Genomic DNA, 57,671 nt, shown 5'->3' with positions numbered 1-57,671 from the left:
CCACCATCACCGGGACAGCGGCGCTGTCCTGCGGTCGCGCAATCTCTCCACTGGTTGCTGATCCTTGCGCCGGCGCGTCGCTATCGGCGCATCCCCCGAAGAGCACAACAAACAGTAATGGTATGAGTGCAAGGAATTTGCAGACTCTGCTCATGCGGCCCTGTATCCTGCTGGCGGCGAAATTATGCCACATTTGTTTTCGAAGTGGAAGCATTCCTCGATGACGAAACGATTGAATCTCTCACGGTTTTTTCGAAAAGAGATGCTGCTGATCCGGTTCTTCCCCAAGTCTCAAAATTGTCAAACCGCCTCTGCGGAATCGCTTAAAGGCGGCTCACATGCTCCAAGGTGTTCGCGTGTCTGCTATTGTTGTGGGCCGAAGACGAACGCATTGGAATCAACGCGAGGAGACTTAACGGTTGCATGGTGAGCCGTGAGGGAATCGAACCCCCAACCTACTGATTAAGAGTCAGTTGCTCTGCCAATTGAGCTAACGGCCCGCAAATCGCACCACATTGGATTCACTGATGTACCAAAACAGTCTAACACAATCCCCCCCGCCTTTTTAAGGACATCGCTGCCCGTGGGAAGTCGGGCCGTTGCGCACCGAAATGCGATTTGATTTATCATCTTAAATGGCCGCTTGCAGGCCGGTTGATGTTGAGCGGCGTTATGGATAACGTGCCAGGCGGAGGGTACGAAGGTCGCCCGCTCATCTTTTATACAACCGTGGTTTCAACCGAAGATCCAAGCGAGGAGCAGGACTCGATGGCAGTTGTTAGTCTCAAGGAAGTCGCGATTATTATCCGCCCAGGAAAAGACAACGTCGCGGTGGTGAAGACAGATTTCATCGAAGAGGGCGCGCATCTCCAGCATGATGAAAGCGTGATCACCCTTTCCGGGCGCGCTCTCCGGGGTCAGAGCTTTGCCGTCAGTGATATTCCGGAAGGGAAGCCCTTTATTTCTCTCGGCGATCCGATCGGGCTCGCTGCATGCGAAGTCCGCGCGGGCGATCCCATCGATGAAACCAACATCGACCACCACCTCCCGCGCCTGAAAGTGCGTTATCGCGACAATCCTGCTCCCAATCCCATTGACGCCAATCTCGCGGCGCGGACGTTTGACGGATTCGTCAGGCCGGACGGCGGCGTGGGCGTTCGAAATTTTGTGGGCATTGTGACCTCCGGAATGTGTTCCGCTGCGGAAGCCCGTGAAATTGCGTTCCGTGCCATGCGGGAGATTTATAGTCGGGAAAAGTTCCCCAACGTTGATGGCGTGGTTCCTATTGTTCATGACTCCGGCTGTGGCATGCCGGATGGCAAAGCCGTCGCGCTGCTCAACCGGCTCCTGACCAATTCTCTGCGCCATCCGAACCTGGGATCGGCCATCTACATCGATCTTGGATGCGGAAAGACCTGCGTCGAGTGCTCTGTGCCGGTCTTCGAGAAAGAAATCGAGAATTACAACCAGCGGGTTGTGAACCTCACGATTCAGCAGGCAGGGGGCGGTCGAAAGACCGTTGAGAAGGGCCTGGCGATCGTCGAAAAGATACTTCCCATCGCAAATCGATATGTCCGCCAACCGCTGCCCATTTCAAAGCTGATCGTTGGAACGGAGTGCGGAGGCTCCGACCGGTGGTCCGGCGTAACCGCCAATCCGGCCGTCGGAGTCGCCGCTGACATGTTTGTGAAAGCCGGCGCCGCAGTCTTCCTTCCGGAAATTCCCGAACTTCAGGGCGGCGCCATGGTGGACCTCGCGCACCGCGCCCGCACCCGCCAGGTCGGACGCAAGCTGATGCAAGCCCTGAAGCGCTATCAGAAATATGTGGAGATGTTCGGAGAGGACTTCCGCGAAAATCCTTCGCCGGGAAACAAAAAGGGCGGGCTCTACAACATCTTTTTGAAATCGAGCGGCGTGAAAGCCAAGGGCGGAACGTCGATCGTTGAAGATCTGGTTGACTATGGTGAGTGGCTGGGCGACCGCAAAGGACTATATGTCCTCTATACGCCGGGCTATGACCACCTTGCGACGCCAGCACTCTTCATGAGCGGCGCGCAAATCACGCTGTTTACAACAGGCCGCGGCACGGGCATCGGCTCCGCGCTGGGACCGGTGACCAAGATCGGGTCGAACAGCATTCTATCCAACCACAACGGCGATATTGATATCAACGCGGGAACCATCCTCGACGGAGATGAAACCGTTGAAGAAGTTGGAAAGCGCATTTTCGAGCATACCCTCGATATAGCTTCCGGCCGAACCATGGTTCGCGCGGAGGAATCAGGCTTCCACACCGAGTTCAAGGTTTGGGAGTCGCTCTGGCCTTCCCTCTAAGCAATTCTGCCATTCCGCAATAACCGTCAAACTTCAGACATCCAGATCGCGGTCAGGGCGGGGCCCTAGTGCTGCTCTTCAACGAGATGATGGTTGACGGCAAACAGCGCAAGTTCCAGGCGGTTGGACACGCCCAGCTTGTCAAAAATATTTCCGAGATGGTGCTTGACCGTCTGCTCGGCGATGGAGAACTTTTCGGCGATGTCCTTGTTGGTGTATCCGTTAACGATGGCTGCAATGATATCAAGCTCGCGGGGCGTCAGATTGTACGAGCGTTTCCTGGTCCCTTGCTCGGGTATGGCGGTGAGATCGCGGATGATTCGCACCAGGTCGGAAACGCTTTCGCGGCCCACCCAGTACTGGCCGTCCATCACGCAACGAATGCTCTTCAAGAGGAGCTCAGTGGCGGATTCCTTGAGGACTACGCCCCGCACTCCGTGGTGCAGAGCATCGACAATCTGGTCACGCTCTATGGCTGCCGTAAGCAGGATGACCTTGATGGATTCAACGGTGCCGCCGAGCTGCCGGAGCGCTTCGAGTCCAGGAACACGGGGCATGGCCAGGTCCAGCAACAGGATGTCGGGTTTGAGCTGGTGAGCCATCTCAATGGCTTCTCCGCCATCTGAAGCCTCACCGATCACCTTGAAATCATCTTCCGCTTCCAGCAGCCTCCGCAAGCCGTCCCGGAAGATGGGGTGGTCGTCAGCAATCAGGATCCGAACGGATTGTGCAACATCACCCATAGGTGTTTTTCGGCAGGCTGACTTCCACGCGAGTCCCCTTGCCGGGGACTGATTCTACAACAAGTTCGGCCCCAATGGTGCGAACTCTTTCCTTTATGACCACTGGACCCTTACGAATGGCGTCAAGCTCCGCCAGCGAAAGGCGGCCTGAAAAGTCGAACCCATGCCCGTCATCATCTATGGCCAGCCTCAAACGCCCGTCGTGCTGCCCCAGTTGTACCAGCACCTTGTGGGCCCCGCTGTGCTTCCTGGCGTTCACCAGACCTTCCTGAACAATGCGCGCCAGTTGATTGCAGACTCGAGGCGGCAATGAGATATCTTGCAGTGTCGAAACAAAGCGGCTTGAAATCCCCGTGTCGCGCTGGAACTTGTCAACCATGGAGAACAGGAAATCCAGGAGCTGCGTAGGCCGGATTTCAACGGGTTTCATCTGCTGCATCAGTTCGCGCAGGTTGAGTACTTCCTGTCGAAGAATTCGCTGGATGTGGGAAAGCCGGTCAACGATGTCGGCCGTGGAAGCGCCGGGCTTGCGGCGCAGGACGTCAACTTCAAGTTCCAATCCGATCAGCGACTGAATGACGCCGTCGTGCAGCTCCCGTGCCACCCGCGCCCGCTCCAGGGCGCCGGCTCGTGTGCGCAAACGGGTGGTGAGAAACGCCGTGTAAATGGCGGGGCTTACTTGCAGCGCCAGGGCTCGAAGGAAGCGCACGGCAGCTTCCGGGGTGGACGGAAGCCTCGGACCAAACAGAAGCATCACGCTCGACCATTCATCCGCATACACTGTCCTCGCGCCCAGAAACCTGCGCACCTTCTGAACGTCAATAAGGGCGCTGGGCGGCGTCCAGCTTTCGCCAAAAAGCCGTCTCCCGTCCTCGTCTAAAGCATAGACCTCGTATGCTGAAGGATCGGGGCTCTTCGGCTTGCGCCTGGCATACCATACGTGGCCGGGGGTTTCAAACAGGCTCTTCTCGCCCTGCTGTGGGCCGAGTTCGGTGGTTGACAGCGCCAGTTTCCCGCCAGGGTTCTCCCTCTCGACGTTCCAGATAAAGGCCCGCCCTGAGCTGTGGTCGAGTACCGCCAGGATGCCCCGGTCGGTCCGGTAAAGCCTCAAAATTTCGTCAAACACGGCCTCGAGCGTTCCTCGAACTCCGACTTCCGTGCGGGCCTTTATCATTACATTCGCGATGGCCGTGGTTTCTTCCCGCAACTGCTTTTCTTCCTCACCAAGATATCCCAGCAGGTAACCCAGGATGAGCAGATAGACGCCGCGCATGACGAACGAGTTCAGATCGTAGGCCCCGCGGAACATGCCCGGGAAGGTCAATCCTTTTGCAAGCGTGAAGAACGATTGCGACATGTAGAGCCCGGTCGAGATCAGGGCTGTCAGCAGGGTTGCCTGCAGCCCCCAGCGATAGGCTGCCTCAAGCAGAACGAAGGTATAGAAGAGGTAGAACGGGCTGTTAGGTCCGGCGGTAAAAATGGCAATGAGCGCTGGCCACAAGACATCGAGCGAGTGAACGGCCAGACGAAAAGTGGGCGACGAATTTCGCTGGGTCCGGACCAGAGCCAGCACCCCCACTGACTCAAAAGCAAAAAGGGCCAGTAATCCCCAAACAACTGTGGGATACTGGCGTGGCTCCGTGGGGTCAAGCCATATGACGAACAGCGATGCCACGGCCAGAAGAGCACGAGTAGCTGCAAGGATCCTCTCGATGCGTTGCGGTTCGCTGGCTGCGACCCACTGCCGTTTCAGAGATGGGAAGGAACCCATTACGCCTCTCAGGCCGGTTATGGCACCGTTCATTATGGCAAGCCAGCCCAAGGGTGACAAGAGGGTTTCGGCGTAGCGTAACGGGCAGAACCCGCTTTCGCTAACCTGTTACTGGCCCTTGAGTTCCAGCCGGTCCCGGAGAGAAACGGCGCGCCGCCTGCCCGTCGGTGGAGAAAGACGGCGTCTGCCTTTTGGACTGCTTTGCGGCACACGGGAACAGTCGCGGAAAGACGACAAACAATCTAATCAGCGGAAAGGGGACAGGATGAATCGCAGAGAATTTATGCGCGATGTTGCGGCTGGGATTTCGGCGACAAGTGTTCCAAGCCTGATGACGGCAGAAGAAAAGGCGGCGGTTTCGCCTCGAGCCTGGCTGAAGACCACGCCCTTTGTAGCTGTGGGAAGTTGGGACGATATGCCGATCTTTTTCCGTCGTGTTGGCGGCCAAGGGACCTGGCAGGAAGCCGACTATCGCAGCGAGCACACGGAGGCAACGGTAAGGAAACTCAAAGATCTCGGCGTGACGATGGCCATCATCGACTTTTTTAAGGGCTTTGGCCTTGAAGCGGAGGCCGAGCACATCAGCCTGGCCAGAAAAATGGCCGTCCTGCTCCACCAGCATGGCATCCGCGTGGGGCTGTACGTGGGCAGCACCATCGCGTACGAAACCTTTTTGCTGGAAGATCCCTCAGCCCAGGAATGGTTTGTTCCTGACTATCTTGGCCGCCCGGTCATCTACGGCGACCAAACTTTCCGCAAGCGCGTCTACTTTATGCATCCCGGATATGTGAACTACATCAAGCGTGTGGTCCGCATGGGGGTAGAAGACCTCAAAGCCGACCTGATTCATTTTGACAATACAAGTCTGCAAGGCCGCCCTGAAATATTCCAGCATCCCCTCGCCGTCAAGGATTTTCGCGAATACCTGCAAACCGTCTACTCCCCGCAGGAACTCGAAGAGCGCCTGGGTTTCTCGAACGTGAAATATGTTCTGCCGCCGGTTATCGAAAGGCCGCTGGTTGTGATCGACGATCCGCTGTTCCAGCTCTGGACGGACTTTCGCTGCCGTCAGTTGAACCGCTACTATGCCTCGATGCAGGCTTATGTTCACGAACTGAATCCAGCGGCGATCATCGACAGCAATCCCAGTTCGGGAATGGCTGGTACGAACACGGTCTGGGAGCAGGGAATTTCATATCCCGGACTTCTCCCTCACATGGAGATTAGTTGGACTGAAGAGGGAAACTATGCCGGAGTTACGCAGGACGGAATCCTGGTTTCCAAAATTCGCACCTACAAAACAGGCGGCATTCTCGGTACCCAGATTCTTACCTACACCGCGGGAGGAGGTTATTACGGCGGGGAAGGCGGCGATCGCGCGTCTATGGCGGAATCAATGGTGTTCAACCGCCAGAGCCTGGGCATGGTTAGCGGCATTCTCAAAGCTGAGGGACTGCCGGAAGATCAAATGCGGTACATCCAATTCTTTAAGCAAAACTTTAAGTATTATGCGGACGTGGAAAACGTGCCGGACGTCGCCGTCCTCTACTCTTACGCTTCCATGGGATTTAACAACGATCGCCCGGCTGTGAGCTTCATGCTGTTTACTCAGGCGTTGATTCAGGCGAGAGTGCCGTTTGACATTATTTTCGACGAACACCTGACGGACCTCTCAAAGTACCGGGCGCTGGTTCTGGCGGACCAGGAATGCCTGAGCGACGAACAGATGAACCTGGTCCGAAAATTTGTAACCGAGGGCCGGGGACTCGTGGCGACGGAGCAGTCGTCACTTTACACGACGCGACGATTGCGGCGACAGGACTTTGGGCTGAAAGACCTGTTTAAAGTTTCGGCGCCAGCGTGGCAAGGGCCGAGAGCGCCGGAAAAGGACCTTCAGATTGGCCCGACGCAAAACACAATGGGCCGGGGACGCGTTGCGTATATTCCATCTGTGCAGCCTGCGATTGAAAAGCCTCGGGCCGCCCCCATGTCGAGCAGATACTGGAAGCTGCCTTTGAACTGGAAAGAGATGATTGAAGCGGTCAGGTGGGCCGCTGGAGGCAGGCTTTCGCTGGAAGTAAATGCTCCCGGCGCCGCGGCTGTTGTGGCTGAATTGATGGAGCAACCTGCGCAGGGCCGGCGCCTGGTTCACCTGGTGAACTATGTAGGACCGCAGGGCAAAACGGTCAGTGATATTGAAGTATCCGTTGAACTGCCGGCAGGGAAGCGGACGCGCGCCATCACCCTGCTGAGCCCCGATGGAAATGAGAGCCAGACGGTGGCAGGCCGCGTCGATCGGGGAAGGGTAGATTTCGCGGTACCTGCCCTTGACACTTACACTCTTGCGGTTCTCGATCTGGAGTAGGCGCTAACCTAAATGAGCGTGCCGCGGCCAGAGTACAATAATCCATTGACATGGTAACCCGGCCGCAACAATCATCCTCTTCCGCAAAACTTCCTCCCGGACCGTCCGGCCGATTTCTTGCAGGCAGCGCCTTCGAGCTCTCGCGCGATTGGATGGGCTATCTGGTCAAATGCGCCCGTGAGTACGGTGATATTGTTTTCTTTAGGTTCTTTGGCGTTTCAATCTGTCTCCTTGTGCATCCTGACTTTATCGAATATGTTCTGGCGACCAACCCGTCCAATTTTGAAAAATCACGCGATTACCGGGTCCTGGTTTATGTAATGGGTGAGGGACTGTTGACCGCGGAAGGCGAGGCATGGCGGCGGCAACGAAAACTTGTGCAGCCAGCCTTTCACCATGAAAACATCGAGGAATATGGAAAAGTGATGGTGGATTGCGCGGTCCGGATGCTGGACGGCTGGGAAGATAATGCCTTGCACGACGTTCACCAGGACATGACACACCTCACCCTCGAAATCGTCACACGAGCGCTTTTTGGAGCAACCATCCTGGAGAGAGCGGATGCTGTTGCCCGGGGCCTGAAATCGATGATGGAGGAATTCACCTGGCACGCCAGCATCTCCTTCATCACGCCTGAGTGGCTTCCGCTTCCTGTCAGGCGGCGCCTGCGCCGCGGAATAAGACAGTTGGATGACGTTTTCTACTCCATCATCCGGGAGCGGCGCGCGAATCCGGCTGGCGCCGGCGACTTGCTCGGGGCCCTGCTCAAGTTGCGCCATGCGGACGGCCGCCCGATGAGCGACCGGGAGCTGCGGGACGAGATGATGACGCTGCTTCTTGCCGGCCATGAAACCACGGCGGTCAGCCTCTCCTGGGCCTGGTACCTCCTGGCACTCAACCAGCAGACGGAAACGAAGCTTTTGGGTGAATTGAAGGATGTTCTCGGCGACCGTGAAGCAACCGTCGCCGATATTCCGCGACTGCGTTATACAGAATCGGTCATCAAGGAATCCATGCGCCTTTATCCTCCGGCCTGGGGCATCGGGCGCAGGGCGCTGTCGGCATTTGAGGTCGGCGGTTACCGCCTGCCTGCTGGAACCAATATCTTTCTAATGCAGTGGATAACGCAGCGGCACGAGCGGTTTTTTCCTGGTCCCGAACGTTTCAAGCCCGAACGATGGGAGGGCGATTCCGCGCGCGACGATAATCTTCCGCGTTTTGCATACTTTCCTTTCGGTGGCGGTCCTCGCAAGTGCATTGGCGCTTCGTTTGCCATGATGGAGGCCGTGCTTATTCTGGCAACGGTGGCGAGGCGGTTCCATTTTGAACTCGCGCCGGATGCACGGGTCGAAATCCTGCCTTCCCTCACTCTGAGGCCGCGCTTCGGAATTAGAATGCTTGCCCACAAGCGGCAAACGACCGGCAGGTGACCTGTTGATTCGATCATTAGAGAAGTCTAATGTTTGCTGGGCCATTTAGCCTGTATCATAGCCACAGGTTCCGCGAATCGAGTACTCGCGCCCGGGGTTGCGCCAGTACCTTCGTAACATTGCCGCAGGATGTATCACCGGGTACGATACTGCCCGGGATGAGAAGGAAAAACCCGAGAAGTTAAGGACCGGCTAATGATTTCCTCTATTGTGATTCTGGTTTTTTCGACGGCGTTATTTATTTTCTATATTCAGACGTTGTGTGAAAAGGTGCTGCGGCGCGAGTTCAGCCGCGCCTATTTTCAGGATGTTCTTAACGCTATTGATCTGGAATTTCCTCGCTTGCGGCAGGCGGTTGCGGCCGGCCTGGATGTTACTTATCCCCAGATACGGCTGGCCTTGAAGTCTGACTATCTCACTCTCAAGTATCTGCTGAAGAACGGAAATCCCAAACAGCGCCGTTTCTCCTGGCATGAGAAGCTGCTGATCGGTTATTTCCGCGTCCTGTTCTTAATGCTCCCGATGCGTTATGCCCTCCATTTCCGCGAAAACCAGGGAGTAGTCAAACTCACGGTGATTCTGCACCACTTCGCGAACCTGGTTGGCGAACGGGTCATCCTGGCGGCCGAGCCTGGAATGTCTGCCGGCCATTAGCCTGAAGCCGGCGCCCGGTTCGCGATTGCACTGACGATGCAAGCTGCTTCCAAAACCCGCAAAGTACTTCTGATCGAGAGCGAGCCCGCGGCCAGGGAGGTCCTCCAGGTCTTGGTTGACAATCTGGGCTGCCACGGTGAAGTCGTGGAGGACGGGCGCCAGGCGATGGCCACGGTGCGGTCTGAGGACTTTGACGCGGTCCTGCTTGACCTGAGAAGTTCCGCAATACCGCCTGAGGAGGTGGTCTCAGGAATTCACCACATCCGGCCGAGCCTGGTGGGAAGGGTCCTGGTGATAACCGGTGAGGTTGATGACCAAGGGACCCTGGAGCTGGTTGAACGTTACTTCCTCCTTCAGATTCGGCGAAACCGGCTGAGTTTTGATCTGGCGGGGCGCCTGCGCGCGCTCCTGCGGATTGCTCCTCTGCGAAGCCCCAGCCTAAGGATCGATTAGCCTCTGCATCACTCGCCGGTCATTTCGGTCGTACGTTCCAGATGCGATTCTGATCTCTGTCTGAAAAATTTTTACATTTCAGTCCAGCCCCTCATTTGTTCCGGTGGAACCAGAGGCCAAATTGGGTTATGCTTGCTCGGCTGTTAGGAATTCAGTCAAGAAACAATACCAAATCTCTTAGAGCCCTTGGCTTAACAGCGCAAACAACTGAGTACGGAGAATCCATGAGATCGAAGCTTCTCTTGACAGCATTTGTTCTGCTGGGCAGCACGTACGCGATGGCGCAAAGCGCCCAAAGAATGGTGGATGAATTTCTGCCGAACCCATTGCAATCGCCAGAGGTTGTCACCTTTCAGATGCAGCAGTTTCTGATGGACCGCATGGCCAAACTTCCGAATCCCGCCAGCTCAGCGCAATGGACGGCGGAGGCGAATCGCATCCGACAGCACGTCTTGAACGATGTCGTTTACCATGGATGGCCAAAAGACTGGGTAGATTCTCCGCCGAATTTTCAGGACATGGGAGCGGTTCCCGTGCCGGCCGGAGCGGGATATCGGCTGCGAAAGTTCCGTTACGAGGTGGTGCCCGGTTTCTATTCCACCGCTGTTTTGTACGAGCCCGAAAATCTCGAGGGAAAAGCTCCGGCAGTGCTGGACGTGCTGGGCCATTTCCCGACCGGCAAGTCCGAGCCATTTGAACAGAAGCTCTGCATCAACCAGGCTTTGCGCGGCATGTTCGCTTTGAGCATCGCTTATATCGATATGGGCGAATTACGAACGGCTGAGAATTCGCATTATTACGGCTCAGACCTTGACCTGGTGGGCGTCAACGGCGTCGGCCTGTTTTATCTGGCCATGCGCCGCGGCCTCGATTTTCTTTACAACAACCCGCATGTGGACCGAAGCCGAATCGCCGTGACGGGATTGTCCGGCGGAGGCTATCAAACCATCGTGCTCAGCTCCCTCGACACAAGGGTTGAAGTGTCCATTCCGGTGGCTGGATTTGATTCGCTGAACGGCCGGCTCCAACGGCTGCCTGGCGAACCGGGAGATTATGAACAGCTTGCGCCGGGGCTGCTGGATGGCCAGGGTTATCAGACCTTCGTTGCCATTCGAGCGCCGAAGCCGACGCTCGAGATCAACAATGCGGAGGATTCATGCTGTTTCCGCGCGCCGCTGGTTAAGCCCGACATCTACGATGCGATCAAACCTTTCTACGCGCTGTATGGAAAGGAGGATTCGCTCCAATTCCATCAGGACACGCAGGTCTCGGCACACAACTATCAGCGGGATGATCGGCAGCAGGCTTACCGCTTTCTGAACAAATGGTTCAAGCTTCCGGACAAGCCCGACGAAATCCCGGTGGAGAAATATGTCAAGAGCTACACCGAGCTTGCCTCCGGCGTGCCGGCGGACAACCTGACGGTCCTTGGGCTGGCTAGAGCATTCGCGTCAAAAATCCAGCACGAGCCCGTACCGGCGGGATCTGCCCGCTCGGAGTGGGCGACGGCTCAACGGGCAACGCTCAGCAGGTTGGTGCATTACAAGCCCGTGAAGGTTCTGCAGCCTTGGTACGTGGCGAACACGAACCACAGCACCGTGGAATCCATTTCCTTCCGGTTCATGCTCAGCAATGGCTTGAGCGCCACGGGTGTCTGGACAAAATCCACCTGGACGCCGGAAACTGCCCCAATGGTTGTGATGGTGAATGATAAAGGGCGGCCTGGCGTGGGCGAACAAATTGGCGACCACGTTCCTGAAGCCGCCAACCTTGTGGAAACTGGAAAACAAGTGCTGGCGCTTTCCATCCTTTTTACCGGCGATGCAAATCCCTCGAAGGACGACGTGGGAAGCTTCGGCTATATGATGACGTCAGTAGGCGCGCCACCGCTTGGCCTGGAGGCTGCTCAACTCATCGCGATCACGGAGTGGGCAAAGCAGAAGTGGCAACCCTCGGAGCTCAGCCTTGAGAGCTCAGGTTATCGTATGCAACTGGTCTCGCTGGTTGCGGGAGCCTTGCAACCTAGCCTGTTCCGCAGCATCGCGATTCACCAGGGGATTCACAGTCTGGGAGAACTGCTGGATAAATCGGTAAGCTCAGACGACGTGCCGGACGTGTTCTGCCTGGACCTCTACAAGGACTTCGACCTGGACGCTCTGAAGGCCATGGCCGGGCCTGCCACGGTGACGGAAGCGGATTATGTGGACCTGACCGCCGCGAAGCAGTTGCGTGAACACTGAAACGCCGGGCAGTGGGGAATGCATGCCCGGCCTGGGACTCTGCTGGCTTGAAGAATCGCGCCGGTGAAAATTCCGGAAGCCGAAACTTTAAGTACGACAGCCCTGCCAACCGTTACGGGTCATTGATGTGACCAAGCCAAACCAGTCAAGGGATATCGGCAGGCGTTCGACTACCCCAGGGTCCAGATGTGTGGCCGGAACTGTAGGAGCGTTTCGACGAGAAATAACGGAGGGACAATGAAGGACCTGAGCAGAAGAGGATTCATGCAGGCGGCAGCCGCGGCTGTTGTCGCGAGCGCCGGTAGTTTCCAAGGGGCGCTAGCTGCTGAGCCGGAGCCTATGCGGATGGGATTGCTGGTAAGCGCGACGAGCGAACCGGAAAAGGTGATGGCGCAAGTCCGGGGCTTCGGGATTCCCACGGTCCACGTAAGCACCTCAGACTTTTCCTCCGCCATGGCCGAGCGGCTGCGCGCGGCGCTCGATGACAATGGCATCGAGGCCACGGCTTTGGTTTCATCGGGGCCGGGCGAGCAGAAGTATGACCTCTATGACGGCCCCGTGACTTACGGGCTGGTAGCTTCGCCTTATCGGGCGCAGCGGGTTGACCATCTTAAGCGGGCCTCAGACTTTGCCAAGGTTCTGAAGATTCCGGTTACGTTCAACCAATGGGGTTATATTCCTGAAGTTCCAAGCGACCCGCTGTACGAACCCACAGTAAAGGCCGTCCAGGAGATCGCGGCGCACTGCAAGGCGAACGGTCAGATCTTTGTGAACGAGACAGGCCAGGAAACACCGGTGACCCTGCTCAGAACGATTCTTGACACCGGCGCGGACAACGTAAAGGTGGTTCTGGATGCAGCCAATCTTATCCTTTATGGAAAAGGCAGCCCCGTGGATTCGCTCGACGTGATTGGAAAGTACGTGATTGGCGTTCATGCCAAGGATGGATTTTATCCGACGAATCCCCGGTATCTGGGGCGCCAGGTTGCCTGCGGGCATGGCAAAGTGGACTGGCCGCGGCTGATCCCCGGCTTGAAAAAACTCGGGTATGCGGGACCCATCACCATTGAGCCAGTGCTGGGCCGGGAGCAACGCGATCAGGAAATCCGGGAAGATATGGCCTACCTGAAGAAGCTGATTGCGGAGAGTTGATTCTGGGCTCGGAAGCCGGTGACGCTTGAACATGGAATTTTTCATTGAGACACATGCAGTTTGGGTCGGTGAGTCTCAGCGCGCGCAATTTGACTGCAGCGCTTTTCACGCGGAGGGATGATAAATGGCTCGGCGAATTAACCGAAGATCGTTCCTGAAGAAGTCGAGCGGGGCCGCGCTGGGGGCGACAGCCGCTTCACTGCTGGGGCCGTCGCGGGCCGCTGGAGCGGCCGAGAACAGTTTCCACAGCTCCTGGCCGCAGCAGGCGGAGCGTCCTTGGGCTGGGCCCGAATACTGGACCAACCCGCTCCAGGATTGGCGCATCCGAGACGGCCGCCTGGAATGCGTCGGGGCAGGCGGTGACCGCAATGTGTTCCTTCTGACGCATGAGGTTTCCAGCCGGGAGGGGAGCCTGGCCATGGGCGTGAGGCTTGGCCGGTTGGAGAGCTCAGAAAGGCAGGAAGAGGGTTTCGCCGGATTCCGAGTGGGCATCAAGAGCTTCGTGGACGACTACCGCGCACGCGCCATCCACGGCCGCGGAATGAATGCGGGTGTGACGGCGGAAGGACAACTCTTCATTGGCGAAGTTGAGCAGTCAGCCCAGCGAGTACCCCTGGACCAGGAGTTACGTCTGAGTTTCGAAGCACGCCCGTCGGGCAGTCGTTACACCGTAACGCTCGGCGCGGAAGACGCGAAAGGGAAGAAACTGGCTCAAATCGCGCGGCAGGTTCCGGGCGAGTGGTTGGAAGGGGGCGTGGCGCTGGTATCGAGTTACGGAAAAGTCGAGCCGACGCCGAAGCCCCTGGGCAAGCTGACGGGTTACGCTTTCTATCCTCCAGGACAGGGGCGGGGCGGGAGCGTGCGCTTTTGGTTTACCGACTGGACGCTCGGTGGTACCAAGGTTGATGCGCACGAAGACCGCACCTTTGGACCTGTCCTTTTCGCGCTCTACACGGTAAGTCGGGGCGTGCTGAAGCTTTCCGCGCAGTGTCCGCCGATGGGCAACGCGCCCACGGAAATGCGGCTCGAAATTCGCAACGGCGGGAGCCGGTGGAAGACGATCGCGACGGCGGAGCTAGACCCCGACGCCTGGAATGCGGTGTTCCGCGTGGCCTCGTGGGACGACTCGAAAGACCATGCCTATCGGCTGCTTTACGCCATGCCAGATGCCAGCGGAAAACTTCAGCAACACACATACGAGGGAACGATCCGCAGGAATCCCCAGGGACAGAATGAGATCACCGTAGGTCTGCTGACCTGCGTGTGGGACATGGGCTTTCCGCATTCGGAGTTTGTCGAGTACTTGGGCTGGCACAAGCCGGACATCCTGCTCTGGACGGGCGATCAGGTTTACGAAAGGGTCGGCGGCTTCGGAGTGATGGAGACGCGCGATCCGGAACTGCTGGTTCCATCAATGCAGGACTACCTGCGAAAGTGGTATCTGTTCGGCTGGGCCACACGCGACCTGACGCGCCGCATTCCTTCGGTCTGCATGACCGACGACCACGACATGTTCCACGGGAACCTCTGGGGATGCGGCGGCAGGCCGACCGATGCGAGTCTGCCTATGCAGGGCGATGCGAGTCAGGACTCAGGCGGCTACAAGATGCCAGCACGCTGGGTAAATATGGCCCAGCGGGTTCAGACCTCGCATCTGCCCGATCCCTTTGATGCGACGCCGGTGGAGCAAAACATCTCGGTCTACTACACCCACCTTGTGTGGGGAGGAATCAGTTATGCCATTCTCGAAGACCGCAAATGGAAATCCTCCCCGACCGTGGAGTTGCCTCAGGCGCAGATCATGAACGGCTTTCCGAAGGACCCGCTATGGGATCCCCGAAAGGGCAATGTGCCCACGGCGGAACTGCTGGGGCAACGGCAGCTCGATTTTCTGGAGTCCTGGTCGGCGGACTGGAGTGGTGGAACGTGGATGAAAATAGCAGTCTCCCAGACACGATTCGCGTGTTTGCAGACTACTCCGACGGGTGATCCGAACGACAATCTCGATCCCAAGCTCCCGATCCTGCCCGTAGGTGAATACCCTCCGAACGACTGGATGATGGCCGATCACGACTCCGGCGGGTGGCCGCAGCATGGCCGCGACGACGCGATTCGCAAGTGGCGCAAAGGTTTTGCCATTCACGTATCTGGCGATCAGCACCTTGGAACAACATCGCATTACGGCATCGATGGTTTTCGCGACGGAGTCTATGACGTTTGCACACCGGCTATTTCAAACCTTTGGCCGCGTCGCTGGTTTCCGGCCCAGCCCGGAAAGAACGTCCTGCCCGGAACGCGGAATACAGGTGACTATGAAGACCGTTTTGGCAATCACATCACCGTGCTGGCTGTGGCCAATCCCCACCAATACTCTGGTGGAGGATTGGAGGGCCTGAGGCATCGGGCAACAGGTTATTCGATTCTGAAGTGCAACCGCCAGACGCGCGAGGTCGAGGTGACACTGTGGCCGCGCTGGGTGGATCCCTCTTCTCCGGGAGCAAAACCCTATCCGGGCTGGCCTATAACTGTCAAACAGCTTGACAACGGATTGCATGGCGCCCAGTGGGCATTGGAGAAGATTACAACTCCTGGCCAGCGGGACCAGGTTGTCCAGGTCCGGAAAGAAGCGGATGGGGAAATTGTTTACACGGTGCGGATGAACGGTGAATCCTTCACGCCACTGGTGCGCGGGCCTGGAACTTACACGGTGGTAGCGTTCGATCCCGATGGCGGCTACCGTCACGAGTGGAAGAGGCTGGCGGCAAAGAAGCTTGAAGGTCGCTAAATTCCACCTGAATCACAAAAGGTCCTGTCATCTGCCGCACGCCAGCATCGGAACCTGGGAATGTTTTGAGTTCTTGCCATGAGGGTCGGCGATTCGACCCGCCACTTGCTTCTTCCCTCCGGGCATAGGATGGCGCCGGGGACAGAAAACTATGGTGCTGGAAACTTTGTCGAAGGAGTAAAAACTACCAGAACCGTGAAATAAAGAGCACTGTCTGCGGAGTGCAATGTGGACACGCACTTTTCTGCGAGATTTTCGCAGGGCACAAGATTATCTGTGCCAAATGGTTGAAATCAGTAGGATTGAACTTTTCTGGAGGAGTCGGAGTCCAGGAAGTCTGTCGGTGTAACCTCCTGGACTCCGAATCTGGAGGAGTTGAAGCGTGTCTGACCTACCTTGACAAAAGCACTTCATATGCCAAAGCCAGTCGAGCTAAGTGTTCAAACTTGACACACACTAGCCGAAATTAACCCCTACGGTCAGGGACCCTCCATTGAACATCAACAGCCGCGATCGATCTCTTGGCGATTGTGTGCCATAGCCCTCTATGTCCGATCGGGCCGGAAAGAGCAGAGCACCTGAGGCAACGATGGACTTGAACGGCAGGTTTGTCGCCACAGGCTATCATCACAGGTGCGAGAACCCGACACCCCAATTTTTGTTTTTGGAAGGCAAAAAGGGATGAACCGGCAGGCCTTTGGTTGCAGCCGGGAGTCAGATACGCTAGTTCCAATATCCTGAATCGGCCAGGGCGACGATGCTGTTTGCCGCTTCTCTGCATTGATCACGTAAGGCCTGCAGGTGGAATTCCGCCTCCGCCGTCGACATCGAGCAGAAAGCCTCGCAAAGCGAATCCCGCATGCCAGAGACGACGGGCAGCAGTGCCTGTTCCGACAAAAGCCCTAGTTCCAAAACTCCTACGAATTCCTGGACCAGTATCGATTTGACTCGTTGGTCAAAATCTTCTACTGACATCGTGTCAAACATAAGCCTCCCTCCCCTGGAACCCCGTACGTGTGTCCCTGCCGGTACAGGCCGGGCGTAACCGAACCCTGTATAGGAATTAGCATCAATCCTCGAATGAGGACAATAGAACTTTCGTAGCGGTTGATAGGCGGTCAGTATTACTGCAGCCGAATTTAGCTGGAAAGTGAAAACCTTTGCGCACTCGTTGCATTGAGCCATAGGTTAAAACCCTTCCACCCGCGCGGGCCGCTGTACACTTGGGTTGCCAATGGCCGAGCCACAGGCCATAATGGAGGCCATGATATCGACAACTGCATTAGCTGAAGGGCAGTTTGCCCACGTACCTGAATTTAAAAAGAAACTCAACCGTCTGGCAGAAGTTGCGGTCCATGTTGGACTGGGGCTCGGCGCCGGGCAGCAACTTGTGATGACGGCCATGCTCGATGCCGTGCCTCTGGTTCGGCTCATTACGGAACACGCCTATAAAGCCGGGGCAACACTGGTAACTACGCTTCTTGGAGACGAAGAATCCACGCTGTTGCGCTATCGACATGCGCCGGACGCCAGTTTTGACGTGGCAGCTTCCTGGCTCTATGAAGGGATGGCCCAGGCTTACCGCAGCGGTGCGGCGAGGCTGGCCATTGCCGGAGGCAACCCCGCCTTGCTGTCCGGAGAAGATCCGGAAAAGGTGAGCCGCGCCAATCGCGCGACCTCCAAGGCGTACCGGCCGGCGATGGAATTGATCACGAGGCACGACATCAATTGGACGATCGTTTCCTGTGCTACTCCGGCGTGGGCGGCGGCTGTATTTCCCGGCCTCCCGCAGGACCAAGCCGTAAGCCGGCTGTGGGAGGCAATCTTTGCCGCTTCACGCGCTGACCAACCCGACCCTGTTGCTGCTTGGAAAGCGCATGACGCGAAGCTGCACGCCTGGGCCGACCGCATGAACCAGAGACGCTACGCGGCCTTGCATTTCAAGGGGCCGGGTACGGATTTGAAGGTAGGTCTTGCCGACGACCATCTGTGGTTGGGTGGAGGCACTATGGCCGGTAACGGCCGCTACTGTGTTCCCAACATGCCCACAGAAGAGGTTTTTACCACGCCGCATAAAGACCGCGTGGAAGGGCACGTGGCCAGCACCAAACCGCTCTCACACCAGGGCACGATGATTGAAGGTATCGCCGTGCGTTTCGAGGCTGGCCGAATTGTCGAAGCTCATGCTGAGCGCGGGGAACAGGTGTTACAGCGCATGATTGACACCGATGACGGTGCGGGGCGTCTGGGCGAAGTCTCCCTGGTGCCGCACTCCTCGCCGATTGCTTCGAGCGGATTGCTGTTTAAGAATACGCTTTTCGATGAAAATGCCGCCTGTCACATTGCGCTGGGACAGGCCTACAGCAATTGCGTGAAGAACGGCAATGAATTGAGCCCGGAAGGACTGGCAGCACGCGGCGCGAATGACAGTATTATCCACGTGGACTGGATGATCGGATCGAACAGGATTGATGTGGACGGTCTCACCGCCGACGGCAGGGCCGAACCGGTAATGCGCCGGGGGGAGTGGGTTTAGAACCGCCACACGACATCTTTTGCACGCGCATTATGGGTCCTTAGTCGCGCCAGATACCCGAAATCCTAAATCTTTTTAAGCAGCCTCACAGGAAGAGAACCGTGCATCAAGATCCCAAGGTATTGAACAAGTGCAATAGGACAGGACGAATGCCGTTCTCAGAACCCTGTCGAGGGCGGGCTCAGTCCACCGTGCTCGCCTTTTGCGTCCTGCTACCTCTATTATGCCTGGCGGGCTGCAATATTTCCGGCGGGCCGCCTGTGGGCGAGACGCGTACGGTATCCCAGAGCGTCCCTCTCGGGCAACAGAAGTCTGTTGATGTAGAAATCAAAATGGGTGCGGGCGAGCTTCGCGTTGCCGATGGCAGTAGCGAGTTGATGACAGCCGAGTTCACGTACAATGTCGATGCTTGGAAACCGGAAGTACGGTACGACGCCACTGGAGATCAGGGCACGTTGACCATCCAGCAGCCGTCTGGCGGCCACAATTTTCGGGGCAAAACCCGGTATGATTGGGACGTCCAATTGAACAGGCAGGTCCCAATGCAGATGAACGTCAAGATGGGCGCCGGCAAGGCCAACTTCAAGCTTGCGGGGTTGAATCTCAGTCAGTTCAATCTGAACGTGGGGGCGGGTGAGGTGGATATCGATCTGGACGGAGCGTGGCAGCATGACCTGGCCTCCTCGATCCACGGCGGAGTCGGCAAGGTAACCCTGCATTTGCCAAGCGACGTGGGGGTTCGGGCCACCGTCCATGGTGGACTCGGCGATGTCCATGCAAACGGGTTTTCGCGGAATGGCGACGCTTACATTAACAGCTCCTATGGCAAGTCGCCAGTAAACCTCGATATCCAGGTCGAGGGCGGCATGGGTGAGGTCAACCTTATGCTCGGAGGCGGTGGAACGATTTAGCAACCCTGCCTTAAGAGATGCACGTCCGCAACGGCCATCCCTCCACTGTTCAGACCCAGCATGATTTTCGCTATTGGGTGATTTCGACCAGTGATAGCGCATGCGGTCCAAGTGTTACCGATAGCGCGGGATTTTCCGCAGGCATCGATTCAATTGCGGGCGGAGGGACTTGGGCTGCCTGGCGTAGGATTTCCTGCTGATTGGGGCTGGGGAAGGATGGCTCTCCCATCGCTTTCCAGGTAGCCAGCGGCGAACCGTGATGCTCGTCAATGGTCCAGATGATGGCGTGATGCGGGCCGCTGAGGCCGTCGAATGTAAGCTTAAACGTACGGACGGCTCCCTCACTCCCGGGCGGTGCGTAATTCCACAATGCGACAACTAGCGTTCCGTCCATGTGGCGCGTGACGATGACCGGACTGGGCTTTTCCGTGAGTCGTTCTGTCCCGAGGTGGTGCAGCAGAGCGAAGTCATTATAGGCCGCTTTGGGGATGTGGCCCGTGGCTATAAGACCATAGCCGCCGTAAAAAGGCTTCTTCGCCACCCCTTGCTCCTCAAAGACATCGGAAAAAGCCCAGTAAGAGAGCAGGTGGACCAGCCCGTCGCATCGGGCGATGGTTTCTGCCAGCCAGGGTCCCATGAAGGCCGAATCGGTGATGTCCGGGACGTTCATGTAAGTGGCGTTGTATTCGCTGAAAATGATGGGGAGATTTGGCATTGGCGAGGAGGCCACTTCATCGTGGACCTTCTTGACGGCCATCACCACCATGTCGCGCCGCGAAATCTTCTGATGAGTGCCGAAAACGTCTTCCGCAGTGTCGTCGCCGTAAACGTGAGTTGAGACGAAATCAACCGGGACCCTGTCCCTGGCACAATGAGCTATAAAGGCGCTGGCCCATGCGGCTTGCGCGGTCGCAGGCCCGCCAACGCGAAGTTCCGGACTGACGCTCTTGAGCGCCCGGGCGGCAGCGTCGTACAGATGAAAGTAAGTGGCCTGTTTCGGTTCGCCCGCCCAGAACCCGATGTTCGGTTCATTCCAGACTTCAAAATACCATTGTGAAACTTCATCGATGCCGTACCGCGCAACCAGGTGCCGGGCGAAGGCCCTGATCAGGTCCTCCCATCGGCTCCAATCCCGCGGGGGCGCGATGTAGGGATGGTAAAAGAATTCCTGCTGTTGAGGTGTTGAGGCCAGCGCTGGCGGCATAAAGCTGAGTTCCACGAAAGGGCGAATTCCACTCGCCAACAGGCCGTCATAAATCTGGTCAATATAAGTGAAATTGTATAACGCATGGCCTTGCTTGTCTTCATCGTAGAGGCCCACATCGCGGTCGAAAATGGCGTGAAACCGGACGTACCGGAATTCCGTAACCGCCCTTACGGCCCTCAAATCACGACGGTAACTCTGCCGCAGCGAAAGGCTTGCGCGCCCCGACCCGAACATCTGTTCCCAATAGTGAGGAAAAGGGTGCGAGGGCGCCTGCGTGTCGATGGTTATGTCTTCGGTTTGCGAGACCTGGTTCGGCTGGCCGGGCAGAATTTGTCGATAAGCGCAAAGAAGCGCCGAAAGGGCGAAGGCTGCGATCAATATCGTTCGAAAGCCGAATTTTTTCATGCGAAAAGCTGTTTGCTGAAAGGCATGAGCACAACGGCCAACGCTAAAAATATACAACAAACAATCGCATACCGCGAGCCGTGACAATGTTCCGAACATCGATTACCATCGTAGGTCTTGCTCGGAGGCCCCATGCCCGAAGGTCCGTTTGCGTTAGGTAAAAGCGGTTATGCGCTGGTGATTGCCTTTGCTGCGGCGCTGGGAGGACTGCTGTTTGGGTACGACACCAGTGTGATTTCCGGCGCCATCCTGTTTGTCCGGCAGCAATTCCAGTTGACACCCTTTGAGACGGAACTGGCGGTGAGTATGGTGCTGGCTGGCGCTGCGATTGGAGCGGGCTGTGCAGGATACTTCGGCGATCGTTACGGACGAAGGCCCGTGCTGATTGTGACCGCCATTCTATTCGGCGTGTTTGCTGTGCTGACGGGAATGGCGAACGGCCTGCCGCTGTTTCTGGCGGCGCGATTTATGGTTGGTATTGCCGTGGGTATTGCGTCGATGCTGACGCCCCTGTATATCGCGGAGCTGGCTCCGCCTAAGATTCGCGGCGCACTCGTCACGCTGAATCAATTGGCCATCGTTACCGGAATTGTGGTCGCGTATTACGTCGATTACCTGTTTTCTGCGTCATTCAATTGGCGGGCCATGTTCATCAGCGCCGTTGTCCCCTCCGTGGTCCTACTCATTGCCCTGGTCTTTCTTCCGGAAAGCCCGCGCTGGCTGGTGGTAAGGCGGCAGGAGGACGACGCCTACAGAATTCTCGACCGGATTGAGAGCAGCGAGGACGCCCGCCGCCACCTGGAAGAACTAAAGGCGGTGACCGGAAGTGGCCGGCTACGGTTCCGGGACCTTTTCGGCGGCCGGTTTAGAAAGCCGCTGATGATCGGCGTGGGACTTGCTATCTTCCAGCAGATTACCGGGGTCAACGCCATCATCTACTACACGCCGACCATTCTGCAGATGGCGGGGTTCCAGAGCGCCAGGAGCGCCATCCTGGCCACGGTGCTGGTGGGTGGTGTCAACCTGCTTCTGACTATAGCGGCGCTGTTCCTGCTGGACCGTGTGGGACGCAGGCCGCTGTTGCTCTTCGGAATTGGGGGGATGCTGGTCAGCCTCATTTTTCTTGGCTACCTGTTCGGGGCCGCCCATGTTTCGCGGGCTGCAATCCTTTCGGACGTGCTCGCTTATCTGGCCTGCTTCGCCATTGGACTTGGTCCCGTGTTCTGGCTGCTGATTTCGGAAATTTATCCCACTACTATTCGCGGGCAGGCCATGTCCGTGGCGTCGGTCACCATCTGGATTTTCGATCTGCTGGTAAGCGTGACCTTCTTGAGCCTGGTTGGCGCTGTAGGGGCGAGGTTCTCATTCTGGATTTACGCCGCCGCCTGCGGCGCTGCTTTTGTGTTCGCGTTCTGGCTGGTCCCGGAAACCAAGGGAAGGAGCCTGGAAGAGATCGAGGCTTCGTGGAGCGAGGAATCGCTGCCTCCGGTGAACTGACAGAACGTGCTGCACCGGCACGTTCAACTCTATGGTCTCTCCAAAAAAGAAAGGGACCGCGTTGTGCTGCGGTCCCCTCGGGGTTGAATTTATCACATGCAGCGGGTCTGAACTAGAAGCTCAGTTTGGCGGTGAAGATGAATTGTCGTGCGTCCACTCCGCCGTCGCGGCCCGTGTTTGCCAACCCGTTTACCCGGCCGAAATTGCTGCTGTTGAAGTCCCCGGTCGGATTTCCGAAATGAGGTGTGTTGGTGAAGTTGATTGACTGGGCGCGGAACTGCAGGTTGAAGCGCTCAGTAAGCTTGAAGTTGCGGGCCAGGGCAACGTCCAGGTCGAACAGCGGAGGCCCGTGCAGGGGATAGAACGGCGAAGTGCCGAAACGGTTCTTGTCCGCCACGGCCGCAAAGGCCGAAGTGTCAAACCACGTCGTGTGCGGACCGTAAACGCTCAATACGTCAATGGATGACTTCACGAGATCGGGCCGTTGGGAATTGCCCACCGACGCGTTCAGGTTGGTTGACGAAGACCCTCCAGAATTAATTCGAAAGACGCTTCCAGAAACTTTCGAAAGGACCCCGCTGATCTGCCAGCCGCCCAGGAGTTTGGAGCCTATTCCGGTGTTCATCCAGCGCTTGCCGGCGCCAAAGGGCGATTGGCCGATAAACAACGCCTGTAAGTTCTGTGGACGGTCCCACGGGGAAAGCCCCCGGTTGAGGTAGTAGAAGGCAGGCGTCTGGATGTAGGCGCTGGCCTTTTCGTCGGTGACCCCCGCCATCCCAATGTTCTTTGACCATGTGTAGGCAACCATAACCTGGTAGCCATGGGCAAACTGGTGCCGGAGGACACTCTGGAGGGCGTCGTAATGGTTGTTGGCAATGGGGGCGATCAGTGAAGTCACCCCGGTGCGGCAACCGATCGCGGTTGAGGCTGTGCCTGAACAGCCGGTGGTAGAGCTCAGATAGTTCAAGGGCTGGCTTGCGTGTCCGCCGCAATCCGTTCCCACCGTGCAACCCGCAGGGCCGATGGGCGTTTCGGCATTCAAGTCCTGGAAGCCGAGTTGGCGAATGGTCCGCGTCGCGACGTAACCCGCCTGCGCCTGCCAGCCATGAGGAAGCTCTTTTTCAAGCGTGAGGTTCCAGGACTGGATGTATCCGCGCTGCAAATTGTCAACGGTTGTTGCAAGGTTCACGTTGCCCGGGATGGGGACCTCCGGCTGGGTGAGATCGGGAGTTGCCGGAAGAGGAATTCCGATCGGAAGGCTTGACCCTACGGGACTGTTAATGAGGCTGGCCGCATCCAGCACGCCCGTCGCCTGGTACGAGTCTGCGCTGATGTAGAGCGGAATCAGAATGGGGTAATTGGTCCGCAGGTCGTCGGCCAGGTTGTAGGGCTCATTGGTCAGTGAATACCCGGCGCGAACGACAAAGCTTGGCGTCACGCGGTAAGCAAGACCAACGATCGGGTCGAACAGCGTTTTGCTGACCGAAGTCCCGCAATCGGTGGGAATGTTGCCAACGCCGCAGAGCATCACCATGTTCTTGGCGAAGTCATAGCGCTCGAGACCCCGACTGCCGCCCCGGGTCGGGATGGGATAATACTCCCAGCGGAGACCGAGTTGCGTGGTCAGCTTGTGGGTTGTCTGCCACTGGTCGCCGACGTACAGGCTGAGCTGGTGGGTGACGGTGTGGAATTCGTCCGGCACCATGATGTTCTTGCCGTAAGCTGTGTCCAGCCCCAGAAGGAATGTCGCGAGGTCGTTGTAGGCGTTGGTAGTCGATCCCTTGCCTGCCTTCAGTTTCCCGGTCGTATCGAAGCAATTGTTCACGGAAGGGGTCGCGGCTAGTGCCGTCGCCTGGCATTGGGTGGGGCCAGCGCCAAAGGCGAAGCCGCCCGATCCTGGCATGGTGGATCCCCCGCCGTTCCATTCCGGCTGCGCGTGGTTCAGGTGGGTGACGTAATAAGCCCCGCCAAACCGGATGGTATGGTTGCTATGGATCCAGCTCGCATTGCCGCTCCAGAGAAACTGGGGGTCGTTCCGGAAATACGGCATATAGGTGTTATGCGTGCCCAGATCATCGAAGTTGCTGATGGCGAAGCGCGGCCAGCTTCCTTCAAAAATTCGCGTGCCGTTCACGCCAGGAATGCCCAGAACATCGAGCCCCTGGTTCTTGGTGATGTCAAGCTGCGCGGAGTTCGAAACCTGGCGCGTCATGCCGAAGCTGCCATCCACCACGAAATGGGGGCTGGCCACGTAGTTGCTCGTCACGGTGAAGGTAAGGGTGTGCCCGTAGCCGTGCCCTTCGTTCCCGCCGTAGCTGCTGATGGGATCGCCGCCCACTTCGCCGAACTGCTGGGGGTCCAGGTCGTCAAACTTCAGGAACCCGATGTGGCCGTACATGGTGAACTTGTCGGTGGCGTTCCAGTTGACCTTGTCATCCGTGGTGAACCGGTTAAAAGCAAAAGAGGTGGCCGCAAGGTAGTTATCATTGGGAGCCGATGTGCTGGCGCTCTGAAGAAACCGCCCGGGAGCCTGCTGCAGCAAGTTCAGGAGCGTCGTCGCCGTAGGGCTGATGCGGCTGGTGGGGACCATGTTCAAACACTGCGCGCTGGTGCAGAGGGCGTTGTAATGGGCGGTGTCGTTGGGATCGTTGGTGGCGTAAATCTGTGTCCGTCCCGTTCCGTCCGCATTGCCTGTTGTCGGGTCAAAAACGATGTCGCTGTTAGCGTTCAGACCGTTGGCCGGGTCATTCCCCTGCAGGTCGCCCGCCATCATGGCGAGCGTCGGGATGGTGGCGGTGGCTGTGGCAAATTGCCGCTGACGCGTCCACTCGACGTTCGAGAAGTAAAACAGTTTGTCTTTCTTGATGGGTCCGCCGATGCTGGCCCCGAACTGGTTGAAAATGTCCTTGGGCTTGCGGGTGATCTTGTTATTGGGGTCAAAGAAATTGTGGGCTTCAGTGTTGTTGTCGAAATGGTATTCGTAGAGGTCGCCGTGAATCTGGTTGGTGCCGCTCTTGATCTCCACGTTGGTCGTCGATCCGCCTGCCATCCCTTGCTCAGGGTTGAAGTCTGCCGTCGTGACGTTCACCACCTGAATGGCGTCGGAGGAGGGGATATAAGAGGTGTTTTCAGGCACCCAGATGTTGTACTGTGTGACGCCGTCAATGCGGACCGTGTTCCCATAGTCGCTGGTACCGTTAACGCTGTAGTCGAGGGCCCGTGTGGGATTGGTGGGAATGGAATGGGCGGTGGTTGGCGGGGTGACGCCCGGCAGGGTTTTCATCATTGACTGGAAATTGTTCCCTGGAGGCAGCGGCACCTGTTCGAGAGTGGTCGCGGTGATGTCGTGGTGGACGTCGGCGCGGTCGGTCTGCAGCACCGCAGCGCTGGCGCTGACCTCCACCGTCTGGCTTACCGCCCCAATCTGCAGGGTTGCGTCCACGCGGCTGACGGTATTGATGGCCACAGGGACGTCGCTCTTTGCGAACGTCTTGAAGCCCCTGGCCTCGATTTTCACCGTGTAGGTGCCTGCGGAAAGGGTGGAAATGGTGTAGCCGCCGCGCGAATCCGTCTGCCCCTGGCGGGTGAGGGCGGTTTGAGTCTGGGTGACCGTGACGGTCGCTCCCGGGACGACGGCGCCGGTGGGATCCTGGACGTTGCCAACCAGAGTGCCGTAAAGGACCTGGGCCGCGCCGGTTGTGGGAATGGCCACCGCGATTGAGAAAGCGAGAGCGGCCAAAATGGCACTGCGAACGAGGCGGTTGAGCTTCGCGCAGTGATGTGAAGCATTGCCAGTCATGTGATCTTTTCCCTCCTTACAATATATTTTGTGTCTGTGGCCCAAGTGAGCGCGGCCCTGTAAAGCCCTGTTCGATGCACAAGCGCTCCCATGCAGGAATCGAGGCCCCAGTTCGCCATGGAAATTGTGCTCTTAGTCCCAAAGTCCGACGCGAGAGTTACGGAAACGGTTCCATCATATATCACTAGACAAATGTCATGTCAAGGATTATTTTTGATGTCGCATGAAGTCGTTGGGGTCCCGGAGCCGGGAAGAGTATGTCGGGTCATATGCTCCCATATCCTATGCCCGTTGCTAAAATGGACAGGACGCCTCGCGTTCAGGAGAAGGCGCTGGGCGATACGAAAATAAGCCTGCTGAGACAGGCAGAGGATAACGATGAATTCTACTTGTAGCGCTGCCACGATTCGTGATGTTGCGCGCGAGGCTGGAGTCGGCCTTGGAACTGTTTCACGCGTTCTGAACGGTGGCAACCATGTGAAGCTGGAAACGCGTGAACGCGTATTGTGGGCCATCCGCCGGTTGCGGTTCCGCCCGCACGCGCAGGCCCGGCGGATCCAGCGAAAGCGGACCGAGGTCGTCTGCTTCCTGCTGAGCAATCGCAAGTTTCCCAATTCATTCCACGCGCGAATCCTGCAGGGTGTGGAAGACTGCGCCCGGGAGCTACGGCAGCATGTATTGTTCGCGGGTGTCAACTATGATTCGACGACTCCGCCCTGGCAGATCAACCTGCCCTCGGTGCTGGACGAACGGGGATGGTTCGACGGGCTCATTCTGTCTGGAACAAATCATCCAAACTTCCTTACCAGGATCCAGAAGTTGGAAGCGCCGTTTGTGGTTTTTGGGAACAACCTCGTGGACTTTGAAGGAGAAAAGTACTTTGACCAGGTGGGATTTGACGGCTTCAAAGGCGAGTTGGAGGCCATCGAGAGCGTGCTGGGCCTTGGACACCGGGACTGCATGTTTGTCGGGGACATCGGCTATCCGTGGGTCAGGGTGCGCTATGACGCGTTTCTAAAGTCGTGCCGCGACCATAGGCTCGAGCCTCGAAGCATCACGACGGCTCGGGAGCTCAGCTTCGTGGACTACGGGGAGTGGGCGGGGGAGCGTGTGCTGGACCAATTTCGCCGGCCGACCGCGGTGTTGGCGGTCAATGACGAAGTGGCCTTCGGGCTGTGGCGGTCCTTCCGCCGGCGGGGCATTCGCGTCCCTTCGGACATCAGCCTGATGGGGTTTGATGACCGTGAGGAAGCATTGTTGATGGATCCGCCTCTGACCACCGTACGGGTCCGAAAAGAGGAGATCGGCCAGACGTGCCTGCGCACGCTGCTCGAACGGCTCCGCCATCCGGATATGGCTTATGTTGAAAGGACGCTGCCGACCGATCTGGTGGTTCGCGGCACGGTCAGAAAACTGTAGTCATGGGCGGCGCCTCAGAGGGAGTGTCCAGTCCCCTGGCGTAGAGTAAGGATGCGGTCGGCGCGGACATTCTCCCACTTTTCCTTTTTCCCGTCTGGCCAGTTGACCACAATCGCTTCAATTCTGGGGTTGTTGCCAAGCCCGAAGTGTACTCGGATGTCGCTGGCGCTCAACATGCTGCCATCGGTGTGGGCGTGGCGCCACAAGGTGGGCGCGCCGCTACGGAAAACGCCAACCCTGGCGCCCATGCCGAAGCGGTTAAGTTTCGGGGCTTCCAGTTTCACCAGCAGCCAGTGATTTCCAGATCTGCCCTGGTTCAGGAAAAGGCGGGCGGGGCCGTCGTCGTTGGTGATGACGATATCGATGTTGCCGTCGTTGTCGATGTCCCCGAACGCAGCTCCGCGGCTGATTTCGACCAACTGGAGGAAAGGCCCGGCGTTGGCGGTGATTTCGCGAAATCCCTTGTCCGGACCTTCGTTGTGGAACAGTTGGTTCTTCTGGGCGTAAGGCTCGGCGTTGCTTTGCATGGAGTCGATGATGGTCATAGCTCCATTGGCGATGAAGAGGTCCATCAGGCCGTCGTTGTCGTAATCAATAAAGCCCACGCCGTAGCCCGTATATCCGAACGTCGATTGCGCCAGCCGGAATTGGGCGGTGTCGTCATCGTACATGCCCTTTCCATCGCTCCGAAACAGGGTGACTCCTTCCCGGTTCAGGTTGGTGACCAGTATCTCCAGGCGGCCGTCATTGTTGATATCATCCGCGGTGATGCCCATGCCGGCTTTGGGCAGGCCGTCCGCGCTGAGGGCAACGCCCAGATCGAGACCGGATTCCTTGAACGTGCCGTTGCCCTGGTTCAGCCAGAGGAGGTTTGCAGCCGTATCGTTTGCCACATAAATATCGATTAATCCGTCGCCGTTGAAGTCCATGCAGATGACGCCGAGTCCTGGTCCGTAGGAGGATCCGATGCCGGAGGCCTGGGTGACATCTTCAAATTTCCCATTGCCGAGATTGCGGTACAAACGCGACGGAATGGCATGGTAAGCAATCGGCGAACAATAATCGGGCTGCCCCGAAGGGGAATAGCATTTCTTGTGGCCGCGCACAGTAAAGTCCACGTAATTGCACACGAAAAGGTCCAGCAATCCGTCGCCATTGTAGTCAACCCACGCGGCGCTGGTGCTCCAACGAGGATCTCCAACGCCGGCGGACTCAGTGACGTCGGTGAATGTTCCATCGCCATTGTTGTGATAGAGAACGTTGCGCCCGAAGTTGGTGACGTAGATGTCCTGATATCCATCATTGTCGTAATCGCCCACGGCAACTCCCATGGCGTAGCCGACGTTTCCGACGCCGGCCTTTTCGGTGACATCCACAAACTGCAGCTTGCCGGTTTCAGAAAGCATGTTGCGAAACAGACGATTTCCCGGCTTCCAGCCTGCGGGAGGCGGCGCCAGCGGTTTCTTATCCGGTTGGAGCATGGTTCCCTGGAGCAGGTAGACGTCCAGGTCGCCATCATTGTCATAATCGATCAATGCCAGGCCCGCCCCGAGGATTTCCGGCATCAGCAGGTCTCCGGCTGAGCCGCTGAAGTGGTGGAATTTGAGGCCGGTCTCCTCAGCCACGTCGCGAAAGAGCGGACGAGGCGCCGCTGACGAGGGAAGGGCTGGGCGTGTACTCGAGGGCCATGCGCAAGCGGCAAGGCTGGCCAGTAAAAGGTCCCGTCGGGTCAATTATTTCTCTCTGCCTCCTGCATGGGTTTGCCAGCGTTCCTTAATGACTTTTCTCCAGCGTGGACAACATCACTTTTCAAGAGTGGCGATGTCCTGATTGATGCTGCTAAGCAGCTTTTCCTGGCTGCGCGCCGCCGCCTCATCACGGGCCTTTCGCATATAGACGAGGGCGTTTTGGCGGTCTCCAGCGCGCGCATAAGTGGCCCCGAGCGCATAGAGGTAGCCAGGAGTGCTGGCGTCGGCGGGAGTGAGGATCTTCTGAAATTCCTGAATGGCTGGCGCGTACTTACCCTGGTTCACAAGGGCCTGTCCGATGTGAAAACGCGCCAGCCGAAAATCGGGACGTTCATCAACTGCTTTACGGTATTCGTCAAGGGCTTCATCAAGTTGTCCGCGTATCGCCAGCAGGTAACCCAGATTGTCGTGGGCCTCCGCATAAAAGGGGTTAATTTGGAGGGCCTTTCGCATTGCCTGTTCGGCCTCCGGCATTTTCCGCAGGTTGAACATGAGCACTCCGTAATTGTAATAACAGTCCGCGCGGTTCGGATTAATCGAGACCGCTTTGCGGTAGGCTTCCACAGCCTTGTCGTTTTCGCCAACGCGCGCATAGAGCTGGATAAGGTTGATGTATCCCTGCACCTCGTTCGGGTCGGCCTGGATCGCGTTCAGGTGCTGCTGAATGGCTCCCTGAAGATCGCCCGCATCAGCCAGAGCCAGCCCCCGCCGAAGATAAGCAGTCGCGCTTTGGTCGAGCGCCTGTACTGCGGCACGTACCGGGTCGACGGCCGGAGGTACGGTAGTCATGTTGGCCTGATACAGCTTGAAGTGTTCGGAGGCCTTGTCCGCCTCTCCGAGTTTCCGGTAGGCCGTCGCCAGCGCAAACTGCGCCGCGCCGTAACGCGGGACCAGATCACAGGCTTTGGCCAGTGACTGGGCGGCGGCCTTCGAATTGCCTTGCGCCGCCTGCACCCGACCCAAGCCGTACCACGCCTCGGCGCTGCCGGGGTTTTGTTGGCTGATTTCCTGGTAGAGCCTGCCTGCGGCTTCCGCCTGCCGGGCTGAAAACAGGCTGTCCGCCAGCTTCAATTTTGCCGGGACGTAGCCGGGCCGGAGTATGAGGGCCTCACGCAAAGCATCGACAGCCTGGGTATATCGACCCTCCTTGAAAAGTACATACCCGAGATCGTACGCCCAGGCGAAGGATTTGGGATCGAGAATGTGGGCTCGCCGGTAACAGATTTCTGCCAGAGAATATTGCTCGTACGTGTCGAGGACCATGGCCAGCTTGCCGTTGGCGGCGGCATCCGTGGAATGGGCGCGGGCCGTTTGATAGGCTTCATTGATCTGCTTCACCACTGCCGGAAAAAGATGGCCGGTCCTGACCTCCGGCAAGGGGGGTAAAGACGTCCCAGGGAGCAGGGAAGGGACTGCACCAAGAATGGAAAGCATTAGAACCCATCGGACACGTCCCGGCCACATAGGGCTATTGTACGGGCGGGCAAGGACCGCGCGTCAAGTCTCTATCATGGTTACACTGGCTGTCCCGCCGGGCGGCATCAGACGTGTTTAGCGCAAATGCGCGCCACAACCACGACGGACGCCGGACCCGGCAGCGCAATCCGAGCGATGACGAACCTGACAGAAATGCGCGCGAACAGTCAAACTGCCGCGCGCGCACGACGGATTTTGCGTGGAGCAACCCCCGGCCCTATTCAAGGAGCGGTATCTGATCGGATTGGCCAGGGCAGTTACGGTGTGATTACTCTACCACCGTGGTTCACGAGGAGAATGCGGTCCGTGCGACCCGCCGCGGCCACCGCCGCCACCCCGGCGCTTTCCGCCGAACCCACCCCCGCCTCCGAACCCGCCGCCACCCCTGCGTTCGGGTTTGGGCCTGGCTTCATTAATGGTCAGCGCGCGTCCGCCAAATTCCTTGCCATTGAGCTCAGAAACAGCCTTTGCGGCCGCCTCGTCGTCTGCTATTTCCACAAAAGCAAAGCCACGAGATTTGCCGGTGTCGCGGTCAGTCATGATCCGCACTTGCTGAACTTCCCCGAACGCACTGAACATATCTCGGAGTTCGTCTTCGCTGGCGGTAAATGGAAGGTTCCCTACAAAAAGGTTCTTCATTCGTTTTCCTCACAGGTTTTGGTATTTCACAATCAGGATCGATCTCCCGGAATCAAGGGAGTTTCCTTGTCCCCGGGTTATTCAGTGCCGGTGCGGCCTTTTTTTGATCGTGCTAAAGAAAGCCTACACCTTGAGTTCGAGTCAGGCTCCAAATGCTGATCTATATCCTATTCTGTAAGCATTGTCTCACAGGTTGGTGGGCAGTTTCAGCAATTAATACAGACCTGGCTGATCGGGCTTCTGCAACGAGTGGCTGAAATTTCGCTTCCGGCTGCGTCCAATTACTGTCCGTTATTCTGAGCGACTTGTGAAAATCCGCACCGATGGGTGGCCTGATAAACAGGGAGAAGTGCTATAATCTCTAATTCGTTACCCGAAAGTTGAAGACCCTGCCATCCGGCCAGGCGGGAACGTAAGCATCCTGAAAATTCAGGAAAATGATCTAAGGGAGGTTCATTGTGTCGAAGTATCAAGTTGATTTTTACGGCCACGTTCGCCAGTACCACAATCTGAAGGCAGAAATTGATGCGGCCATTCTGGAGGTCCTCGAGAGCGGAAATTACGTGTTGGGCCCCAAAGTGCCGCAGTTTGAAGCGGAACTGGCCAGGTACTGCAACAGCAAGGAAGCTGTGGGTCTTAACTCCGGCACGGACGCCCTGGTTCTGGTGCTGAAGGCCCTGAGCGTGGGTCCGGGGGATGAAGTCATAACAACCTCCAACACCTTCTTCGCGACGGCAGAAGCCGTATGGCTGGTTGGCGCGACGCCGGTTTTCGTGGATATCGAGCCCAGGACCTGCAATATTGATCCCAATCTAATCGAGGCGGCCATATCGCCGAAGACAAAGGCCATTATTCCAGTTCATCTCTACGGCCAGCCGGCCGAGATGCGCCAGATCTCAAAGATTGCAAAAGCCCACAAGCTGTATGTAATCGAGGATTGCGCGCAGGCACTCGGCGCGCGCGGCGATGACTTTGCGATTGGGGAGCTAAGCGACGCGGTGTGCACCAGTTTCATTATCCAGAAGAACCTGGGTTGCTTTGGGGACGGCGGCGCGGTGACCACAAACAATTCAGAAATGGCGGCTGAAATCCGCAAGCTGCGCAACCACGGATCGGGCAAGCGTTCCCACCACAGTCTCGGATACAACAGCCGGCTGGACGACATCCATGCCGCAGTGCTGAGCGTGAAATTAAGGCAGCTCGACAAATGGAACGACCTGCGGCGGGAGCGCGCCAGCGAATATGATGCCGGCCTGGCTGGCACCTCGCTGACGCTGCCTACGGTGCGGACCGGCTTTCGGCACATCTTCCACCTCTACATCGTTGAAACCGAGCACCGCGATGAGCTCCAGGAATTCCTTCTGAGCAAGGGTGTTCGCGCTCTGACCCACTACCCGATCGCCATCCACCAGCAGGAGGGATTTCCATTTGGGGAGACGGCGCGGATCTCCGGCTCTCTGGAACACACGGAGCGGTCAGCAGCCCGCGTGCTTTCACTGCCGATGTTCCCTGAACTGACCTCAGATGAAGTCAAGCTGGTGATCTCCGGAATCAAGGAATGGGAAAAATCGCGCAAGGCCGTGGTGGGTTCGGTCCGGGCTTAATGGCGCCGTAACAGGTTTTCCTGAGCGATGGCGGCTTGCAGCAGCCGGCCAGAGAGGGTGACCAGCCCTTTCAGGCTGACCTGTGGAGGTCTGCCAGCGCAGATCGAGGAGGGGTCGCAGAGGATGAGCGGAAACAGGAAATACAGTGTTGTTGTCGTAGGGCTCGGAAAGCGGGGAATGCACCACGCCGACGCCTTCGCGAACAACGGCCGTTTTGAGATTGTGGGTCTTTGCGATATTGACAAAGAGCGGCTGGACGCCGCAGCCCGGAAATTTGGCGGCCCTAAAACGGCCACCGACGCCAGGGCCCTGATGCAGGGGCTCAAGCCTGACGTATTCTGCTTTTGCACTCTGCCCCAATTGCGGCTGGACATGGTCCGCCTGGGCGTGGAATCGGGCGCGGGGCTGATTGCTTTTGAAAAACCGGTTGCCCTGAGTACCAGCGAAGCCCTCGAAGTGATGAAATTGGTGCGCGGTGCCAAGGTGAAGACCGTGGTGAGCCACCAGCATCGTTACGGCGAGCACTACAAGAAGGTGAAAGAGATCATTGCCAGCGGCGCGATCGGCCGGGTCCACACGGTCTACGGCACAGCCACAGGCTGGATGATGCACATGCTGACTCATCTGATTGAATACATACGCTGGTTCAATGATTATGCTGAAGCGGAATGGGTGGTGGGCCAGGCGGCAGGCAGGGAAAAGTTCGCCGACAATCATCCCTCGCCAGACTACGTGGCAGGTCTCATCCAGTTTGCAAACGGCGTTCGCGGCATCGTCGAGAGTGGCGATGGCGCGCCGGATGTTCCGGAAGTTGATTACTGGTGGCGAAAATGCCGGATAGGGGCCCAGGGTACGGAAGGCTTCGCCGAAGTCCTCACCGGCGGAGGCTGGCGCGCTATTACCAGGGAATCCGGCGGAGTGATTTCGGGGCCGGGTTGCATGGACTACGCCCACGACATGCCGCCCTACATTCAGGAGATCGCCGACTGGCTCGACGATCCGAAGAAAGTTCATCCCTGCAATGGCGAGAGCGCCTATAAAGGATTTGAGCTGATGATGGCTATCTGCCGGTCCGCCGTCCAGCGCGGCAAGGTCAAGCTGCCGCTCGGTCCTGGCGAGCCGGAACTGGAAGCTCTTAAAAATGTCCTCCCCGGGTAAGTGGCCATTCTTGAGGAACGTCCCGGCCCGCGGGCGAGTTCGACACAGACCTCACGGACAGCCAGTCCGAGGATTAAGATGAAAACGCAGCGTTCGCAAATCGAATTGCGTAGTGTCAGCGTCGGTTGACGCTGCCTCGCGCGGCGGTCCTGAAACTCTGAGCGCACAGGTTAATTATGTCATTCATGATGAGGGAAATTCTGGACCAGCCGCGCGCCTTGCTGCGCTGCTATAAAGCTGAGCACAAGCACGTCGTTGAACTCAAGAGGTTCGCCGAACGCCAGGACTTCCGCATGATCCTGCTGGTTGCGCGCGGGACTTCTGACAATGCCGCGCTTTTCGGGCGTTACTTGCTGGAACTGACCACAGGCAAACCCGTGTCTCTGTGCGCGCCTTCGATCCATACGCTTTACCATGCCAAAGTCGATCTGCGGAAGGCGCTGGTGATTGGAATTTCGCAGTCCGGCGAGGGAACGGACATCAACGCGGTGCTCCATGCGGCACGCCGCCAGGGTGCGTTTACGGTGGGCATCACGAATGAAACGAAGTCTGCCATGGCCGGTATTGTGGATGACGCTTTCTTCGTGCGCGCCGGCACCCAGCGGTCGGTCGCCGCCACCAAGACCTATACCGGGCAACTCCTGATGCTCTACATGCTGGCGGCGGCACTGGGGTCCCACGTTACGCTCGAGCGAGTCGGCGAAATCCCGAGGTGGGCGGAAAGTTCACTCAAGATCCTTCCGGAAATCCGGCGCATCGTCGAGCGCTACCGCTTTATGCGGCAGTGCGTGGTGGTGGCCCGGGGGCTGAACTATGCAAACGCCTTTGAGCTTTCACTGAAACTGATGGAAACCTGCTATGTGGTTGCGGAAAGATTTTCCGCTGCCGATTTCCTGCACGGCCCCATCGCCATGGTCGAGAGTGACTTTCCGGTGATCCTCTTTATGCCGCCTGGAAAGACCTATGCGGACATGAAAAGGCTGGCAGACCGCGTCCGCAAGTTACGCGCGGAAACCCTCGTCATCTCCGCCGAAGGTGTGCGGCTGCCGGGCCACACGAACGCCATTCGCGTTCCCGCCGAAATCCCGGAAGTCTATACTCCGATTCCTTACATCATTCCGGGCCAGCTTTTTGCCTGCCTGCTGGCGGAACTGAAGGGGATTGATCCGGACAAGCCTCGCTCACTCAAAATCGTCACCCGGACGTTGTAGGCGTCTGGTGGATGTTTCTGGAAGAGCTAGTCGCCACCAGCGTGCGATTGTGCGTGGCCTAAAGAGGATTGCATAATAGAGTGACGGACTTCCGTAGCGCCGGTTCCGCCAAGCGGGACCGGCCCTGAAAAATGCCGCCGGGACGGCGGCGCTACAAACAAGCTTGTCACCATATTTTGCAATCCTCAGTAATGGTCAGGCACGAGGGATTTCCACCTCCGCGCCGCGGCGCTCGGCCGATAGATAGGCACTGTAGAGCACGGCGATGCTGTCGGACGCGAGGACCCCGTTCGCCAGCGGCTCGCGATTGTCGCGGAAGGCCTCGAGAAAGTCCTGGAACTCCTGCGGGTAGCCATGCTGCCAGTCTTCGTCTGGCGCCGGATGGTTCCATCCCTGCTTGGTGGAAATCTTCTCCGTAACGTAAATATCTTTGAAGAAATCCTCCTTCGGATTGAAGGTGGTAAGAGCGTCAATCGGATTCAGGTTGCAACGGGTGCGGTGGTTGTTTGCAAAGACCTCGAGCCAGTTGTGGACGCCGCCCATGACGAGCTCGGAAGCAAAAATGTCGGCCACGGTCCCGTCTTCAAACGTGATGTGGATCTGGCCATAGTCTTCAATGTCGTCGTAGCCGGTGCGAATAATCCCCGCGTCGCGGAAAGCCTTCAGGCGTGTGATTTCGTGCGTCCTGGCTGACACGGTAGCCGGCCGGATGGGCTTGCCGTCGCGCGCCTTTCCTTCAACCGCCTTCAGGTAGAGCGCCGTCGAGAGAGGATGGCAGGCTTTGCCCACAATCGAACCGCCTCCTGAAAATCTCCAGATACCGTAGTAGGGAGAATGCGATCCGCTGTGCGATTCGTCGCCGATCAGCCACAGGATCTGCCCGCCGCTCTTCTCCAGGATCTCGCGCTCCTTCTGCACGGAAGGCGCATAGACCCAATCTTCAGCGTAGCCGATCCGCTTTCCACTTTTGCTGGCGGCTTCGAGGATGCGGCGGCAGCTTGCCAGGGCCTCTCGCAGCATGATCTCCTTGGAGAAGGTATTACCGCGAAATTTGGCGCCATCCGCGCCAGGCGGCCCGTAATAGCCGGTAAAGGGCTTTTCGACGATGACGTGCTTGCCGCGATTCAGCGCTTCAACCGCCACCGTTTCATGGCTTGACCCGGGAGTACATACGTCGATAACGTCGGAGGCGTTGCAAAGTTCTTCGAGAGTATCGAAGGCTTTCACGCCAAACTCCTGCGCAAATTTCCGGCGTGAAGCCGGCGTGTTGGAGATGACGCCAGAGACGGTGAGAGGCACGCCGTAGACTCTCCGAATGCCCTTCATGTGGAACCGCGCGGCGAAACCCGCTCCGGCAATTCCGATTCGAATAGCTTCTGTCATTTCAAGCTCCGCTTAAGTGGATTTGACGATACCGATACTCTTCAGAGGCAGACCGCCGCAGACATCGACGTGCATTCTACCATCGCCGACGGAATACCGGAGAGCGTTTTCGGCAACGACGGCTTCGCGTGAAAAGGACCTCTGCTTCTCACCTCACAAAGTGAAGTACAGGCCTTTCTGTGGCGGAACTGCGGCCAATCGAAATATAATTTCCAAATACCGGAGCAGCCCGGCGGTGGCTTCGACGATAGCATCGTGCCGGCCGTCGGATTTTGGCCGTTCCGGAATATGGAGAAGGAGCGCGAAGGGACCTGCGATGAGCATCTTGACCATTCTTAAAAAAATTGACAGGAACTGCTGGTTTATTTGCCACAACTGCATGATGCAAAACGATCATGACGCGCTCAGGTCAATTTTCTACTCCAAGGACCCGAAGGTGAACGTGCTGGGGCGGCCTACCATGATTTGTCCGCGCTGTAATGACGGCAACACGCGATCGTTCCAGGAGTTGAAAGATACCAGAGCGGAATCCTCCCTTTGGGGCCTTGAGCGTCTCGTCAGGAAACACCCGCGCAGCCAGTTCATCGTAAAACCCGCCAGCCAGACCAAGGATGTGGTTTAGTCCGCCATTGCCGCGAGCCAGGACCAGCGGCATGGCGCATTCCACCGGTGACATCTTTCCGCTCCAAGGCTGTGGGGTCCGCCAATCTAGCCCGGCATGCGAACGGCTGCCGCCATGGCCGCGATGCGGTTCTTGAGGTCAAGAAAAATCATGTGGCTGATGACGAGATGGGCGTCCTCAACCTGCTGCATGTTGCTGGAAGGGACGATGATGGGGCAATCCAGCAGGTCCTTCATTTTGCCTCCGCCAAACCCGCCCAGTCCGATGGTGATCGCGCCTGCGCCTCGGGCGTATGCGAGGGCCTTGAGGACGTTCGGAGAATTCCCGCTCCCACTGATGGCGAAGGCCACGTCTTCGGGCTGAAGGAAATTTTCGATCTGGCGCATGAAGACGTCTTCGTAGTGCGTATCGTTGGCCCAGGCGGTCACCATGGGCATATTGTCCGTCACTGCCATCGCCCGGAGGCGCCTGACAGCGGCCAGTTCTTTGGGCCCGGGGAAGTGCGTGCCTTTGCCAAGGTCGGCGACCAGGTGTGACGCCAGCGCCCCGCTGCCGCCATTGCCAAACGTGAAGACCGTATGATCAGCCTGGTAGCATTCAAACAAAATTTCCGCCGCTCTCGAGATCTGCTGGAGTGGGAGGCTGTCCAAAACCGTTTTGAGTTCCGCAAGATAATCCGACAGGTTCCTTGCCGTGTTTACCAACTCTCTCACCTCCCTCCAGGGACTATTTGAGTCCCACCAGGAGCTTTACGGAGACATCCTCAAGCTGCATGTCGCCGTCAGACCTTTCAGCTATTTTAATGAGGATTGCATAATAGCGTGACGGACTTCCGTCGCGCCGGTCCCCCCAAGCGGGACCGGCCCTGAAAATTGCCGCCGGGAAGGCGGCGCTACAAACGATCTTGTCACCATACCCGCCGTGCCTCAGGCGAATTGGCTCATGTTGATGTCCGCATCCCATCGCTCACCTGAAGTCGCCATCGTTTGGTAGCTGACTTCCTGACTTGTGTAGGAGGAGTGCCGGGCCATCATGCAACTCAAGGCCGATTCCACGCCTTGTTCGGCCTGATTATGGAAGTTGCCGCTCAGAATGCTGTCCACAAAGGACATCTTCTTCTCCGGGTCCGCCTGCGCCAGATTGTCCTCGAAAACGCCGGAGGTTGAAAATTCCTGTTTCGAGGCTTGCGCTGCGGGCTGGCTTCCGCCCCACTTCCAGGCATTGTCGCCGTAGATGGCAACGGGTCCGGAGTAATGCGCCTCGGAAGCGCCTTTCGTGCCGAAGAACCGCCAGCCCACTTCCCACGGATTGTTGCCGAACTGCGTGGAACCGAACGTCAGACTGACGCCGTTGGGGTACTTGAACACCACGCTGTAATGCCCGGCCACATTGCCTTTCTCGGGCCGGCCGTTATGGGAGCTCGAGGCCGAAGCCATGACGGGGTGCGACTGGAGCACCCAGTTGCACACGTCAATCACGTGGATGTTCTGCTCCACGATGATGTCGCCTGAAAGGATGCGTGAGTAATACCAGTTGCGGATGGTCCGTTCGTCCGCAGAGGCTTTCGGCCAGTCAGGAAGCTTGGGCCAGGTGGCGTAGTAGTGGCCTTCACCGGAAACGATGTCTCCCAAAGCACCCGCGTGAATCCGCTTCACCTGCTCCACATAAGGAGGAGCGTTGCGGAGCTGGAACCCGACTTCGAGGCTCAGGCGCCCCTGGGCGCGGCGGGAGGAATCGAGCACCGAAACGCAGCCTGCGGGATCAACCGCCACGGGTTTTTCACAATAAACATGCTTGCCCGCCGTCACTACTTGCGCGAGGTGCTGCGGGTGGAAGTATGCCGGAGTCGTGATGATGATGGCATCGACATCTTTCGAGTTCGCGATTTCCTGGTAAGCGTTTGGCCCCCGGAACATCAGCCTGCGCTCGATTGCCGGAATCCCTTTTGCCTGCTGAAACTTGTCAAAGTGGGCCTTGGCCTCATCGAGTTTGTCCTGGAACAGGTCGCCCAGGGCCACCAGCCGCGCCTTGCCCGTTTCGACCGTGTAGGTGGCGTCTGCCGTGCCGCGGCCTCCGCAGCCGAGCAAGCCGACACGGAGGGTAGAATTTGCCGCCGTTCCACGCACCAGTTGCGGGGCCACGATCATAAAACCCGCCGCGGCCGCAGCGGCGCCCATAAACTCTCTTCGCCCTATTTTCTTGCCGGAATCTTCACTCACTTTGTTCCTCCTTCGTCATATCCATATCTCAACTGCAGAGCTGACGACGCCTCCGGGTGACCGATCGTCAAACCTGAAATCAATTTCCCGACCGAATCTGCCAAGCTATCATAACCCTCACCGCTTGTGGAAGGGCTTGCCGCCCCATCGAGCCCAGGTGGGCGGAGAATGCCAGGCATTCTCTGTGCTTTGCAATCCTCAGCAAAGGTCTTGACGGTCCGCCCGTCCGGGTTATAATTGCCGCTCATACCTTTCGTCTGGTCTCATAATTTTCGTGAACTTTCAGGGCCAGGTTTGTCCAACTGCGGTCCGCGCCTTTAAACCCGGGAGCCCGGGGCAGACCCGGCGGGAATTGTGGGGGAACGGAGAATCTGTGATGAAACGCGTGTCTTATGCCGTGATGTTGATAGTTGCACTTGGCCTGCTTGCAGGGCCGGGCGTCGTGCGAGCCGCGCAGCAACCCGCCGGGGTGGCGCAAACTTTGCAGCCAGCGGCTGTGGGGGCACAAGCAGCATCGAGTTCCCAGGCGGCCAGCCCTGACCGGCTGCAAAAACTCGAGTCTGAAATCGCGGCCGCCCAAAGCGCCGGTGACAACGCCTGGATGCTGGTGTGCGCCGCGCTGGTGCTGATGATGACGGGCCCTGGCCTGGCGCTTTTCTACGGCGGCCTGGTGCGCAAGAAGAACGTGCTTGCCACCATGATGCAAAGCTTCTCGATGATGGCCTTGATCACGGTGGTCTGGGCCATTGTTGGCTTCAGCCTCTGTTTTGCTCCGGGAACTTCCTTCATCGGCGGCCTCAGTCATCTCTTCCTCCGCGGCGTGGGCAGCGCGCCCGATCCCGCTTACGCCGGCACGATTCCCCTCGGCACCTATATGGTTTTCCAGTTGATGTTTGCCATCATCACGCCCGCCTTGATTTGCGGAGCTTTTGCCGAACGTATGAAATTCAGTGCCATGGTCCTGTTCATGGTGCTCTGGTCCATCATCGTTTACGACCCCATGGCGCACATGGTGTGGGGCAAGGGCGGATTCCTCAACGCCGCGCTGGGCGGCGCTTTCCCTACGCTCGATTTCGCCGGCGGAACGGTGGTGCATATCACTTCAGGTGTGTCGGCCCTGGTCTGTGCGCTCTATCTGGGGAAACGCGTGGGCTTTCCCTCGGAGCCGATGCCTCCCCACAGCGTGGTGCTGAGCGTCATCGGGGCATGTCTGCTGTGGGTGGGATGGTTCGGATTTAACGCCGGCAGCGCGGTTGCTTCGAGCGGCCTGGCCACCAGCGCATTTATCGCCACCGATTTCGGGGCGGCCGCCGCGACCATCGGGTGGGCGCTTGCGGAGTGGGTGCGCAACGGCAAGCCCAGCGTCCTGGGCGCGATTTCCGGCGCCGTCGCGGGTCTGGTGGCCATCACCCCTGCGTCCGGGTTTGTGGGGCCGATGCCGGCCCTCATCATCGGGTTCATCGCCGGAGTTTTCTGCTACTGGATGGTCTCGAAAGTCAAGGCCCTGTTCGGGTATGACGATTCGCTCGACGCCTTTGGCGTTCATGGCGCCGGCGGCACGATCGGGGCGCTGCTGACCGGCGTATTCGCGAGCAGCGCCATCAATCCTATCTTCAAAGACGCCCAGGGCAACACGCTGCCGGTCGGCGTGATCGACGGCCATTCCGGACAGATGCTCAACCAGTTGGTGGGCGTCCTGATTGCATGGGGCCTGGCAATCGTCGGCACATTGATCATTTTGAAATTCGTCGATGCGGTTATCGGGCTGCGAGTGCCCGAAGAGCACGAGATCCAGGGCCTTGACCTGGCGCTGCACGGAGAGGAAGGCTACACCTTCGAGGCGTAGCGCATACACCGGGCGTGGCCCTGATAAACTGAACACAGGCGCAGCCTGAAAGCGGGGATATACACCCATGAAAAAGATTGAAGCCATTATTCAACCTTCACGACTTGAGCATGTGAAGTCCGCGCTGCACGAAATCGGCGTGGAGGGCATGACCGTCGTGGAAGTGCGCGGACATGGCCGGCAGAAAGGGCACACGGAAGTTTACCGGGGCAGGGAGTACAACGTGGACCTGCTGCCCAAAATGAAAATCGAAATCATCCTTCCAGACCGGCTTGTCGATCCCGCAGTAGGGGCAATTCTGGGCGCTGCCAAGACGGGCAAAATCGGCGACGGGAAGATCTTTATCTACCCCGTCGAGGAAGCCATCCGCATCCGCAACGACGAGCACGGCGAGGCCGCGTTGTAACCGTCCGCGCCTGCTGTTCCCATGCGCCTAACGTTCTCCGCCGGGCGGTGGAAGAATTTCTAGGGATCCGTTGTGGACGACAGCGACTGTGCGGTAACCTTGAGTTCCACCGATTTCATGCGCTTCGGCAATGATGCCAGCAAAGACTGCGCTGTATTCGGGTATGGCGGATGCAAAGCTTTCAATCAGCTTTCGATCTTCCCGATCAACCTCATCGTAATTTTTCCACGGTTTTGCCAGATACGCGATGTCGAGATAAATCTTTCCCGCTACTGCTAGCGCGCCGGCATTAATTACCTGAAACTGGTCATGACCGAGTTGCCACGTGAACGGTGGCTTACCCTGGAAAAGCGCTGGAGAAGGTGTATTCGACAGCGTTTCCCGGATAGCGGACGCTATCCCGTATTCAAAAAGAGGGCCGCGTACGGAGAGTTGAAGGACGGTATTGTAGAGCACGAAGGCGTTAAACGAATGCTGGCGGGCGTGTTCTCGCTCGGCAGTTTTCCACAGATCTGCCGCCGACTGGTTCGCCAGCGTTGACGCGCCTGCATTGACGGAGTTGATTTGCCACGTTCCACCGACCGGAATAAGCCATGCGGCAAATGTCCAGTTATTATTGCGTGCCTTTCCGTCGATGAGGACCCAAGCCTGCCTTGAAGACGGTTCGACTTTAAACGAAACCCAATCCTCCGGTTTGGACAGTGCGCCACAAAGCACCCTATTGTCTTGGGGTGTCCCCAAAACGTTGGCTAGATAGGTATGAGTAATCGCTAAGGCTGCAAACGGGGCGAAGGGATCAACTGCCATCCGCATGTAAGATTCAAACTGCTTCTGGCTTGTAGAAGCCTTGGCCTTATCCGAAAGCTTGCGGTAGGCCGCGTCGGGGTCGGAACCGATGGCGGTACGGACAAACGAAATCGCTGCGTCATCAATCGCAGCAAGTTCAGTGCTGGAAATCTCGGTATCCTGCCTGCAGGTGGAAGCAGACGCGCTCAGTTTGAGTTGAGCAAAGGGCGAAGTGCCCCTGGCTCTGGCGGGGAGTGAAAAAAAGATGAGGCCCGCCAGGAGAATCGGGATGGAGAGCGTCGATTTGAAAGTCAATACTTTTTGTCGAGTGAGCATCACCAGATGTCCCTTACTCAAATCGGAGGGGGCCGATACACAACCCAAACCGCTGTTCATCAAACAGTGTCCCCAAAGGGCCAGTCGACCGTACTGTTCGACGTAAAGTTCTCTCATGGCGAACTCCAGCAGAACTCCAATACGAGAAAATAAAAGCATATCGCTGGGCCGCACAGGTCCGATGCGGGCTCGCAACAGACTCCTGATTGGAGGACTAGCCCGCGAGATGCCAGGGTTTAGCTGGCCACCCTGGCCTCAATGGCCCGCAGCATCTCTTCATTCGTGGAAAACTTGAACTCTTTCAAGCCGAGCGACTGAGCTTGCTGTAATTCGATTTGCCCAAGGACGGCGATGTCCTCTTTGGTTACGGCTTCGATTCCTCTCGCCCGGATTTCGCCCAGGATCTCTGCGGTTGTGGCCGGTTCTTTTGGCGCGGCGATTTCGAGATACTTGAGCACATGCTCGATCCCGTGCTCGGCGTCAAAGCGGGCTTTGCCCACCAGCCCTTCGCTGGCCTTGCGGGCCCATCCCACCACGAACACGCCGTCCATCACGCTGCCGGACGCCGGATCAAAAACTTCGTAGGAGGCGCGGTCCGATTCCGCGGGACTGGAGTTGGTCACATAGCAGTTTTTGGCATAAGGCAGACCCAGACCCGGGTCGGCAAGGTCGCCGATGGCAAAGATGAGAGTATCGACATCCAGAAGCGACTCGGCATCCGTTACCTTCGGGCGCGTATTTTCGCCGTCGCGGACGAGAATGTTCTCAACCACCCGAAGCCGCGCAATGCGGCCGTCCGCTCCAGGCTCAATCTCCACGGGAGAACAGAGAAATCGAAAACTCAGCCTGGACGCCGGCGAATTTTCCGGCTGGATTTTAAGCCACGGAAAGCATTTGTCGGCAACCTGGCTGACATCCTGGCCGACGGCCTTGCAGGCTTCCGCCACACGGCTGAGTTCCTCCTGAAACAACCTGCGGTCCAGGAAGGTTTCAACTTCGTCGAATTCCTTGCGGTCAAACTTGACTTCAAACGGCCCGCGCCGCGCGATCACGATCACCTCTTCAGGCCGTTGGCCCGGCTGGTCAACCAGCAGCCAGCGCGCGATATCCACCATGACGTTGCCCATCCCGACGATGGCCACTCGGCGCCCGGTAGAGAAATCCTGCGAGGCAAACGGAGGCAGCAAGTTGTAGTGATAAACGAAATCTTTGGCGGAATAGACGCCCTTCGCGTCCTCGCCGGGAAGGCCCAGGTTCTTGGTGCCCTGCGCGCCTACCGCGAACACGATGGCTGAGGGGTTCCAGTCTTTCAGTCGCTCAACCGTCAGCGGTTCGTCGCAGCGCACCCTTACGTTGCCGATGTAATCCAGGTTTGGCATGGCGAGAATTTTGGCAAACTGTTTCCGCAGGCCGCTCTTCATATGGAATTTCTGGGGATAAATGCCGTACTCGGCAAGGCCGCCCGGCTTGACGTCCCGGTTAAGAATCAGGACACGATGTCCGGCTGCGGCGATTTTGCGGGCTGCGAAAAGCCCAGCGGGGCCGGCGCCCACCACAAAAACAGTTGGTTGATCCATGAGTACCCTCGTTGTCTTTCACCATCCTCTTCCCACTCATGACTCGCCGCCCACTCGTCTTTGTGGGGTTTCTCACAGCATGCGCCACGATCTTGGGTGTGCTTACTTGAGTTGGATTTTATCAGATGCCGACTGCTGTTCACAACCCGCGCAGGGCTTTGCCTTGACGCAGCGAGCCAGACCTGCGGGTCCCAGGCGGGCAGGCAATCGCAACGCCAAGGCAGGCTACATTGAAGAGAATCTTCTCCAGGTTCGTCTCCGGTTCGTTTTTTGACCCTCTAATGTTTTCAACAAGATCGGTAGCTTCGTTTTTAGGTTCGTTCCGGTTTGTTTTTTCCACAGATACGTGTTTTCAACAACTTCTCCGCTTTGTTTTCCGGTTCGTTCCGGTTTGTTTTTTGGCCATTTCTATTTGTTTTCAACAACCTCTCCGGTTTGTTTTTCAAAAAACGTGTTTTTCTGTCCCATTTCGTTACTTTTAGTCCCGGAAAGCCGCACGCTTACAGGCACTGAGAAGAGACTACCATGCTAGGCCAGTGATTGTCAAGCAAAATCGGCGGGAGAGGCTGGAAGGCAGGAGCCAGGAGCCAGGAGTCAGGAACCGCGGGTCAGTGCTTCAGAATTTCCCGATGAGCGCTTCAGTGGCTGAAGCCCGTTGGCTAGAGGCGCGATAAACTTCGGAGCTGACGTACCAGCAGATTCCTCTCCCGTTTTGCGGGATCGGAATGACGGAGGGCGGGGCCTGTCAAATGTCGGAGCTGAAGCCCCGACCTCCTGAGGAAACAACCGTGGCCGGCCATGCCTCGGCAAGGTCAGGGGATCGGACCCTTCAGTTTCGGCAGAATACAGCAGGTTAAGGCGCTTCACGCGAGGTCATTCTGAGGCCGGTTTCTGGCCGAAGAAACGGCTTGGCGGCCTACGCGCAAACGATGATGGTCAACCCGCTACCCGTCATCTACGGTTTAGCCTCAACCAGAGGCATCTCGACCAGATGCTCGCTGAGGAACCAGACCTGCATCTCATTGGTGCGCAAAACTTCGCTAACCAGAATGTCGTTGGTTCCATCGTCGCCCAGTTCGGAGGCGCGACGAGCGAGTTGCCGCACATACCCGATAACGATCTGGTGCGTGTCGAGCAACCGGGAAATCTGGACCGGGACCTCCTCCCTCCCGCGCGGAGGACGCGCAATGCGGGTCGTCTCGGCAACGTCGGCCGCCATAGCAATGCTGACGCCTCCGAGCGTCTGAACGCGCTCGGCAATCGCGTCGATCAGTTCGGATTGCTCATTGAAATGCTTGTCAAAAAGGAGGTGGAGTTGGTAAAAAGTCGGCCCTGAGGTCTGCCAGTGCGATTTTTTATAGAGATCGCGGAGGGTCATGGTGTCTGCCAGAAGCAGATTCAGTTGTTCCGTCATTTCCAGGCGGACTGGCTCTTCGAGCTCAATGGGCAGCAGCTTGACCGTTCCATAGGTCTGAATTTCCGGAGCTATTTGATGGAAGTGGGGCTGGGCGCTCACCCGCGCACTCGACGCATTCATTTTCATGGTATGGCTTTTCATGATATTCGCCTCCCGGTAATGAAGTGAAGCTCTTTATCTATGAAGTAATTCTATGCCAACCTGATCGGCACCGCAAACCTTTACGACGAGCGATTCCGCCGCGTCTATCGCCGCCTGGCGTTTCGCAAGGGCGCGGCGTTTGCCAAAGTCACCATGGCGGGCAAGCTGGCCATTCGTCTCTACATCATGTTGAGAGAGGGGATCGAATAGAGACGTGTGTTGGAACCGGGCCACCGTCCCAAGGCGAACCAAAAACCAGCACCGAAAAGCAGATTTTTGCTTGACGAAACCGGCAACCCTATCGATGCGCTGCCGGCGCCATTAAGCGGTTTCCGATCGAAGAGATCGCGCAGCCAGGGCCAACATGACTTCAGACCACCCGACGACGATTAAATCGATGCCGATGAATAAACCTATGATCCACAATCCCGAGACCGGCCACTGCGTCCAGACCAGGATCCCGAGGACCAGGGTAATAATGCCGTCCGCGAGCGCCCATCCCCAGCCCCGAACCCGCACGGACAGCGCGGCGACAATACGGAAAATACCCGCTACAGTGAAGTACGCGGCCAGAAGCAACGTAAACGCCAGGGCGCCCGCCAGGGGGTGGCGGACCAGCATGAGGCCCACGATGATCGAGAGCACCGCATTGAGCGCGTGCAGGAAGAAATGGCCGGCTTTGCGGTGTCTGAACGCTTGCACCGCCTCGATGATGCCGGCGACCAACAGCACCCAGCCAAAAAACAACATCGAAATCACTGTAACCGAAACCGAGTCCACCAGGGCAATGATGCCCAGAATGACCAGGAGAATACCCAGGGCGAGAAGCCATCCCCAATTCCGGCGCAACTCCTCACCAGCGGTAGCGAAAATACCGAGAGGTGTGTCAGGGTCTTGGGCCATGACCGAATCCTCCTTTTGTATTTATAGCTGGTTATACAACAAACTATCGTCCCCCGCAATTGAAATGACGAACATCTTGTCCAACTGGACCCGCTCGTTTTGACCGTCTGTGAAAGGCCCGGCAGCCTCTTACCTGAGGGGCCACAGGCGACAAAGGATTTGGCGGGTCGGGCATACATTCCGCAGTCTGGAATGTATGCGGCGGGCCAATGCTGCAGAATTTCCTGACGATTGCTTCAGCGGCTGAGGCTGGCTGGCGGGAGGCGGATAAATGTCGTAGCTGAAGCTCCGGCCTCCTTAGGAACGGTAACAGCAGGTTCCTCGCGACACTCGGGATCACGGGCAGGGGCTCGGAGTGACGGAGGCGGAGCAGGGATCGGAGTGACGGGTGGAGGGCTGGCTTCCAAAAAAAAGAGCCGCGGACCCCAAAATCGGGGGACCGCGCTACCAGCTTCTGTTACAAGGTCCCCTGTGGCACGGCCATCTCGTTCGCTTCGCTCAGGGCGGGCGTGGCCGTGGTCCGACACGGGCGGGACGCCCGTGCCACAGCATCACGCTTTCGGGTGGTTGGTGTCGCGGGGCGAGAGCAATCGTCGGGCGAGGAACAATGCTCCCTCGACAGGCTCGCGCTCGAGCAGCGAAACGCGGGCGCGGGGAGCGACGCGATGGATGCGGCGGGCAAAGGCTTGCCGAATGAGATCACTGGAGCGGAACACGCCCCCGGAGCACACTACGGGAACGGCGCGATTCTTCCAGCGAAGGCGGCGAATGATGGTTGCGGCCAGCTCGGCAAGATCTTCCGCCGCCTCACGGCACAGTCGCCGGGCCGTGGCGTCTCCTGCCTCCGCCTCCTGCTGCACGGCGGGAAAAAGCGCTGCAATGTTCTGCGGGGTCAGTTGTAGGGGCACAGCTTCGGTGATTTTTCTGAGACCCAGCTTGCGGCAGATCGCCGGCGCCAGACTGGTGCGCTTGCCCCTGCCGTCATGCGCGCGCAGGGCCGCGGCGATGGCTTTTCGTCCCACGTCATATCCGGAGCCGGCGTCGTCAAACTGATTGCCCCATCCTCCCACCCGCAGAATTCGGCCCCGGCGGTCGCGGCCGAAGGCGATGGAGCCAGTCCCGGCAATGACGATAATGCCCGGCGATTCACCAAGGGCCGCGGCAAGCGTGATGGCGGCGTCGGTGGTCATCAGGTGGGCGCGCGCGGGAATAGCTTTGCGCATCCAGCGAAGCATGCTCCGCTGAACGGGAGCGCCGTCGCCACCGGCGAGCCCCGCGCAGACGCCAGCGAGCGTGGCAGGCGGGACGCGGGCCTCGCGCCACGCTCTGCGGTAAGCGCGCGCGAGCTCCCGCTGGGCGCTCGAGAGTCCAACCTTGATGGGGTTCGAGGGGCCGGCCTGGACGCGCGCCACGACGGAAAGGTCCTTGTCGGCCAGCCAGGCTGTGGTGTGAGTGCCGCCGCCGTCGATGCCAAGAAAATATCCCATGGCAGAGTAAGCCATGATGGCTTGGGGAAGGGTCGCAGTCAAGAGCGGAAGAGCCTGGGCACCCTCCTGTTTTGGAATCGTAGCGGCGATCCCGCCGTGGCGGGATCGCGATTTGGCGGCGTGAAGCCGCCGCTACGCTCAAGCCAGGAAAGCACCAAACCCCGGTGTTCGTTGCGGGATGCGGCAGACGGCGGAAAAATTCCCCCGCTGTTAATTCCGTCCCAGCAGCCGCACCTGGCCGGTGAGAGAGCGGCCCCCGCTGGTGCTGAAGGTCAGGTAATTAGGCGAATCGATATTGTTATCGACGGCGTAGGGATTATGACGGTCCGTGATGTCGTCAAAGCCAGCGCGCAACTGCCAGCGAAATCCAAACAGAGAAACCCGCCGTTCAAGCGCCATGTTAAGGGTAAAAGAGGCGGGAAAACGCACACTATCGGGACGGCCAACCAGTTCCTGGTCTTCATTCACCACGCTGAAAGGAAAGCCCTGGCGCCAGTCGAGCGTGTAGGCAAGATCGAACTGCTTGATGAGCGGCAGGATGCCCCAGGAGACAATCCTGTTGGGGGTGTCCCATGGGAGCGGTCCGGGACCCTGCGGGCTGAAGTAGGGATTGAGAAGGTTGAAATCGAGCACCGCGTTGGAGCGCGAATTCGAGTGCGTATAGGCGGCGTAGATGACGTGCCCGCTCCTGAAGCGCCGCCGCAGCGCAATGTCCACGGCGTCGTAGCGGTCACGTTGCGCGCTCTCCAGCAGGAACCGCCCTGAAAAGCAGCCTTGCGGACCTGCGCAGGGGTTTACGTAAGTCCAGCCGCTATGGCCGCGCTTCTGGATGTACTCTGTCCGCAAAAAGAACTCGGCCGGAAGCTTGCGCTCGATGCCGGCGCTCCAGTTCAAAACCCAGGGTTTATCCAGCTTGTCATGGTTGATCAGAAAAATGCTTTCCACGGGCGGCCGGATTAACGTGGTACCCGTGGCATCGTAAAAAGTGTCGATCCGTGTTCCGGCAAGCGGCTCTGTGTACAGATCGATATTCGATTGGTCGTAGTAGATGCCGGCGCCTGCCACGAGCTTGGTATTGTCTTCCGCCGACGGAGCGTAGCTGAACGCCAGGCGCGGCGACACCCTCGCGCCACGGGCAATGCGGTCCCACTCGAGCCGGAGGCCGGGGTCCACAACCAGACGGGGTGAGAGCGACCAGTGGTCTTCAGCGTAGACGCCGGACTCGAAATTTGCCTGTTCGAATGACGGGTTGACGGGAAACATGACTGCGCGCGATAGCGTCCCGTCCTGCCGCACGATCGAGATACCATGCCGATTGAACGATTGCAGGTCCGACACGCGATCAAAATCAACGCCAGTCCTCCATTCGTGCGTTCCCCATTTGGAGAAGCTAGGCGCGATGAGGTTGGAAATGAATTGCAGGCGCTGGGAGCGCCCTTCGGACTGCTGGAAGAAATTCCCCCCGGAGCCTTCCGGCGTCAGCAAGTAGGTGGCGTTTCCCAGCGGCAGCTCGGCAACGTGAAAACGGCTGAATCCAACGCCGTATTCCATCAGCATTCCGTTCGAAAGCGTGAACTGGTCAATCACCGAGAGATGGTAGATGGACTGGTTTCGTCTGGTTGTGGTCTCCACCGGATTAAAGCGCGAAAGGCCCGTGTGGTCGCTGCGAAATTCGTTGAACAGAAAATCGGTGGTCAGAATGTTTGAGTGCGTCAGGTTGATCTGCGATTTTGCCAGGCCGCCCCACCGCCAGCGGGTGCCGGAGTCGGCGCCGGCGGGGAGTTCGTTGATGATCTCGAGGTCATACTCGCTTTCAGGAGCCAGCAGAAACCAGGCTTTGCCCTTCCTGATAGGCCCGGAGAAGCTGCCATGCGGGGTCCAGCCGTCCAGATGAAGACCTTTATGGGTGTTAAGCGAGGGAACCAGGTCGGTGCCGGAAAACCTGTAGCGGTCGTCGCCCATGCCCGATTCCAGATCGAGGACGCCGCCCGACGCTTTGCCGTACTGGACCGGGTAGCGGGTATCGTAGACCGTAACGGAGCGCAGCGCGTCCACGGCCAGGCGAGCGTTAAAAAAGCCGCTGGCAGGGTCCGTGATGTTAAATTCATCGAGCTGGTCGAGGACCTGCCGCGTGGGAGCGCCATTGATGTGGATCTGGCCGGTGGCGTCCTGCACAACGCCGGGAAGCAGCGGCAGAGCGTAACGGATGTCGCGGGGAACACTGTAGGGAAGGTTCATAATTTCTGTATCCGTCAGGCTGTGGGTCGATGAGGTTTTGGCCGGATCAATGGCCGCGGGCGATGCCGCCACGTTGATGCGCTGGTGAACTTCACGCACGCGATTCAGAATGACTTCCGTGCTCTCCAACGTGCCAATCGCGATGTTCCCGGAGCGGACAGCGTAGAATCCCTCTTTCTCCACGGTCAGCCGGTAATTGCCGGGCGAAAGGTCCCTGAAGGCATACCTCCCTGCGTAATTCGTTTCCCCCTTCTGGATCGTGTTGCCATTTGGGTCCGCCAGGTAAACATGGGCGAGCGGCACGGCCAGGCCGGTCTCATCATTGACGATGACGAGCAACGAATCCGTCGGGTTCAGGGCGCCGCCGGCCTGGTTCTGCCCTGTGGGAGACGATGTTTGCTGCTGGGCCTGCGATTGCGGGCCGGCTGCGCGGACCTGCTGCCCGGTTGCGGGAGGCGGTCCTGTTGCCTGCGGGCGCGCGGCAAGCGCATGGAGGCCGGCAAGGCTGGCGAAAAGCCCCAGAACAAGCGGTCCTGCTGCGCGGCGGGCAGTAAACGCTTTCAGGCGATTCGAGCGTTGAGAAAAATGCGGTCGCATCGATTGTGAACTCCATTGTCGCTCAGTTCGCTCGAAATGGCGGAATTTTAACAAATCCGCTCTGCCTGGAGGTGGCCCTGCTCGGCCCCGTGTAGCGCCGACCCCGCCAGGGCCGGGTCGGCGCTAGGCAACATCTGCGCAGTTGAAGGTGGGCGCCGCGTTGGCAAGTTTTCTGACGCGTTACGCAAGCTGGCGGGGTAGCCGGACTGCCTGGATACGGAGAATCGTCCACCCCGGTACCGGAGTTATAATCAACTTTGGTCAAAGCGCACATATTCCTCGCACAAATGGTCTGCTGCCTGGCGCTGGCGGCGCTCGGGGTTGCCCCTGCTCAGGCGCAGCACGAGCAGGGAGAAATCCGCCTGAAGGTCCAGGACCAGAAAGGAGGACCGCTGGCCGCCTCGGTGGAGCTGGCGAGTGAGGCGAACCATGTTGACCGCACTTTCCTGACCAGCAACGCGGGAAATTACATCGCGCGGGAACTTCCATACGGCCTCTATCGCCTCGAAGTTACCTACCCCGGATTTGTTCCTTTCAACAAGCTCGTTACGGTGCAATCTGAAGTGCCGGTCACGGTTTCCGTAACCTTAGGCCTGGCGCCGGTAAGAAGCAGCATCAACGTGACGGGATCGGGCACGCTGATTGATCCCGAAAGCCCCCGGACTGTTTACTCGGCTGGGCCCCAAGCGCTGAACCAGCAGCTCCCCGCGCAGCTCGGCCGCGGCTTATCGGACGTGGTGAATTCTCAGCCGGGCTGGCTGTATGAAGCGAATGGAGTCCTGCATCCCCGCGGCTCAGAATACGATGTGCAATTTGTGGTGAATGGACTGCCGCTGACGGAAAACCGCTCTCCGGCCTTTGCGCCTCCCCTTACCCAGGATGATGTTGAGTCGATGCGGGTGATGACCGCGGGCTTCCCGGCCGAGTATGGCCGCAAACTGGGTGGAGTGGTGGAGGTGACGACGGTCAAGGACCTCCCGCCCGGCTTCCACATGAGGGCCGAGGCCGACGGCGGCAGTTTCGCCACGGCGGCTGGCGGGGTCGAAATGGGGTTCGCCGAGGGCGCCAACCAGTTCCTGGTTTCCGGCGACGCGGGTGTCACGGACCGCTATCTTGACCCGCCTGTGCTTGCCAACTACACCAACCGCGGGTCGAACGGGGCGGCCGGCGCTACGTGGTCGCGTGACCTGACGCAGAGAGACCATCTGCGAATCTCAATCCGCCACGCGGAGACCCGGTACACCGTCCCCAACGAGCTTGTCCAGCAGGAGGACGGCCAGCGTCAGGACACCGCCGACAGCGAAACCAATTTCCAGGCGGACTACAGCCGTGTGCTATCGCCTACCCTCTTGTTCGGCGCTGAGGGAAGCCTCAGGGACGAATCATTCCAATTATGGTCGAACAACCTCTCCACTCCTGTCGCCATCAGCCAGCAGCGCGGGTTCCGGCAGGGTTACGGCCGGGCTACCCTGGCGGGCTCGCAGGGAATCCACAATTGGAAAATTGGCGTGGATACGATTTTCAATCCTGTGCGCGAAAACCTGCAATACGCCATTACGAACCCCTCGTTGTTTGATCCGGATACGGCGCAGAGCTTTGTGTTCGCCGACCGGCAGACCGACATCGAGCCGGCAGCATTTGCAGAGGATACGCTGCGATTGAAGAACTGGAACGTCAGTCTCGGTATGCGCTTTGACCATTACGGTTTTGTAGTACACCAGTCAGCATGGAGCCCCCGCGTTGCCGTCTCTCGATATTTTGCCGGGCTCGGTTTGCTGGTCCACGCCGACTATGACCGAGTGTTTCAGACGCCGGCCATGGAAAACCTGCTGCTTGCAAGTTCTCCCGCGATTGACCAGATCAATCCGCTGGTGGTTCGATTGCCGGTGGAACCGGCACGTGCGAATTATTACGAGGTCGGCGTGACCAAGGGCATCCAGGGGCGGGTGCGGCTGGATGTGAATGTGTTTCGCCGGACCTTCCGCAATTTTGCCGACGACGACACGCTACTGAATACCGGCGTCAGTTTTCCCATCGCCGTCGCTCATGCCACCGTGGAGGGCATCGAGGGCAAGCTGGCGTTTCCGCACTGGGGCCGCTTTTCGGGCTCCATCAGTTATTCAAACCAAGTGGCGACAGGCCAGGGACCGATTACCGGCGGGCTCTTCATCGGGGCAGAGGCCATCGCTGACTTGGCAGACAACAGCCGCTTTCGTGTCTCTCAGGACCAGCGCAACTCTGCCTCAGGAAATTTGCGTTACCAGGCCGCCAGCCGGTTCTGGCTGGCAACTGAAACTTCCTATGGCAGCGGCCTTCCGGTTGAGCTCGATACCGGAAGCAGCGATTACAACTTCCTGCTGGCCCAATACGGCCCCGAGATTTTGAGTCGTGTGGACTTCGCGCGGGGAAGGGTCCGTCCGTCATACTCGGTTGATGCGGGCGCGGGTTTCGACCTTTACCATGAGGAAGGCAGGACCGTCAGCCTGCAACTCCAGGCTTCGAACCTCACTAACCACCTGAATGTGATCAATTTTGCCAGCCTGTTTTCCGGGACTGCCATCGCCACGCCGCGCAGTTACGGCCTGCGCCTCCAGGCAAGCTTCTAAGCGAACCCGATTATTCACATCCGGGCAAGCTCGAGAAGCGGTGGTGTCCTGATTCGAATCGTAGCGGCGATCCCGCCGTGGCGGGATCGCCATTTGGCGGCGTAAAGCCGCCGCTACGGTCAAGCAAGGACAGCACCAGAAGCCGTGTGGCTGGACACCGGATGAAGACCTTTTCTATAATCAACAATTTATCCCAACAAGGGGGAGTGATGCGAAAGGCGCTCGACCTCAAACAAACGCTGAATCTTCCGCAAACCAAGTTCTCGATGAAGGCGAACCTGCCGCAGAACGAGCCTCGGTGGCTTGCCCGCTGGGCCGAAGAAGACCTGTACAGCCAGATTCGGGAGGCGCGGAAGGATTCGCCGCTCTTTACGCTGCACGACGGCCCGCCCTACGCCAACGGCCGCATTCACCTGGGCACCGCGCTGAACAAAATCCTCAAAGACTTCATCATCAAGTGGAGAACGCTGGCGGGATTCAACGCTCCTTACGTTCCGGGTTGGGACTGCCACGGATTGCCCATCGAGATCAACGTTGACAAGGAACTCGGCGCGAAGAAGCGGCAGATGAGCACAGTTGAAATCCGCCGGGCGTGCCGCCGTTACGCCGAAAAGTATATCGACCTTCAGCGGGAAGATTTCAAGCGGCTGGGAGTTTTTGGCGAGTGGTCGAGACCCTACCTCACCATGGACCCCTCCTACCAGGCGCTGATTGCGGAAAACTTTCTGACGTTTCTCGAAAAGGGCTACGTTTATCGCGGATTGAAGCCTGTGTACTGGTGCATACACGACAAAACTGCGCTGGCCGAGGCGGAGGTTGAATATGAAGAGCACACCAGCCCGTCGATTTATGTGCGCTACCGGGTGATTTCGGATTTGAGCGCCATTGCACCGCAACTGAAGGGGCGCGAGGCGTACGTCATCATCTGGACCACCACACCATGGACGCTTCCGGCCAGCATGGCGGTGGCGTTCCACCCCGATTTCGAATACGTGGCGGCCAGCGACGGCGGCAAAGACGGCCCCGTTTACATCCTGGAAGCGCGGCGGCATGGACCGGCGATGGCGGAGACCGGCTTGAATGCGCCTGAGGTGCTGGCGCGCTTTCCGGGCAAGAAACTCGACCGAATCGAGATACAGCATCCGTTCCTGGAACGCAAGCTTCTGGGTGTGCTGGCGGATTACGTTACGGCGGAAGATGGCACGGGCCTGGTCCATACGGCGCCGGGGCACGGCCGTGAAGATTACGACACAGGCATGCGATACGGCCTCGAAATCTATTCTCCCGTGGGCGACGCGGGCGAGTTCACCGAAGGCTTGCCCGAATACAAGGGGAAAAAGGTATTTGAAGCCAATGAAAGCATCATCAACCTGGTAAAATCCCGCGGCAATTTGATGGGGCCGGCGGGCCGCCTGACGCACTCTTATCCGCATTGCTGGCGCTGCCACAATCCCATCATCTTCCGGGCCAACGAGCAGTGGTTTGTGAGCATTGACCATGAGCGGCTGCGCGAACGCTCGCTGGAAGAAATCAGGAAAGTTCGCTGGTCGCCGGACTGGGGTGAAGAGCGTATTTCCAACATGATTGCCACGCGGCCAGACTGGTGTATTTCCCGGCAGCGGGCGTGGGGAGTGCCCATCACGATTTTTCACTGCATTGATTGCAACAAACCCTTGCTCGACGCCAGCCTTGCCCGCAGGGCGATCGAGCTGTTCAAGAAGGAAAGCGCGGACGCCTGGTATACGCATGATGTCACGGACCTGCTTCCGCCGGGTGCCACGTGCCCTGGTTGCGGCGGCGGCAACCTGCGCAAGGAGACCGACATTCTTGATGTCTGGTTTGATTCCGGCTCCAGCCACACCGCCGTGCTGGGCCACCGGCCAGACTTGCCCTGGCCTGCGGATGTTTACCTTGAAGGCGGCGACCAGTATCGCGGATGGTTCCACAGTTCGTTGCTGGTGGGCATGGTGACGAAGGGCGGCGCGCCTTATCGCGTGGTGCTCACCAACGGCTGGGCGCTCGACGCGCAGGGCCGCGCCATGTCAAAGTCGCTGGGCAATGTCATCGATCCAAACGAAGTCATCAAGACGCACGGGGCGGAAATCCTGCGGCTCTGGGTGGCTTCCATCGACTTCCGCGAGGATGTGGTGATCTCTTCGGAGATCCTGACGCGGCTGTCGGAAGCTTATCGCAAACTTCGCAACACCTTCCGCTACTGCCTTTCGAATCTTTATGACTTCGACCCCGCCGGCAACAGCGTGCGCGGGGACCAGCTTGGAGAGATCGACTGCTGGGCACACGTCGAGACCGCAAACCTGCTGGAAAGGGTTTACGCAGCCTATAACGAGGACGCTTTCCACAAGGTTTATCGGGCCATCTACGATTTTGCGACCATCGAGCTGAGCTCTTTCTATTTCGATATTCTGAAGGACCGGCTCTACACGGCCCCGGCGCAGTCGGTGCGGCGGCGGGCCGCGCAGACCACCCTCTACCGCATTGCCGACGCGCTTGTCCGGGCAGTGGCTCCGCTGATGTGCTTTACCGCTGAAGAGGTCTGGGCGCACCTGCCGCCAGACTCATCGCGCGAGCCCAGCGTTCACCTCGCGCAATTTACTCCAACGTCCAGCCTGCGCGATGAGGTTCCGGCGCCTTGCCAGCAAAAACTTGACAACTGGCCGCGGTTGATTGAGGTGCGTGATGTTGCGCTGAAGGCGCTGGAATCGGCACGGCGCGAAGATGTAATCCACAGCCCGCTTGAGGCCAGGCTCATCCTGAGCGGCGACGAGAATTTCGGTCCTCTGCTTGAACAATATCGTTCAGAGTTGCCCACGCTCCTGATCGTCTCCCAGGTGCAGCTTGAGCCATATACATCAAGCGCTGCTGAAAGCTCTGTGCCGGGACTGAAGATCAGAATCGAGCGCGCCTCCGGAGGCAAATGCGCCCGTTGCTGGAACTACTCGGAGCAGGTTGGGAAGGACGACGTATATCCCGAGGTCTGCGAGCGTTGCCTGGCCGCCTTGCACGAAATTGAATCCGAAGCAGATTAGCCCCGGAAACGGTAGAAATTTGATGCTGCGGCCTTTTTGGCCCTTGCCCAAGGGACCAGAGCACTTATGCGTCCCAATGTAATCTCGGATAAACTAGTAGTTATGGCGGATGAATCCTCCCATGCCGTGGATGCCCCCGCGATGCCCGGATGGCTGGCCAGACGCGCGCAGTCGATCCGGCGAGTCCTCTACTTGCTGATCGTTTTCCTGATTTTTGCAGCCGACCAGATGACAAAAAGCTTCGTGGAGCGTACCATTCCCCACGGCGTGGCGGTCCCGGTAATCCCTGGATTTTTCGATCTGATTCATACGGAAAACAGCGGCATCGCCTTCAGCCTGTTTGCTGGCGCTCCCGATTCCTGGAAGATGGTCCTGATGATCGGGGTCTCGATTGCGCTGCTGGTCGCCGTCGTGATTGTTGCTCTGAAGAGCAAGGAAATGAACTGGGGAACCGGCGTGGGTCTGGCGCTTGTGGTGGGCGGCGCGTGCTCGAACCTGCTGGACCGGATCCGCTTTGGCCAGG

39 protein-coding genes and 1 tRNA gene (2 of these 40 cut by a window edge) are annotated in these 57,671 nt (G+C 58.2%); 21 read left to right on the top strand and 19 right to left on the bottom strand.

The window, feature by feature from the left end; all coding sequences use genetic code 11:
- Positions 1-154: the start of an efflux RND transporter periplasmic adaptor subunit gene (locus VFQ24_02710; GenBank protein HET9177251.1), read on the bottom strand. Its footprint begins 986 nt before the window's first position; 154 of the gene's 1,140 nt are visible here — the first part of the coding sequence; its start codon is at positions 152-154; the stop codon falls past the left edge of the window.
- A gap of 270 nt (positions 155-424) precedes the next feature.
- Positions 425-500: transfer RNA gene (locus VFQ24_02705), tRNA-Lys, on the bottom strand.
- 157 nt (positions 501-657) lie between these two features.
- On the opposite strand from VFQ24_02705, the gene VFQ24_02700 reads away from it, so the two are divergent.
- Entirely contained in the window at positions 658-2,334 is a 1,677-nt protein-coding gene (locus VFQ24_02700) for a UxaA family hydrolase (protein HET9177250.1), read from the top strand.
- Between the two features lie 65 nt (positions 2,335-2,399).
- Here VFQ24_02700 and VFQ24_02695 read toward each other — a convergent pair whose 3' ends face one another.
- Together VFQ24_02695 and VFQ24_02690 are read right to left on the bottom strand one after the other, a co-directional pair.
- Positions 2,400-3,077 (bottom strand): response regulator transcription factor, encoded by a 678-nt coding sequence (locus VFQ24_02695; protein ID HET9177249.1) that lies wholly within the window; start codon positions 3,075-3,077, stop codon positions 2,400-2,402.
- On the bottom strand, positions 3,070-4,848 hold the full coding sequence (locus tag VFQ24_02690) for a sensor histidine kinase (GenBank protein ID HET9177248.1): 1,779 nt from the start codon (positions 4,846-4,848) through the stop codon (positions 3,070-3,072). Before VFQ24_02690 ends, VFQ24_02695 begins: the two co-directional genes overlap by 8 nt.
- Positions 4,849-5,113: 265 nt before the next feature.
- Here VFQ24_02690 and VFQ24_02685 point away from each other — a divergent pair, with 265 nt between their 5' ends.
- The 7 genes from VFQ24_02685 (at position 5,114) to VFQ24_02655 (ending at position 15,927) form a co-directional block, all read left to right on the top strand.
- Positions 5,114-7,213 (top strand): hypothetical protein, encoded by a 2,100-nt coding sequence (locus VFQ24_02685; protein ID HET9177247.1) that lies wholly within the window; start codon positions 5,114-5,116, stop codon positions 7,211-7,213.
- A 50-nt stretch (positions 7,214-7,263) separates the two neighbouring features.
- Positions 7,264-8,643: a cytochrome P450 gene (locus VFQ24_02680; GenBank protein HET9177246.1), complete on the top strand. Its 1,380-nt coding sequence runs from the start codon at positions 7,264-7,266 to the stop codon at positions 8,641-8,643.
- A gap of 195 nt (positions 8,644-8,838) precedes the next feature.
- The gene (locus VFQ24_02675; protein HET9177245.1) at positions 8,839-9,297 is read left to right on the top strand and encodes a hypothetical protein; all 459 of its coding nucleotides are present in this window, start codon (positions 8,839-8,841) and stop codon (positions 9,295-9,297) included.
- 36 nt (positions 9,298-9,333) lie between these two features.
- Positions 9,334-9,750, top strand: a complete 417-nt coding sequence (locus VFQ24_02670) for a response regulator (GenBank protein HET9177244.1) — start codon at positions 9,334-9,336, stop codon at positions 9,748-9,750.
- Between the two features lie 224 nt (positions 9,751-9,974).
- Entirely contained in the window at positions 9,975-11,990 is a 2,016-nt protein-coding gene (locus VFQ24_02665) for a hypothetical protein (GenBank protein HET9177243.1), read from the top strand.
- A 237-nt stretch (positions 11,991-12,227) separates the two neighbouring features.
- Positions 12,228-13,142: a sugar phosphate isomerase/epimerase family protein gene (locus VFQ24_02660; GenBank protein HET9177242.1), complete on the top strand. Its 915-nt coding sequence runs from the start codon at positions 12,228-12,230 to the stop codon at positions 13,140-13,142.
- A 124-nt stretch (positions 13,143-13,266) separates the two neighbouring features.
- Positions 13,267-15,927: a twin-arginine translocation signal domain-containing protein gene (locus VFQ24_02655; GenBank protein HET9177241.1), complete on the top strand. Its 2,661-nt coding sequence runs from the start codon at positions 13,267-13,269 to the stop codon at positions 15,925-15,927.
- 723 nt (positions 15,928-16,650) lie between these two features.
- On the opposite strand, the gene VFQ24_02650 is transcribed toward VFQ24_02655, so the two are convergent.
- Complete coding sequence (locus VFQ24_02650; protein ID HET9177240.1) at positions 16,651-16,914, bottom strand: hypothetical protein; 264 nt, start codon at positions 16,912-16,914, stop codon at positions 16,651-16,653.
- A gap of 277 nt (positions 16,915-17,191) precedes the next feature.
- Here VFQ24_02650 and VFQ24_02645 point away from each other — a divergent pair, with 277 nt between their 5' ends.
- Together VFQ24_02645 and VFQ24_02640 are read left to right on the top strand one after the other, a co-directional pair.
- Positions 17,192-18,463, top strand: coding sequence for an aminopeptidase (locus VFQ24_02645; GenBank protein HET9177239.1), 1,272 nt, complete (start codon positions 17,192-17,194; stop codon positions 18,461-18,463).
- A gap of 260 nt (positions 18,464-18,723) precedes the next feature.
- Positions 18,724-19,374 (top strand): toast rack family protein, encoded by a 651-nt coding sequence (locus tag VFQ24_02640; GenBank protein HET9177238.1) that lies wholly within the window; start codon positions 18,724-18,726, stop codon positions 19,372-19,374.
- Positions 19,375-19,444: 70 nt separating this feature from the next.
- On the opposite strand, the gene VFQ24_02635 is transcribed toward VFQ24_02640, so the two are convergent.
- Positions 19,445-20,986, bottom strand: a complete 1,542-nt coding sequence (locus tag VFQ24_02635) for a glycosyl hydrolase family 39 (protein ID HET9177237.1) — start codon at positions 20,984-20,986, stop codon at positions 19,445-19,447.
- 132 nt (positions 20,987-21,118) lie between these two features.
- Between VFQ24_02635 and VFQ24_02630 the strand changes: the two genes are divergently transcribed.
- Positions 21,119-22,483, top strand: coding sequence for a sugar porter family MFS transporter (locus tag VFQ24_02630; GenBank protein ID HET9177236.1), 1,365 nt, complete (start codon positions 21,119-21,121; stop codon positions 22,481-22,483).
- Between the two features lie 112 nt (positions 22,484-22,595).
- Here VFQ24_02630 and VFQ24_02625 read toward each other — a convergent pair whose 3' ends face one another.
- Positions 22,596-26,282: a TonB-dependent receptor gene (locus VFQ24_02625; GenBank protein ID HET9177235.1), complete on the bottom strand. Its 3,687-nt coding sequence runs from the start codon at positions 26,280-26,282 to the stop codon at positions 22,596-22,598.
- 378 nt (positions 26,283-26,660) lie between these two features.
- On the opposite strand from VFQ24_02625, the gene VFQ24_02620 reads away from it, so the two are divergent.
- A complete protein-coding gene (locus tag VFQ24_02620) occupies positions 26,661-27,701 on the top strand; it encodes a LacI family DNA-binding transcriptional regulator (protein HET9177234.1) in 1,041 nt (346 codons plus the stop codon).
- Positions 27,702-27,715: 14 nt separating this feature from the next.
- On the opposite strand, the gene VFQ24_02615 is transcribed toward VFQ24_02620, so the two are convergent.
- The 3 genes from VFQ24_02615 to VFQ24_02605 all read right to left on the bottom strand — a co-directional run bounded on the left by VFQ24_02615 (position 27,716) and on the right by VFQ24_02605 (position 31,564).
- The gene (locus VFQ24_02615) at positions 27,716-29,434 is read right to left on the bottom strand and encodes a CRTAC1 family protein (protein HET9177233.1); all 1,719 of its coding nucleotides are present in this window, start codon (positions 29,432-29,434) and stop codon (positions 27,716-27,718) included.
- Between the two features lie 69 nt (positions 29,435-29,503).
- Positions 29,504-30,883: a tetratricopeptide repeat protein gene (locus VFQ24_02610; protein HET9177232.1), complete on the bottom strand. Its 1,380-nt coding sequence runs from the start codon at positions 30,881-30,883 to the stop codon at positions 29,504-29,506.
- Between the two features lie 315 nt (positions 30,884-31,198).
- Positions 31,199-31,564: an RNA-binding protein gene (locus VFQ24_02605; protein HET9177231.1), complete on the bottom strand. Its 366-nt coding sequence runs from the start codon at positions 31,562-31,564 to the stop codon at positions 31,199-31,201.
- Between the two features lie 458 nt (positions 31,565-32,022).
- Between VFQ24_02605 and VFQ24_02600 the strand changes: the two genes are divergently transcribed.
- The 3 genes from VFQ24_02600 (at position 32,023) to VFQ24_02590 (ending at position 35,537) form a co-directional block, all read left to right on the top strand.
- Positions 32,023-33,168, top strand: coding sequence for a DegT/DnrJ/EryC1/StrS family aminotransferase (locus VFQ24_02600; protein HET9177230.1), 1,146 nt, complete (start codon positions 32,023-32,025; stop codon positions 33,166-33,168).
- 123 nt (positions 33,169-33,291) lie between these two features.
- Entirely contained in the window at positions 33,292-34,326 is a 1,035-nt protein-coding gene (locus VFQ24_02595; GenBank protein HET9177229.1) for a Gfo/Idh/MocA family oxidoreductase, read from the top strand.
- Positions 34,327-34,502: 176 nt separating this feature from the next.
- The gene (locus VFQ24_02590) at positions 34,503-35,537 is read left to right on the top strand and encodes an SIS domain-containing protein (protein ID HET9177228.1); all 1,035 of its coding nucleotides are present in this window, start codon (positions 34,503-34,505) and stop codon (positions 35,535-35,537) included.
- Positions 35,538-35,732: 195 nt separating this feature from the next.
- On the opposite strand, the gene VFQ24_02585 is transcribed toward VFQ24_02590, so the two are convergent.
- Entirely contained in the window at positions 35,733-36,920 is a 1,188-nt protein-coding gene (locus VFQ24_02585; protein HET9177227.1) for a Gfo/Idh/MocA family oxidoreductase, read from the bottom strand.
- Positions 36,921-37,236: 316 nt separating this feature from the next.
- On the opposite strand from VFQ24_02585, the gene VFQ24_02580 reads away from it, so the two are divergent.
- Complete coding sequence (locus VFQ24_02580; GenBank protein ID HET9177226.1) at positions 37,237-37,542, top strand: hypothetical protein; 306 nt, start codon at positions 37,237-37,239, stop codon at positions 37,540-37,542.
- Positions 37,543-37,628: 86 nt separating this feature from the next.
- Here the strand turns inward: VFQ24_02580 and VFQ24_02575 are convergent, their stop codons facing one another.
- Positions 37,629-38,246 carry an SIS domain-containing protein gene (locus VFQ24_02575; GenBank protein ID HET9177225.1) on the bottom strand — a complete coding sequence of 206 codons (618 nt, stop codon included), beginning with the start codon at positions 38,244-38,246 and terminating at the stop codon, positions 37,629-37,631.
- A 222-nt stretch (positions 38,247-38,468) separates the two neighbouring features.
- Positions 38,469-39,761: a Gfo/Idh/MocA family oxidoreductase gene (locus tag VFQ24_02570; GenBank protein HET9177224.1), complete on the bottom strand. Its 1,293-nt coding sequence runs from the start codon at positions 39,759-39,761 to the stop codon at positions 38,469-38,471.
- A 376-nt stretch (positions 39,762-40,137) separates the two neighbouring features.
- Here VFQ24_02570 and VFQ24_02565 point away from each other — a divergent pair, with 376 nt between their 5' ends.
- Together VFQ24_02565 and VFQ24_02560 are read left to right on the top strand one after the other, a co-directional pair.
- Positions 40,138-41,607 (top strand): ammonium transporter, encoded by a 1,470-nt coding sequence (locus VFQ24_02565; GenBank protein ID HET9177223.1) that lies wholly within the window; start codon positions 40,138-40,140, stop codon positions 41,605-41,607.
- A 67-nt stretch (positions 41,608-41,674) separates the two neighbouring features.
- On the top strand, positions 41,675-42,013 hold the full coding sequence (locus VFQ24_02560; GenBank protein ID HET9177222.1) for a P-II family nitrogen regulator: 339 nt from the start codon (positions 41,675-41,677) through the stop codon (positions 42,011-42,013).
- Between the two features lie 27 nt (positions 42,014-42,040).
- On the opposite strand, the gene VFQ24_02555 is transcribed toward VFQ24_02560, so the two are convergent.
- From VFQ24_02555 to VFQ24_02530, 6 genes are all read right to left on the bottom strand, one after another.
- A complete protein-coding gene (locus VFQ24_02555; GenBank protein HET9177221.1) occupies positions 42,041-43,252 on the bottom strand; it encodes a hypothetical protein in 1,212 nt (403 codons plus the stop codon).
- A gap of 119 nt (positions 43,253-43,371) precedes the next feature.
- The gene (locus tag VFQ24_02550; GenBank protein ID HET9177220.1) at positions 43,372-44,712 is read right to left on the bottom strand and encodes an FAD-dependent oxidoreductase; all 1,341 of its coding nucleotides are present in this window, start codon (positions 44,710-44,712) and stop codon (positions 43,372-43,374) included.
- A gap of 955 nt (positions 44,713-45,667) precedes the next feature.
- A complete protein-coding gene (locus VFQ24_02545; GenBank protein ID HET9177219.1) occupies positions 45,668-46,270 on the bottom strand; it encodes a DNA starvation/stationary phase protection protein in 603 nt (200 codons plus the stop codon).
- A gap of 321 nt (positions 46,271-46,591) precedes the next feature.
- Positions 46,592-47,173: an HdeD family acid-resistance protein gene (locus tag VFQ24_02540; GenBank protein ID HET9177218.1), complete on the bottom strand. Its 582-nt coding sequence runs from the start codon at positions 47,171-47,173 to the stop codon at positions 46,592-46,594.
- Between the two features lie 551 nt (positions 47,174-47,724).
- Positions 47,725-48,675, bottom strand: coding sequence for a BadF/BadG/BcrA/BcrD ATPase family protein (locus tag VFQ24_02535; GenBank protein HET9177217.1), 951 nt, complete (start codon positions 48,673-48,675; stop codon positions 47,725-47,727).
- 195 nt (positions 48,676-48,870) lie between these two features.
- On the bottom strand, positions 48,871-51,495 hold the full coding sequence (locus VFQ24_02530; protein HET9177216.1) for a TonB-dependent receptor: 2,625 nt from the start codon (positions 51,493-51,495) through the stop codon (positions 48,871-48,873).
- 257 nt (positions 51,496-51,752) lie between these two features.
- Between VFQ24_02530 and VFQ24_02525 the strand changes: the two genes are divergently transcribed.
- The 3 genes from VFQ24_02525 to lspA all read left to right on the top strand — a co-directional run.
- Positions 51,753-54,101, top strand: coding sequence for a TonB-dependent receptor (locus VFQ24_02525; GenBank protein ID HET9177215.1), 2,349 nt, complete (start codon positions 51,753-51,755; stop codon positions 54,099-54,101).
- Positions 54,102-54,310: 209 nt separating this feature from the next.
- Entirely contained in the window at positions 54,311-57,148 is a 2,838-nt protein-coding gene (ileS, locus tag VFQ24_02520) for an isoleucine--tRNA ligase (GenBank protein HET9177214.1), read from the top strand.
- 102 nt (positions 57,149-57,250) lie between these two features.
- Positions 57,251-57,671, top strand: the 5' portion of a protein-coding gene (gene lspA / locus VFQ24_02515) for a signal peptidase II (protein ID HET9177213.1). The gene runs 119 nt beyond the window's last position; 421 of the gene's 540 nt are visible here — the first part of the coding sequence; it begins with the start codon at positions 57,251-57,253; its stop codon lies off the right edge, out of view.

It is taken from the genome of Terriglobia bacterium (assembly GCA_035712365.1).
Classification (GTDB): Bacteria; Acidobacteriota; Terriglobia; order UBA7540; family UBA7540; genus SCRD01.
This window is presented reverse-complemented; position numbering and strand designations above follow the sequence as displayed.

Coding starts and splice junctions, on each gene's coding strand:
- VFQ24_02700 (HET9177250.1), top strand. CDS start 658: ATGTTGAGCGGCGTTATGGATAACGTGCCAGGCGGAGGGTACGAAGGT.
- VFQ24_02695 (HET9177249.1), bottom strand. CDS start 3,077: ATGGGTGATGTTGCACAATCCGTTCGGATCCTGATTGCTGACGACCAC.
- VFQ24_02690 (HET9177248.1), bottom strand. CDS start 4,848: ATGGGTTCCTTCCCATCTCTGAAACGGCAGTGGGTCGCAGCCAGCGAA.
- VFQ24_02685 (HET9177247.1), top strand. CDS start 5,114: ATGAATCGCAGAGAATTTATGCGCGATGTTGCGGCTGGGATTTCGGCG.
- VFQ24_02680 (HET9177246.1), top strand. CDS start 7,264: ATGGTAACCCGGCCGCAACAATCATCCTCTTCCGCAAAACTTCCTCCC.
- VFQ24_02675 (HET9177245.1), top strand. CDS start 8,839: ATGATTTCCTCTATTGTGATTCTGGTTTTTTCGACGGCGTTATTTATT.
- VFQ24_02670 (HET9177244.1), top strand. CDS start 9,334: ATGCAAGCTGCTTCCAAAACCCGCAAAGTACTTCTGATCGAGAGCGAG.
- VFQ24_02665 (HET9177243.1), top strand. CDS start 9,975: ATGAGATCGAAGCTTCTCTTGACAGCATTTGTTCTGCTGGGCAGCACG.
- VFQ24_02660 (HET9177242.1), top strand. CDS start 12,228: ATGAAGGACCTGAGCAGAAGAGGATTCATGCAGGCGGCAGCCGCGGCT.
- VFQ24_02655 (HET9177241.1), top strand. CDS start 13,267: ATGGCTCGGCGAATTAACCGAAGATCGTTCCTGAAGAAGTCGAGCGGG.
- VFQ24_02650 (HET9177240.1), bottom strand. CDS start 16,914: ATGTTTGACACGATGTCAGTAGAAGATTTTGACCAACGAGTCAAATCG.
- VFQ24_02645 (HET9177239.1), top strand. CDS start 17,192: ATGATATCGACAACTGCATTAGCTGAAGGGCAGTTTGCCCACGTACCT.
- VFQ24_02635 (HET9177237.1), bottom strand. CDS start 20,986: ATGAAAAAATTCGGCTTTCGAACGATATTGATCGCAGCCTTCGCCCTT.
- VFQ24_02630 (HET9177236.1), top strand. CDS start 21,119: ATGCCCGAAGGTCCGTTTGCGTTAGGTAAAAGCGGTTATGCGCTGGTG.
- VFQ24_02625 (HET9177235.1), bottom strand. CDS start 26,282: ATGACTGGCAATGCTTCACATCACTGCGCGAAGCTCAACCGCCTCGTT.
- VFQ24_02620 (HET9177234.1), top strand. CDS start 26,661: ATGAATTCTACTTGTAGCGCTGCCACGATTCGTGATGTTGCGCGCGAG.
- VFQ24_02610 (HET9177232.1), bottom strand. CDS start 30,883: ATGCTTTCCATTCTTGGTGCAGTCCCTTCCCTGCTCCCTGGGACGTCT.
- VFQ24_02605 (HET9177231.1), bottom strand. CDS start 31,564: ATGAAGAACCTTTTTGTAGGGAACCTTCCATTTACCGCCAGCGAAGAC.
- VFQ24_02595 (HET9177229.1), top strand. CDS start 33,292: ATGAGCGGAAACAGGAAATACAGTGTTGTTGTCGTAGGGCTCGGAAAG.
- VFQ24_02590 (HET9177228.1), top strand. CDS start 34,503: ATGTCATTCATGATGAGGGAAATTCTGGACCAGCCGCGCGCCTTGCTG.
- VFQ24_02585 (HET9177227.1), bottom strand. CDS start 36,920: ATGACAGAAGCTATTCGAATCGGAATTGCCGGAGCGGGTTTCGCCGCG.
- VFQ24_02580 (HET9177226.1), top strand. CDS start 37,237: ATGAGCATCTTGACCATTCTTAAAAAAATTGACAGGAACTGCTGGTTT.
- VFQ24_02565 (HET9177223.1), top strand. CDS start 40,138: ATGAAACGCGTGTCTTATGCCGTGATGTTGATAGTTGCACTTGGCCTG.
- VFQ24_02560 (HET9177222.1), top strand. CDS start 41,675: ATGAAAAAGATTGAAGCCATTATTCAACCTTCACGACTTGAGCATGTG.
- VFQ24_02555 (HET9177221.1), bottom strand. CDS start 43,252: ATGAGAGAACTTTACGTCGAACAGTACGGTCGACTGGCCCTTTGGGGA.
- VFQ24_02550 (HET9177220.1), bottom strand. CDS start 44,712: ATGGATCAACCAACTGTTTTTGTGGTGGGCGCCGGCCCCGCTGGGCTT.
- VFQ24_02545 (HET9177219.1), bottom strand. CDS start 46,270: ATGAAAAGCCATACCATGAAAATGAATGCGTCGAGTGCGCGGGTGAGC.
- VFQ24_02540 (HET9177218.1), bottom strand. CDS start 47,173: ATGGCCCAAGACCCTGACACACCTCTCGGTATTTTCGCTACCGCTGGT.
- VFQ24_02535 (HET9177217.1), bottom strand. CDS start 48,675: ATGGCTTACTCTGCCATGGGATATTTTCTTGGCATCGACGGCGGCGGC.
- VFQ24_02530 (HET9177216.1), bottom strand. CDS start 51,495: ATGCGACCGCATTTTTCTCAACGCTCGAATCGCCTGAAAGCGTTTACT.
- ileS (HET9177214.1), top strand. CDS start 54,311: ATGCGAAAGGCGCTCGACCTCAAACAAACGCTGAATCTTCCGCAAACC.